This window comes from Comamonas humi (assembly GCF_054782535.1).
In genome coordinates, this window is the sequence record NZ_BAAGSH010000009.1 from 215,817 (window position 1) to 262,260 (window position 46,444).

The following is a 46,444-nucleotide window of genomic DNA, read 5'->3' on the forward strand; positions in this document are numbered from 1 at the left end:
TATGGCAGAGCTCAAAGGGAGTGTGCATGCTATTGCTGCGGCCACTGCTGAGAATGCTCGGCACGCGAAGGCTGCTGCAGAAAAGCTGGACAAGGTGAACGCCAAGGCGGATGCCGCTCCATCGCTGGAGCAAATCTATATCGACTGGCGACGAGACATTCGGTTAGCCAGCGAGAAGCTCGCGAAAGAGCGAGCAGACACAGCTTGGCGAACCGAGGTGCTTGATCGCCTGCGCTCCATCGACAACACGCTGACCGCTGTCACCGAGGGTGGTAACGCCATGCGAGTAATCGCCCTCTGAATCAAAGAATCTGACCCCGGAGCCAGCCCGGGCCACGCGAGAGAGGTTTGATCGCGTGGGTATCTCCACCACAAGCTGTTAGGCGCTGGTACAGCGAACGGCATCCCTCAGCCCGTGTGGGTAGGCCGATGAGGGAAATTGCGGCGTATCGATGACCCTCAGCAAGGCGCGTTGATGCGGTTAGGGAGCGTATTGGACGTTGGGAGTTAGCGGCGCCAAGTTGCTGATGGATCAATCGGCCCGCCGCCATACATGATGGCAAACGATCCAACGCAGACAGCAGCCCAAATCCAGAATGCCACTGATTGAGCCTTCTCACTCTTTGGCCAGAAGAGCTTTGCCACACCAAACAGAATGCCGCCCAGCACGGCCGCACTCACAATAAGGGCGAAGCTAATCATAAGATTCTGTAACATATGGTGATTCTATGGCAAAGCCAAAGAAGGCCGAGCCGAGGGCTGATGAACTGATCGGCAGTCGCCCATATCCCCCGATGGGTCTGGAGCGCTACACCCCCGCTGATGGGGTAGCCGAGTGGGTTCAACGCGAAATCCTGGCCGAGGATGGTGGGATACACAACCCTGACCATGCGCACCTGATAGACGCTGACCTGGTGTTCCTCTGGGCGCCCGGCGGATTCGTCAAGGCCATGAAGACCGTGATCGGTCAGGCTGAGGAAGTGATGATTCGATCAGGTGGTTGGCAGAAGGGCCGGCAGGAGCAGCAGTTCCATGACTGGTTCGGCCGAGTGCCTGCATTCATGATCACCTTGGATGCGGCCTACTGTTCGCAGTGCTCGGATGCCGAATGGTGTGCCCTGGTGGAGCATGAGCTTTACCACGTCGCCCAGGCTCTGGATGAGTTCGGCAGTCCCAAGTTCACCAAGGACGGAGTGCCCAAGTTGAAGATCCGCGGGCACGACGTCGAAGAGTTCGTGGGTGTGGTCAAGCGCTACGGACCATCTGGCGAGGTGCAACGCCTTGTGGAGGCTGCGAACGCTGGCCCAGAGCTGCGGATGGGGAACATCGCTCACGCATGCGGCACCTGTATACGGATTGCGGCATAACCTTTACCTCCTTTATACGAAAGCCCGCATATGGCAAAGCTCAGTGAGGCGGAAAAGCGCTTCATTGTGCAAGCGCTGGCCTGCTACGACACGCCGACACAGGTGGTTGAGGCGGTCAAAGAGGAATTTGGCACGGTGCTTGAGCGCGGCCATGTTGGCTGCTACGACCCGACCAAGGTGGCCGGGAAGGACTTGGCCAAGAAGTGGCGCGACCTATTCCATGCAACTCGAGAGGGGTTCAAGCGTGAGGCTGCGGAGATACCAATTGCACAGCGCTCCTATCGCTTGAGGGTTTTGCAACGCATGGTCACCAAAGCCGAGTCCATGAAAAACATGCCTCTGGCTCTGCAAATGCTGGAGCAGGCGGCGAAGGAGTGCGGCGACATGTACGTGAACCGCAAGCCTTTGGATGGTGATGGCAAGGGGGGCGATGCTCCCCAGCCTGTGAGGGTCGTCGTGCAGGTGCAGGACGCAAGCGCCGATGCAGACGGTTAGCCCGCGCCTCAACATTCCCCAGTCTCGCTTCCTCGCTCTGCCGCACAAGTTCCGCGCCTTCGTGGCGGGGTTCGGCTCAGGCAAGACCTGGGTGGGGTGCTCTGGTCTGTCGGCGCATGCGTGGGAGTTTCCGCGCATCAACGCCGGCTACTTCGCTCCGAGCTACCCACAGATTCGAGACATCTTCTTTCCGACCATTGAGGAGGTGGCGCACGACTGGGGACTGAGGACTGAGATCCGGGAGTCGAACAAGGAGGTTCACCTCTACTCCGGTCGGCAATACCGCACGACCGTGATCTGCCGATCCATGGACCGGCCTGAGTCCATCGTTGGCTTCAAGATCGGCCAAGCGCTGGTGGACGAGTTGGACGTGATGACCAGGCAAAAGGCTGAGCAGGCCTGGCGCAAGATCATCGCGCGGATGCGCTACAAGGTGGACGGGCTGAAGAACGGCGTGGACGTGACAACAACTCCGGAAGGGTTCAAGTTCACGCACCAGCAGTTTGTCAAGGCGCTGCAAGACAAGCCGGAACTGGCGAAGCTGTACGGCCTGATTCAGGCCAGCACCTTCGAGAACGCGAAGAACCTGCCGGCCGACTACATCCAGTCGCTGTTCGACAGCTACCCCAAGCAGCTGATCGACGCGTACCTGCGTGGCATGTTCGTCAACCTGACCTCCGGCAGCGTTTACCCCGACTTCGACCGCAGGCTGAATCACAGCTTCGATTCGCTGCAGGGAGGCGAGCCGGTCATGTTGGGCATGGACTTCAACCGCCTGCACATGGCTGCAGTGGCCTATGTCCTGCGGGATGGCTGGCCGGTGGCAGTGGATGAGATCACGGATGGGCGAGACACGCCCTATATGGCGCGCCTGTTCAAGGAGCGCTACCAGGACAAGGGCCACGCTGTCACGGTGTACCCCGATGCCTCAGGACAGAACAGCAGCAGCAAGAACGCCAGCGAGTCAGACCTATCGATCCTTCGAGAGCACGGGCTGACGGTTCGGGTGAATGGCTCTAACCCAGCGGTGGCCGACCGCATTAATGCCGTGAATGCCCTGATCCTGAATGGCGAGGGCATCCGCCGCCTGAGGGTCAACACCTTGCGCTGCCCGAAGCTGACTGAAGCTCTGGAGCAGCAGGCATATGACAAGAACGGGCTGCCTGATAAGTCTAGCGGCGTGGATCACGTGATCGACGCAGCGGGGTATCCCATCGCGCACATGTGGCCCATCGTCAAGAAGGTGGCCACTGTCCAGCAGTTCCGCTGGTAAGCAACAACAAAACCGAACCCGCCCGGGCAACTGGAGCGGGTTTTCTTATGGCAACTCAGGTCAACGAAGTAGATGCACTGATTGCACGCATGCAGGCCGACTGGGCTGTAATCGATGCGCTGCTCGGTGGCACGCCAGCGATGCGGGCCGCCGGGAAGAAGTATCTCCCCCGGCAGCCGCGGGAGTCGAGCGACGATTACGAGTACCGCAAGGCGACATCCACACTGTTTCCGGCATTCGAGCGCACGCTCGCAGTGATGGCTGGCAAGCCGTTCAGCAAGGAGGTCACGCTTTCCGAGAAGGTGCCGACCCAGGTGCAAGACCTGCTGCCGAGCATCGATGACAAGGGCTCGTCCCTGCACACGTTCGCCTTCCGCGCCTTCCGCGAGATGGTGAGCCATGGCTTCGGCGGCATTTTGGTCGATCACACCAAGACGGACGGCAAGGCCAAGACGCTGGCAGACGCTAAGCGTATGGGAGCGCGGCCCTACTGGGTGCACTACAAGCACGGCCAGATCCTGGGGGCGCGATTCGCCCAAGGAGCGAATGGCCTGCAGCTGGTAATGCTCCGGCTGCTGGAGACTGTTGAGGAAGAAGACGGGGAGTACGGCAGCAAGAACGTCGAGCAAGTCCGCGTGCTGCGCCCAGGGTCGTGGGAGATTTGGCGCAGAAGTGGCGAAGGTGAGGGCGCCTGGGCATTGGCAGACAGTGGCACAACTACGCTGGACCGAATCCCGTTCGTCTTCCTGCTGGCCAACCCCATCGGTCCGATGGAAAGCCGACCTCCGCTCAAGGATCTGGCTTACCTGAACGTCAAGCATTGGCAGCAGCAGAGCGACCAGGACGAATCAGCCCGGTTCTGCCGCAAGCGCCTGTTGGTTTTCACGGGCCTGACCAGCGATGACAAGATCACTGTGGCCTCGGACATGGCTGTGCGCCTGCCCAAGGATGCGGATGCCAAGATTGTGGAGGGCTCGGCGGAGTCCATCGAGGTAGGGCGGTCGGAGCTGGAAGCTCTTGAGCAACAGATGATCCAGACCGGCGCTGAACTGCTGGTAGCGAAGCCCGGCCAGCGCACGGCGACCGAGGCAAGCAACGACGCCGAGGCCAACAAGTCCAGCCTGCAGAGTCTGGCGGAGGACTTCGAGGACGCGCTAGACCAGTGCTTGCAGTTCACGGCCGATTGGCTGAAGGCTGGTGAGGGCGGCTCAGTTTCGCTGTTCAAGGACTTCGGCGCGGCCACGCTGTCGGATGCCTCGGCGCAGCTGGTGTTCCAGATGGTCAATTCTGGATGGCTGCCCAAGACTACCGGCATCAAAGAAATGCAGCGTCGCGGCACGCTGGATCCTGCCATTGATCCTGAGGCGGAAGTCGCTGCTGCAGACGCTGATGGGCCAGCCTTGGGAACCATCGGAGGTGAGTAATGGCCTCGGTCAATGACCTGATCCAGTCCGAAGCCATCCGCCACATGGAGGCGCTGCAACGGTATGACAATGGCGTAGTGGCGCGGATCATCGCCCTGTTGAACCGCTCAGACAAGCGGCTCATGGCTGAACTGGCTGCCCGGCTGGAGAGCATGGACGCTGGCAGCTTCACCATGCAGCGGCTGGAATCGCTGCTCACGTCCATCTGGTCGCTGAACGGCGAGGCCTATGCGCAGATCGGCCGGGCCTTGTCCGAGGAACTAAAGCAATTCGTCCCCTACGAGGTCAGCTACCAGGAGCAGATGTTGCAGACGCATTTGCCCGTGGCGGTGCATGTGGCTGCGGTATCCGCAGAGCAAGCCTATGCTGCAGCGCTGTCCAGGCCATTCCAAGGCGTGCTGCTGCGGGACGTGTGGAAGGACTTGGATGCCGGCAAGCTGAAGCGTGTGCGCCAGGCTATCGCTCAAGGCTTTGTTGAGGGTCGAACGACCGATCAAATCGTCAGCGAGATTCGAGGCACAAAGGCCAAGGGCTACGCAGATGGGCTGATCCAGAAAGACAGGCGCGACATCGAGGCTGTCGTCAGGACTGCGCTGGCCCACACTGCCGGAGTGGCGCAGGACAACGTGATGCAGGCGAATACGGACCTGCTGAAGGCAGTTCAGTGGAGCTCAACCCTCGATCTCCGCACGTCTCCGATGTGTCGCATCAGGGACCGGTTGCTGTACACGCCTGACTCGCACAAGCCGATAGGGCACAAGGTGCCATGGCTCAGCGGGCCAGGCCGGCTGCACTGGCGCTGCCGCTCCGGCCAGATGCCGGTGCTCAAGAGCTACAAAGAGCTTGGGATCGACATTCCGGATGTGGAAGTTAGTGCTCGCACACGTGCGAGCATGGATGGACAAGTTCCGAAAGAGACCAGCTACACCGACTGGTTGAAGGAGCAATCCTATGCCCGGCAGGTGGATGTGCTCGGTGAAACTCGAGCCCGACTCATGCGCGACGGCAAGCTGAGCATGGAATCCCTGTACGACAACAAGGGCCGCTACCTGACACTCTCGGACTTACGAGAAAGGGATGCCGAGGCTTTCAGGCGCGCAGGGCTGTAATATTGCGCCGTGACCGACAAACCGCAGCACCTATCGCTAGTCCCGCCAACGCCGCCTGATTCAAAGACGGCGCTGGTGGAGCGCGTCAAGGCCCGGTATCGACCACCTGGGACGCTTCAGTGCGCCAAGTGCGGCGGTCGGGCGACGATGACCGTGGTGAATGGCGCCTGGATTGACGAGAACGGCCGCTATCACCGCGGTACAGTCACCGAGGATCGGGTCTGCTACTTCTGCGACAAGAAGGGCATCTGGTCGCCGATGATGCCGCCTGAGGTGAAGGCGGTGAAAGAGCCGAAGCCGAGGCGAACGAAGCCGACGCCAGTTAAATAAACCCAAGCCAGCCTGAGCGCTGGCTTTTCTTATTGGACAGAGAAATGCTGAGGAAACCTTTAATCCGTCGCAGCGGTCGTGGCTGGTCGTGCGCCGGCCTTGGCAAAGAGGGCAATGGCACCACGCCAAAGGGCGCTTACATGGACTGGCTCAACGAAGCCGCTCTGTACCCATATTACTGAACAAAGCCGAAAGGCTCGCAAACCAGCCCGCCCGGTGCAAGCCTGGCGGGCTTTTTCATGCCCAAAGCAGGATGGCAGAGGGCGCTCCTGGGTTGGATGACCCGCAACCAATGAGGCCGGATGGCCTAGTCACCCTATGAAACTGAAGCTTGATGACCAAGGCCATGTTGTTGTTCAAGACGGCAAGCCCGTCTATGTGAAGGACGACAACTCCGAGCTGGCCTTCGACGTGGTTGGCACCACGCAAACCATTGCCCGGCTGAATGCTGAGGCCAAGTCGCACCGCGAGCGTGCGGAGACGGCAGAGAAGTCCCTCAAGGGCTTTGAAGGCATCTCCGACCCCGCAGAGGCGATCAAGGCCCTGCAGCTCGTCGCCAACCTCGATGCCAAGAAGCTGGTGGATGCCGGCGAGATCGAAAAGGTGAAGGCGGAAATCGGCAAAGCCTACCAGGGCCAACTGGACGAAGCCAAAGGCCAGGCATCGAAGCTGGAGCAACAGCTCTACGCCGAGATGATCGGCGGCAGCTTTGCCCGCTCCAAATTCGCTCTGGACAAGCTGGCGATTCCGCCTGACCTGGTGCAAGCCTACTTCGGCAAGGCATTCGCCATCGAGGAAGGCAAGGTCGTCGCCAAGGACGCCAACGGCAACAAACTCTACAGCGCTTCCAATCCCGGCGAACTGGCCGGGTTTGATGAGGCGCTGGAAATGCTGGTCAACCAGTACCCCGGCAAGGATCACATCCTTAAGGGTACGGGGGCCTCTGGATCCGGCGCGCAGGGTTCGCAGGGTGGCGGTGGACAACCAAAGGGCAACTTCGGCGGCGCCAAAGCCGACCGTCTTGCCGCAATCAAACAAATGACATCTGACGCCTAAGAAGGCGAGAAAGGCAAATCATGGCACTGTCTGACATGAAGGTATTCAACGAGTACCTGAAGCGTGCGACCATCGAAACCCTGGCTCAGGACGTGGCCAAGTTCAACGCCGCATCCGCCGGCTCCATCCAACTGACCACCCAGGGCATCGACGGCGACTTCCTGCAGGAATCGTTCTGGGCCGGCATCCACAGCGCACAGCGCCGCGTGGATCGCTACGCTGCCAACGGCGCGCAAACCGCTACGCCGCTGTCCCAGAAGCAGTACGACACGGTGAAGATCGCCGGCGGCTTCGGGCCTATCCTGTGGGAGCCGGGCCAGCTGTCCTGGGTGCAGAAGTCGCCAGAGGAAGCCCTGGAGGTGATCTCGCGCAACCTGTCCGAGGCCATCATGGCCGACCAGCTGAACACGGCCATCGCTGCACTGGTGGCGGCCATCGCCAACCAGGCCGGCGCAACCAACGACGTGTCGGCGACTGCAGGCGTGACCTACAGTGCGATCAACACGGCACATGCCAAGTTCGGCGACGCATCGGCGCGCATCATCGCCCAGGTCATGACCGGCGCGATGTACCACAAGCTGATCGGTCAGAACCTGGCCAACGCTGAAAAGCTGTTCACCTTCAGCGGTGTGACCATCGTGGACATCCTGGGCAAAGCAGTCATCGTGACCGATGCGCCCTCGCTGTTCACCGCCGGCACGCCCGACAAGGTGAAGGTGCTGTCCCTGGTGAATGGTGCCGCAGTCGTCTCGGACGGCTCCGATCTGATCACCAACATCCAGACCAACAACGGCAAGAATCGCATCGAGACCACGATGCAGGCCGACTACACGTTCGGCCTGGGCCTGAAGGGCTACACCTGGGACACCACCAACGGCGGCAAGAGCCCGACCGATGCTGAACTGGCAACGGGTTCCAACTGGGATCTGGTCGCCAACAGCATCAAGGCTTCTGCCGGTGTGATCACCGTCGGCGACGCTTCCAAGTAATCGAAGGGGCTTCGGCCCCTTCTTCTTTGGAGAACCCAATGAAAGAAAAGCAAGTCTGGTACGAGCCGCATCCGGTGTCGCCTGAGCGCAAGGCAGAGCTGCGCGCCAAGGGCTTCCAGATCATCGATGTGGCCTTCATGCCCGAGGGCTACGAGAACCCGGCAGATGAAGGCGAACCCGAAGGCGCAAAGAAGGCCACCGTGGCAGAACTGCGCGCTGCTGCAGGGAAGATCCCTGAGGACGAGGAGCGGGCCATGCTCATCGCTGCTCTATTGGAGCAAGGCGTGGACTTCGATGAGAGCCTGCCCACGGATGAGCTTCGCGCCTTGACTATCACGCCCGCACAGCCGCAGGACACTCCTGCCAAGCGTGGCCGCAAGCCCGCACAGCCACAGGAGTAACACATGCTGATCGTTGCCCCGGCTGAGGGCTATGACAGCCTAGTGACCTTGACCGAGGCGGCGGCTTACATGACCAAGTTCGGTCACTCTTGGCCTGCAGATGAGCCGGCCCAGGAGGTTGCGCTCCGGCGAGCTACCCAGTTCATCCTGGGCGAGTACACCATCGACCCGCAGTATCTCGATCCGGTGGCCCAAAAGGTCAAGGATGCGTGCTGTGAAGCCGCTTGGCGTGCGGCTAAGGGTGAGCTGTTCCGCGATTCTGACGGGCGAATCAAGACCGAACAGAAGGTGGATGAGATCACCACCAAGTGGGCCGAAGGCTCACAGGGCGGGCAGATGCGCTATCAGGTGATTGATGCGCTGCTGCGAGGGATGACCACAGGCGGCGCATTGAACATCAAACTTGTGAGGGGGTAGGGCATGGCAAAGCGCGATACCCGTCCGCCCAAGGTCGCATTCCGCGAAGCTGAGCCGCTCCAGGACTACTACTGCGATGGCAATGGTGGCTGGTACTCGGTCGCAAAGCTTGTTGATGACAGCAAGCACCTGCCGGTATTTGAGGTGCCATTGGCAGCGCTGGACCTGGGCCACAAAATATGGCACGACAGCGACATGCTGGGCCTTGCCTGTCATGTGAAGCGCTGCATGGATGCCGATCTTGATTGCCCGATCTTGTTGGACTGGAGTGGTTCCATTGCTGACGGGCGGCATCGGGTGCTCAAGGCCATAGCACTAGGCAAGCGCACCATCAAAGCTAGGCGCATGACCTGGAAGCCTGAGCCCTGTAGGCGAGAGGTGTGAACCATGGCAATCGACTACGACGAAATCGCCGCGGGCGCCCTGGAGTCCATCCAGGAGGCAGGGCAGGCGGTGACGCTGCATCGGCCCGGGCCTCCTGGCCCATTCGTGCCCGGCCAGCCTGTCACACCGACTGTGATCGACTATCCGGGTGTCGGCGCGCTGTTTGGCTACAAGCAGAACGCCATTGACGGGACAAACATCCTGCATGGCGATCAGCGCTTGCTCCTGGCGCCGCAGATTACGACTGAGCCCAAGACGGGCGACACTGTGACTGTGAGCGCCAAGACGTTCAATGTGGTTCGCGTCGAGGTCGTGTCGCCTGCTGGCGTTCCCGTGCTCTACAAGCTCCAACTGCGAGGTGTGTGATGGGCTTTGCTGAAGACCTCAATGCTCTGTGCAAGAAGGCCGGCGACAAGGCTGAAATGGTCGTGCGTCGTGCCGCATTGGAACTTGGCGGCGAGATGGTCGATAGGTCGCCAGTCGACACTGGGCGCTTCAAAAACAACTGGGTGACCTCAACGGGCGCTCCTGATTCTTCGAGGTCCGCTGACGCCGACAAGGCAGGAGCGCGCGCCCGGGCAATGCTCAATGAAAAGGTGGCCGGTTGGAAGCCGGGGCAGACCATCTGGATTCTGAACAACCTCCCGTATGCGGAGAGGTTGGAGTACGGCTGGTCGAAGCAAGCCCCTGGGGGCATGGTTCGGTTGACCGTCCAGAACTACGCTGAGGCCGTCAAGAAGGCTGCAGACCAAGTGAGGGGCGCATGAGCATCGTTGCAATCGAAACCGCCCTGGAGCAGCATCTGCTGACCCTGGCGACACCGCCGCCCATTGCCTGGGAGGATGTGGCCTACACGCCCACCACCAACCAAGGCTACCTGCGAGTCCACCACCTGCACAACCACCCGCGTGACCTGTTCATCGAGGGCGGGCCTGCTGAACTGCCAGGAATCTTTCAAGTGGATGTAGTGTGGCCCGCAGGCCGCGGCAAGGTAGAAGCCAAGCAACTGGCCGAGCGTGTGGCCACGCTGTTCGCTCCCGTGCAGAACCTGGCGGCCGGAAACCATCGCATCGAACTGGCGCAGACGCCATCCATCGCTGGTGGCATGCCGGATGAGGGCTGGTACTCGGTGCCAGTCTCCATCTTCTGGCGGGCATTTCCCGTCTGAACCCATCCCATTGAAACGCTAGCCGCCTTCGGGTGGCTTTGGTGTTTGGAGAAGTGCCCATGGACACAATGGCAGATAGAAATAGGAAGCTCGCCGCAAGGCTGAGGAAGCTGGCTGACGCTATTGAGAACGGCCTAGAGTCGCGATATGTCTACATGCGCACCGAGTTCCCGGAGCCAGTCAGGGTGAGCTTTGACGGCAAATATACCGTGGACTACGAAAAGCCAAACGTCACGATTTTCATTGGCTCGACCGACTTTATCGCTGGGCAGCAAGTCTAAGGAAGCGCACATGGATGACCCAAAGCTAGAGGCTGTACGAGCAGCCGCTGACGCATTCGCCAAAGCGTTGACCGCCTATGGCAGACCTGTGGATGTTGAAGTGCGCAAGATCGAGTTCTCGGCCATTAGCCAGGAAGAACCTCGTGTTGTCTACGAATTGCGCCTCTCGCGCACATCCACCGAGCGTCTTTACCCATGAACCCAGTTTCCCAAGAACTCCACCGAACCCTGATCCGCCTTGCCAAAGGCGCGATCTCGGCATGGGAGAAATGGCTAGAAGCCATCTCCCGCTAATCTTTTTCTCTAACCCTGCCTCGCGGCATTGCCACTCCTCACGGACTCGCAAGCCATGTGCCTCGCAGAAATCGGCCCCGCAAGGGGTTTTTTCATTTCTGAAAGGCATTTATGGCCCGCACGCCCACAGGAACAATCCATTCCGTTGCAACCGCTCTCGCAGCCGCAAGAACCATCACCGGCATCTCCAACGCCGCCGAGGCAGTGGTCAGCTCGACCGCCCACGGCTACAGCGTCGGCGATATCGTCGTCATCTTCTCTGCATGGGGTCGCCTGAACTTCCGCGCGTTCAAGGTGAAGTCCGTGACCACGGATACCTTCGTACTCGCTGAGTGCGACACCACTAACACTGAGTTGTACCCCACCGGCAACGGCGCCGGCACGGTGCAGAAGGTCACGACCTGGGTGGACCTGGATCGCACCATGAACCACTCGAGCTCGGGCGGCGAAGCCAAGACCGTGAACGTCAAGTTCATCGAGTCCGACGTGGAAATCGTGCTGAACGACGGCTTCACGGCCGTGCAGCGCACGTTCGAAATGGACGCCGACATGATCGGCACGCCCGCTTACAACGCGCTGAAAACCCTGTCCGCCACCAATGCGGACACCGTGGTGCGTCGCCGCGCGAAGACCGGTGCCATCTCGCTGATCCCGGCCAAGATCGCCTTCAACGAGGAGGAAACTCTCACCGAAGGCCAGGCCGTGGTTGTGAAGGGCACCGTGAACGCCCAGAACATCAGCACGCGCTACGCATCCTGATCCCCAACCCGTCCTTGAGGCGGGTTTCTTTTGCCCGAAAGGGCTCTCCAGCACCGACGCGGCCGCTTCGCTCCTTCAGCGGGGCGGGCGGTCGCGCACGGGCATTCAATCCTCCGCTGAAAGACCAAACCATGGCAAAGCAAAAGACCGTTCCCGTTACCAGCCTGAAGATGATGGCTGGCAAGTCGCCTACCTTCTCTCTCCCCGTGACCGTGAAGAACCTCGACGGCGACGAATTCGGCATCGAGTTCAAGGCCAAGGCCCAGCGCAAAAGCGAATGGGCAGCCTTGCGTGACGGCTTCCGCAAGCAGACCGAGGGCGATGCCGAGAACGCCGCAGAGAAGGCCGAGTTCTCCTTCCAAGACCTGGTGAACGACGGCATGCGTCAAGCCGCAGAGATCGTGACCGGCTGCGTGGAAGGCTGGAACCTGGAAGACGAGTTCAACGTGGACAACCTGGTGGCTCTGGAAGACCAGTGCGGCGGCTCGCTCGCCAAGATCCTGAGCAAGTACGACGCGGCGCTGTTCAGCGGCCAAGTGGGAAACTAACGCAGATTGCCCGCGCGCTGTACGAGCCTCCTGTCACTGAGGCGGAGGCTCGGTCTGAGGGTTTCGAGTTGGAAGACTACGAAACTGAAGTGCTTGAAGTCTGGCCAGACAACGAGCGCGCGCTGGCAATTTTCGACAATGTGGGGACGCGGTGGCTATTCCCGTCCATGGGTGGTTCTCCCATCGGCCTGCGCTGGGAGGCAATCTATCCCTTGATGGACAGGCTGAATCTCAGCAACGACGACTGGAACTCCCTACACGACGATCTCATGGTCATGGAGGTCGAGGCCCTCAAGACCATGCGCGAGTTCGCTCCGAAGCCTGACAAGACTAAGTGAACGGCTGGCTCAATGCGAGTGCTCGGCGACGTACTCAACCAATACGCCGTCGAGACGTGCTTGCCAGCCATCCCCGGTCTTGCGGAAGAACTCCACAACTTCTGGCGAAAGCCGAATTGTCGTGGAAATCTTGGTCGGTGCTTTCTGCGGACCGCGGCGCCGCATGCCAAGTGCTGCTTGGACTGCTGGGGGAAGTACCTCATGGGCCGGGCGGAATCGTGCGAAATCCTCCGTAGTGAGTTCGCGGACTTCGCCGTCCGCATCAATCAGTGGTGCGCGCTTGCTCATATGCCTTGATCTCCCTGCTGTTCGCCTTGCGAAAGCTGATAACACGAATGCCGTCGTTGATGGGGGTGAAGCAGAGCATATGCAGGCGCTGGTCCAACATGCCAGCAGCCACATAGCGCACCTCCGGGTAAGCCTTGCGGCCGTCCACTTCAACGATAGCGCTGTTGAAATCGAAATCGGCTGCGCGCTCGAAAGAAAGGCCGCGCTCAGCGATGTTTCTTTCGTTCTTGGCAGGGTCGAATTCGATGTTCATGGGCAAATTGTAATAACAAAATAGCTGGGACGCAAGAGCTTTATTGTGCTCAGCAAGGACAAACCCACCAAGCGTGGGTTTCTGCATTTCTAGGCTCGCTTCGGCGGGCCTTTTTCGTTTGAGGCCCCTATGAGTGATGTAGCAACTATCGGCATCAAGATAGAAACCCAGGGGTCGGACCGCGCCAGGATGAGCCTGAACGACCTGGCCAGCACTGGCAAGCGGGCTGAGGACGCTGTTTCTGGTCTGCAGGGGGCCAGCGAGCGGGCGCAGCGTAGCCTAGCGACGCTTGGCACGGCTGCCGCTGGTGTTGTGGCTGGCATGGGTGTGCGCGAACTCATCACCCTATCTGACCAGTTCACGAAGTACACCGCTCAGCTCAAGTTGGCAACCAACTCCACATTCGAGTACGCCAATGCCATGGCGCAGGTCCGCAGCATTGCGAACAGCGCACAGCAGGATCTCGCCTCTGTGGGTACGCTGTTCGCCCGGATTGCCAACGGCACCCGAGAGCTGGGCCTCTCACAGCAGCGTATGGCGGCCATCACCGAAACGGTTTCCCTCTCGCTGAAGGTGAGCGGAGCTGCTGCGTCTGAGTCTGCCTCTGCCATGCTGCAGTTGTCGCAGGCGTTTGCCTCGGGCCAGCTGCGCGGCGAGGAATTCAACGCAGTCAACGAAGCTGCTCCTCGGCTGATGAAGGCACTCGCGGACGGTATCGGCGTGCCTGTGGGCGCCCTACGTGAGCTAGCCTCGCAAGGCAAGATCACCAGCGAGATCATGGCGAACGCGCTGCCGCGTGCCCTGCAGGAGCTGCGCGAGGAAGCCAAGTCGGTGCAGACCATCGCCGGCGCTTTCACCGTCCTGAAGAACAACGTCCTGGAGTTCGTCGGCGCTCAGGCCCAGTCCAGCAGCGCAGTGAGCGTGCTGACTGCGGGCATCGAGGGTTTGGCGAACAATCTGAACCTGATCACTGCGGCTGCAGGCGGCATTGCCGCGTCCAAGATGGCGGAAACCATCCTGGGAATCGCCTCGGCTACCACCAAGGGGGTCAGCAGCACCATCGCATATGCGGATGCTCTGACAGCCCAGCGAACGGCTGCTATCGCTGCGGCTCAGGCCGAGGTGAGTGCCGCCACTGCTACTGCAGCGCGCCTAGAGGCAACCCAAGCTGCAATCGTTGTGGCGCGGGAGGAATACGCGACCAAGCTGGCATCGGCCAATGCAACCATTGCTACGTCTCGCGCATCGCTGCAGCAGGCGGCGGCAACCATTGCATCCTCCAGCGCCTCTCTGCAGGCTGCGCAGGCAGCCGGCGCACTGAGTTTCGCGCTATCTGTGGCCCGTGAATCCAGCGTGGCCCTGGCTGGTGCGCAGGCCGCCCAAGTCGCATCCACGGAGGCATTGTCGATAGCAGAGCGACAGCGCGTCGCATCACTTGCTGAGTTGGCGGTCCTTGGTCAGCAGCAGGTCCGCGTGTCGGCGCAGGTGACTGCGGTCACCACGGCGCAGGCCGCCGCACAGGCCGCGCTGGCGACGGCTACCGGTGCAGGCGGCGCAGCCGCTGGCCTTGCCACTCGCGCTCTTGGTCTGCTTGGCGGCCCCATTGGAGCCATCACGACCTTACTGGGTCTCGGAGCCACTGCCTGGATGCTCTGGGGCAATTCGTCCAAGGATTCTCAGACGAAAGCCTCGGATGCCGTTGAGCAGAGCACGGCAGAGATCATCGCCAACCTGAACAAGCAGAACGAGAAGCTGCGGGAGCGCATTGCCCTAGGCAAGCAATTGGGCTTGGCACTTGGGCAGGAGCCTTCGGATGCTCAGCGGCGCCAGGGTCAGCTACGCGGGCAGATTGACAACCTGATGGCCGGGCGTGGGGCCGATGGCGGTGCGCCGCCGCCCGAGGCCGCACGCGTCGCCTTGCTGCAAACCCTGCTGGGTCTGTACGGTCAGTTGGAGACTGAGATAAGCGCCAATACTTCGCTCAAGGGCGAGGACGAAGCGGCCAAGTCAGCCAATGCACTGTTCGAGGCGCGCATGCGCTTACTGGGGGTCAACAAGCAGTACTACGACGATCTGAAGCTCTATCACGATGAGTTGAAGGCCGGGCGAATGACCAATGAGGCATACGTCGCGGCCGTGTCAAAGCTGGCGACTAAGACCTATGAATCTTCGGAGGCTGGTAAGGCTGATGCAGAGGCGAAGCGCGAAGCCGAGGCCGCAAGCCGTAAAGCCGAGTCGGCCCTGAAGAAAGAGGAGGGCGCCTATGCCACCCTCATAACTCAGATAAACCAAGTCATTGCCAAGAACAGGGAAGAGATTGAAGGGCGCAAGAATCTGACTGACAGCCAGAAGCTGGATATTGCCCTAACCGAGTCCCTGAAATCTGGCAAGAAAAGTATTACAGCGGCCCATGAGGCCGAGCTGCGTGCGCGCATTGCAATCGTCAGAGCTCAGGAAACATCGATTGCGCGGACCAAGGCTGAGATCGACGCTATTAATGGCCGCATCCAAGTTGAAGACGAACGCAAGAAGGCAGAGTCCGACCGGCTGAGGTCAATCGAGGCGTTGGATGCCGCACTGATGCGGATGCGCATGAACACGGCGGATGACACCAAGCGCCTTGAGTTGGAAGCCAAGCTCATTGGCGCAACGAATGTCCAGCGGCAAATAGCTTTGAAACTGTTCGATCTTCAAATTGAGAAGGAGAAAGAGCTAGAGAAGATCAAGAACACGGATATGACCGAGGCCGAAAGAGACATTCGGCGGGAACTGGTCAACACCGATTTTGCAAAGCGCGCCGCCAACATAGCCGGCAAAGCCTATCTAGACGAGTGGCAAAAGACAGTGGATCAGGTCGAAACCTGGTTCGTGGACTCGTTCACCCGCATGCTGACCGATGGCAAGGACGGCTGGGAGTCGTTCTGCAAATCTTTGAAGAACTCGTTCCTGACGCTGGTGGTCAAGGAGGTCTACAAGGCCTTCGCTCAACCCTTCGTTGTCAAGATCGTGGCATCGTTGCTGGGGATTACGGGTTTGAATTCTGCACAGGCCGCCTCACAGGCGGCGTCAGGTGGCGGGAACATTCTCAGCAGTCTCGGTTCCGGATACAGCATGCTCTCGTCATTGGGTGCCTTCGGCGGTGGTATGAGCGCTGGCTTCGGTGGTCTGCTCGGCAGCCTGGGGCTGTCTGCCACGGGAACTACGCTGGGCGGCTCTCTGTCTGCTGGCGCCATTGCACTGCAAAGCGGCAACATCCTGGGAGGCCTGGGCACGTTCGTTGGGGCGCTGGGCCCCATTGTGGCTGGCCTGGGTGTCGCGGCTGCGCTGTTGGGCGATGCCTTTTCTACCCGAGGCGCCAACCACGGCGGCTTGGCATACAGCACCAGCGGTATGAGCACGGCTGACACCGCGCAGATGCTCGCCGGCAATCTGGGCTGGAAAGATCCGGTGGAGGATTTCACCGTTCGCGGCAACACCGACAAGGATGCGGCCAAGCAGTTCAAGACCACGATTGACGGCCTGCTCGACATGTACAAAGCCCTGGCCGACGTTGCCCGAGGCCCGACGAAGGAACTCGATGTTGTAGCTGGCTTTGCCACCAACCCGCAGTACAAAGACGAGTCCTCCTACGGCTACTTCCAGATTCTGGACAAGGTAACGGGCGAGCTGCTGCAGTCGTACACCAACCGCGACATGTCGGAAGACGGGCAGAAAGCCTGGACGCAGTATGTGGCGGATCTCGGAAAAGGGATGATCGACCAGCTCCGGGGCGCGGACATCCCATCGTGGATGAACACGATCCTCGATGATCTGGGTGAAACTCCATCGTTCGAGAACCTGCAAGCCGCGGTGGCGCAGATCCTGGCAATCGACCAAGCCTTCAAGACCTGGAGCGAGAACGTCGTCGGCTTTGCTGGCTTGACGGACAAGCTGCAGGAGTCGCTGTTGAACGCTGCAGGCGGGCTGGAACAGCTCAGCGCTGCGGTCAACACCTACTACAGCAACTTCTATTCGCCTGAGGAGCAGCTCGCCAACACCAAGAAGACCTTGGAGAAGCAACTTGCAGACCTGGGGTTGAGCTTCGACCTGAGCAATGGCGAGGCAGCGAAGGCGGCATTCCGCAAGGCCGTTGAGGATGCTCTTGCAGCCGGCAACACAGAGTTGGCCTATCAGCTCATGAAGCTGGCAGGCACCTTTGCCTATGTTGCAGACGCTGCAGAAGAAGCCACGAAGAAAGCCGAGGAGGAGGCCAAAGCCAAGGAGGAAGAGGCCAAGCGTTCCGCTGACGAAATGGCGCGAATCCGCGAGGAAGAGAAGAAGAAGGCTTGGGACGCTGCCATGGGCAACCTCAACGCCGCCATCTCGCGTGAGAAGGAATACTGGTCGCAGTTCAGCAACGATGCCAAAGACGCTTTGTCCAAGGCATCGAGCTACTTCGACCTGTTCTCCAACTCCGCCAAGAGCTTGCGGGACTCCGTTGAAGACGTTGCCTCGATGCAGGCGGCTGCTGGGATGGTGTTCATCGAGAACGCCCTTGAGAACGCCCGCCGCGGCCTGGGCCTGCCCGACCTGGACAAGTCCAAGAACGCGATCACGGCTGCCACCGGCGGGCTGGTCATGGACAACTACGCCAGTCAGGCTGAGTTGGACTACGACAAGAAGGTGCTCGCGGGCCAGTTGTCGGAGCTGGGTGACTATGCCGACCTTGCCAAGACCGACGCACAGAAGCAGCTTGATCTGGCCACAAGCCAGTTGAAGCGCCTGGACGACATTCAGAAGTTCTGGGCGGACTACGGCAAGGACCAGATTGACGCGACGCTGTCCACCACGGATGCGGTCAACGCGCTGTACAAGCTGCTTGACCCAGCCGAACAGGCGAAGGTGCGCGAGGAGAAGGCCAAGCAAGAGGCCTCAGGCGCTGTCTCAACCAAGCCAACGTACAGCGGCGGCGCTGCGCTTGGTGGCACTGTCGCAGGCAAGCCCAACGGCCCACAAGTCATTGGCTACACGGATGACGGCCGGACCATGTACAGCAATGGCGAGGTGAGCCAATACGCGGCTGGTGAGATCGCCTATTCCTCTGACAGCGGCGTGAACCTCAACTTCAACCGCATGACGCCGGAGGAGTTGCAGCGCATCAAGACCACTGGTCGTGATCGCTATGGCGACCAGTACACCTATGACGAGCAGCGCAAGGCTTGGATGAAAGTTGGCGGGTCATTTGCCGTGGGCACCAATTGGGTGCCCAACGACATGTTTGCCCAGATCCACGAGGGCGAGCGGATCGTTCCGAAGGCCGATAACCAAGCGTTGATCTATGCCCTGCAGAACCAGGGCAGCGGCAATGTTGAGGTTGTTCAAGCCATCGACCGATTGCAACGCCAAGTCGAAGAGCTGACCGAGCAGAACGCCCGTTTGACCGAGTACGCCCGCCGCATGGATGACAACCTCAACCAAGCGACGGAAGGCGGTAATGCAATGCGAACCATTGCTATGCAATAAGGAGCATCGATGTATGTTCTAGACCCAAAGACCATAGGTGATGCGTCCTTCCTGGCTGGCTCCATCCCTGCCGTCGATGCGGCTGCGGGGGAGGTGGCTTGGGTGAGCGGAGCTGCGGTCGCCAAGGAGGATGAGAGGGTATATGGCCGTAGTATCTACAAATGCGCTGCTGTCCCGCCCAATCTCGCAACTCCGCCGGATCAAGATCCCACGAGTTGGCAGCTGGTTCGTCCATCCAACCGCTGGGCACCGTTTGACACCTATGTGCAAACAGCGCAGGTCAACCGGAATGGATCGCTGACCTATGTGCTGAAGATCCCATTCGCCGATGGCCTGGACCTGCAGGGGCTCAAGGGAAGCCGGTTGCAGATCAGTGTGACGGATGGCGTGGGCGGGCCTGATCTCATTCCACCCATCGACACCCGGCTGAACCTGCCTCGCATCGGTTGGTGGAACTACTTCTTCGGCCAGCGCACGCCCATCAAGGCCTACCGGCTCGATGGCATTCCGCGTCGCTCCGGAGCGGTGTTCACCATCACCGTGAGCGCTGATCCTGCCGTGCCTGTCGGCATCGGCTGGATGTCCATCGGCACCTGGACTGCCTACGGAATGACCAGTGTCAACGTGAGGTCCGGCACCCAGTACGGCGCCCAGGCTGAGATCGTGAACTACTCGTTCCGCAAGGAATTCGAGGACGGCACTTTCCGCCTGGTGCCGCGCGGCTCTGCCGTGAATCTGACGATGACCGTCGCCATTGATGCCGCAGATTCGAATCGCTTTTTTAGCTTGATTGAGCGCCTGAAAGACACGCCAGTGTCTGTCTACGCGAGCTCTCTGGGGCGTGATCGCTTCATGAGCACCGTTGGATTCATCAGCGTGGGCTGGCAGCGAAACATCGGCCCAGTGACAAACATGAACGTGAATGTGAAAGGGGTTGTCTAAATGCCCATTGTTCCAATCCCTCCAATCCGAGACCTCGGCACCGTCCCCAACAACAATATGGACGAAGCCACTTTCAACATCACCGCGGAGCAGTTCACCGGCAACATGCCTGGCTGGGGTGATGATGTTGAAGGGGTTGGCGATGCTACCCGCACGAATGCGCTGTACTCCGAGAATCGGGCCACGGCTGCACAGAGCTCGGCCGATGCCGCGGTGGTAACCCTCGGCCAAGTCAATGCAGCAGCGGCTGGGGCGTTCGCCGCCGCCAACTATAAAGGTGACTGGTCCACCCTGACTGGGTCGCTGAACCCTCCCGCTACGGTCACGCACCAGGGCCGCCTGTGGTATCTGAAGCAGGCCCTTGCGAACGTGACCACGCAGCCGCCGGCCCTCGGATCTGCGTACTGGGGGGAGGTCAGCCGAAACGATTTCATCGTCATGCCCGCGCCGGCCGGCAGCACTTCGGCTGCAGATCGATGCCTGTACCGCATGTCCTCGGGCACTTCGGTGCTGGTGCTGCCCGCGGCACCCTGGCACGGCATGGTCGTTGCAGCGGTCAACGTCTCTGGCACGCTGACACCAACGATCCAGCGCAACGGCAAGACTATCTGTGGGGATGCAGAGGACTACGTGATGAATGTCCTGGGCTGGCAGATCGTGTTGCAGTACGACTCTGGCTCGGGCGATTGGCTGACGGTGTCAGGGGTGACTGCATTCACGCCCTACGCAACGAGTCAGCCATTCAATCAGGCCAACAACTGGAACGCCAAGCAGGCATTCCTGGCTGGCGTGTCTCCCTCGGGCGCGGTCAGCATGAACGTGGCTTCCCTGGCCGCGAACACCTATGTGGATCTCCCAGTCCTGACTGCTGTTCCCCACGAGGGCGGGGCAGTGATGCTGTTTGTCTCGATCCGTGATGGCAATGCCGCCTATCACCGGCTCAACGGGGTCATCGTCACGCAGCTGAACTTCTGGAAAGCCAGCGGAACCTCGGTTGCCAACGCTGTGCCGCTGGTCAACCACGACGGCTCCGACAGCGTGGTGCTCTCAGTGCGCCAGAAGACAACCAGCAACAACGGCGGCCAGGCGACGCTCCAGATCGCAGTGAGCGCTGCAATCAGTCCGCGTAGCGGCGCAACCGACCTTACTGTCAGCGCCAAGTTTTTCCTGATGACGTAAGGAGCACCATGACATCAGCAGCACAACAAGCCCAGGCGCCAGTATCGCTTGCTATCACCGGTGGGGTGTGTGATCTCTCGAAGCGCACTTACTTCCACGCGACGATCAGCGGCAATACAACGCTCTCGTTCATCAACGCGCCGGCTGACGTGATGATCTTCAACCTAGAGATCAATCTCACCAGCGGCACCTTGTCTTGGCCGGGCAACGTCCGCTGGGCAGCTGGGCAGACGCCATCAAGTCTGCAGACGGGGAAGATCCATGTGTTCCAGTTCCAGCGGCCACAGTCCACTGGTGCAGACCAATGGCTCGGCTCTTACTTGCAGAATTTCTGATATGCGCCGCAAAAGTCCATATTTCAAAGGGCCGGTGAGTATCACCATTGCCGCCACGGTGCGCGGTCCCGATATTGCCGCACTGGCCACCGCTGCGGGCTGGATGGGCTTCGAGCCCATTATTTGCACGATCAACAGCGGGGTAGATGTCGCTACGCTGTCGATCTCAGGCATTCCGCACGACTGCCTGACGATCATCAATAGAGGTCGCATTGGCGGTGTCATCAACAGTGGCACTGCGCTCTACACCCGAACCAGAATCGCAATTGACAACAGCTCCGGCACCATTTTCGGCGGAGGCGGCAAGGGTGGTCACGGAGAAACGATTACGGTCGGCCACACGGCCAACCCGACCATCTACAGGGCGACGGGATACGGCGGTATTGGCGGTGATGGCGCTGGATTCAACACCAGCGGCACGCTTGCGCTCTTGAGCGCGCAGCCGGGCCAGGGCGGGAGTACGGACTCGGTCAACCCTGGAACCGGCGCTGCCTACGCCTACGGAGGTAGCGGCGGTCAGGGCGGAGGCATAGGCGCAGCCGGCTTTCCTGGCGCGTACGGTGCGGGAGGCGGGCTGTACACGGTGGTATCTACCTCTGAACGCACCGATGGCTCGCCCGCCGGAGCCTACGTTGACGGGGCCAGCTACGTCACTTGGATTGCAGCAGGAACACGCCAGGGCAATGCCATTAACTGAGGACTCACATGCTTTTCAAGACTGAAACTGAATTTGGGCTGAGCCCTGAAGACATCATTGTGCGGCATCCCGGCGTGTCGTTCCCGCTGCCATTTGAGGCCCTGGACGGGTACATCGAATACCGCAGTAGCGCGCCGCCCGAGTTCGATCCGGCGCTGTTCAAGGCCGTCGAGATCGCCCCTGTCGAGGTCGAACTGACGCCAGCCACGGAGGAAACGCCGGCTGTCACCGAGTGGGTGCAGCAGTGGGAGATCGTCCCGCTTACGCCCGAAGAGATCGCGCAGCGCGAAGCCGAGCGCATCGCGGCGCTGCCCAAGGCGACCAAGCTGGCCTTCCGCAACCGCTTCACGCAGACCGAGAAAGTCGCCATCGAGATCGCGGCCCTCGATGACCCGTCCGCGGCGATGGCCCAGCGCCAGGCTGCTGCAGCTCTGCGGGCCTATCTCGCCGATCTCTCGGCCGCCACCTTCATCGACCTGATGCGGCCGGATACCCGGGCTGGCGTGCAGGCGCTGGAGTCCATGGGTCTGCTGGCGCCAGGTCGTGCGCTGGAGATCCTGGACACGCCGCTGGGTGGCAACGAAATCTACCGGGGATGACATGCTGCTTGCTTCTTTCAAGGGCACCAAGCCCGGCATGCAAGGGGTGGCAAACCGCCTGATCCGCATGCGGCTGCGCGGCCCGTACAGCCACTCCGAACTGGTCTTCGAGCCCGGCGACGGGGTGGGCCATCTCCTGCCCGATGGATCCGAGGCCCAGGGCGATGACGGCTCGCTCTGGTGCGCCTCCAGCGTTGCGGCCGAGCCGCTGCCGGCGTTCTCGCCACGGCGTGCTGGGCACCAGGGCGGTGTGCGCTTCAAGCGGCTGGCGCTGGACCCCGAACACTGGGACCTGGTGCGCCTGCCCGGCGATCCTGCCGCAGCAGCGCTGTGGTTCCAGCAGCATGCTGGCGCTCTCTACGACTGGCAGCTGATAGCTGGGTTTGTGGCCTGGCTCATCCCGGGCCGCTCAGCTCGCTGGACATGCTCCGAGGCGGTGGCCGCTGCGCTCGGCATACCGCCGCGCGAGGCATGGCGCTTCGATCCGTGCTCACTGCACGCAGCACTAAACCGGCCCGCACAAGCGGGCCTTTCTTTTGGAGGGGCCGAATGAGCAACACGACCGAGAACGTTGGGATCGTCACCGGCAAGACGGCGGCCTATGGCGGGGCTGCCACTGCGGCAGTCAGTGGCATGACGCTTTCTGAAATTGGTGTGATTGTGGGTATCGCCGTAGGCGTCCTGGGGCTGCTGCTCGGGCAGTTCTGGAGCTGGCGCCGTGATCGGCGTGAGCAGCGCGAGATGGAGGCGCGAATGCTGCACAAATACGGTACGGGATGGGACGAGCTATGAGCGGCGTCAACATCCCCAGGACTCCAAGCATCCCGGCTTCTGTGGCGCGAAAGGGCGCTATCCCTGCCGTGCTGCTGGCCGCGCTGAGCAGTCCTCTGGCCTTCAACACGCTGGAGAAGCTGGAGGGCAACGTCAAGCAGGTCTATGCCGACCACCTTGCCGGAGGCCTGCCCACGTTCTGTGCTGGCCGAACCGACCGCAGCGCGGCTGTGGGCACAAAGCTGACCGATGACCAGTGCCGCGAGGTGAACAAGGTCACGCTGCTGGAGTACGGCTATGCCGTGCTGGGCTGCGTGGACTGGGACCACCTCAACGCCTCGCGCCTGATCGGCTTGACCATGTTCGCCGTAAATGTGGGCAAGGCTGGCGCGTGCGGCTCGCAGGCTGTGCAGGCGATCAACGCCGGCCGCATCGAGGAGGGCTGCAACCTGATCGCGCGCACGTCCAGCGGCGTCCCGAACTGGAGCAGCGCCGGCGGCGTCTACGTTCAGGGCCTGCAGAACCGCCGCCAGGCCGAGCGCGCGCTGTGCCTGGCCGAGCCGGATGCCGGCACCGTCGCGCCTGCAGTGGTGCCTGAGGCTGTGGAGCCGCCTGCGCCGAAGCCGGATGAAATCGTGGTCACTGGGACGGCTGTCATGGCATCGCCATGGTGGCGCCGCGCGCTGGACTGGCTTGCATTCTGGAGGTGACTATGAAACCCATCGTTGCAGCGCTGCTGATGAGCCTGGCGGCAAACGGCCTTCTGGGCTGGGCCTACCTCGAGCAGCGCGACAAGACCGCCGCCGCGGCGACCAGCCTGCGCGACATGCAGGCCCAGCGCGACGGCGCGCGGGCGGATGCCAGCGCCTGCAGTGACGCTGTGGACGATCTGCGCGACCTTGCGCAGAAGCGCGCGAAGGAGGGCGAGAAGGCCCGCCATGCTGCTGCAGCCACGGCCAGGCCCTTGGAGCGCAGGGCCGACTACACGCTGGGCCTGCAGCCGAAAGACCCATTCAACCAGTGCGCGAGCATGCAGGCCCTCGGCGACGAGTGGTTGCAGGGGAGGGCGAAGCCATGAAGCGCCATGCTTTCACTGTGCTGTTGGCGCTGGCGCTGGTCGGCTGCGCCACGGCTCCGGCCCGCGTCGAGACTCAGCGCGTGAACGTGCCGGTGCCTGTGGCTTGTGATGAGCCGGTGCCCGAGCGGCCCGCCATGCCCACCGAGGCGCTGGAGCCGCGGGTAATGCCGTTCGTGCTGCTACGCGCTGCCCTGGCAGAGATCGACCGCCGTGAGGCCTACGAGATCCGCCTGCGCACCGCGCTGGAGAACTGCATCCGACCACTGCCGAAATAGAAAGAGCCTCCCTGGCGCCAATATGCGGCGCTGGGGAGGCTCTTTTTTCGTTTGCGCGCACTCAGTGTTTGCTTGTTCTGCCTGAACACACATAAATGTGTGCAGAACAGCCGGAATGCATACGTTTATTTCAGATCGGCGAAGTCGGGGAGGGCGCCGGACATCACGACATTGCCCCTTGGAAGTCGGCCGAAAACCATCTAACGAACCTTCGCAAATCCGCATGAAATGGACATCAAGCAGAGGTGCGGCGTTAGACAATAATGCGGTAAGCTATTGATATATATAAACTGCGTTTCCGCTTCGGGTGCAGAGGGTCGCGAGTTCGAATCCCGCCGCTCCGACCATTTATATCAAGGGCTTAGCATCGAAAGGTGCTAAGCCCTTTTGTTATGGTTACGCCGAGGGGTAAACAAAGGGGTAAACAGGTTTTCGTTGTGAATGGATGGCTCGCCCCATCTGTTCCATAGCCCGGAGAGCTCTGGCAGGAGCGGTTCGTTGTGTGTAGCCGCTTTCATTGACCATGTGCTTGCCTGAGCGAGTTGCCGACAGCAGGCATAGTCGCGGAAGCAGGGGTGGGTACCCCGTACAGATCCTCTAGGAGGACCGGGTTTCGACACATATTTCCACATTGGGTGTGTACTTCAGCAACGTGGGCTACCCGCGGTCAACACGAAGTCTTAGTTGGGCCGTCTTGACGCATGCCCGCTCTGCAGCGTTATGCACAGCACGCAGTTATGAACAGTTGGTCAGCCTGAACACGCCAGGGGCTGTGATCGCTCTGGTGTTCGCGCCGACCGGAATTTGAGCCAGTTTTGCGTGTAGTGCCGAAGTAAAACTGAGCCAGGTGTTCAACCTACCCTGCTGCTTTTTTAAGCGGCGGGGTTTGAGGAGTGATCACCATGGACATGATTGGCAAGATCCGACGGCTGCACGCGAGGGACAAGCTGTCGGAGCGCGAGATCGCGCGCAAGACGGGACTATCTCGCAACACGGTTTCCAAGTGGCTACGCGCGCCGCTGGCCGAAGCGCCGAAGTACCGGCGAGATCCACGCCCCAACAAGCTCAGCCCCTTCGAGGAAGCACTCAAGCAGGCGCTGACGGCCGACGCCCGGCGCCCAAGCACGAGCGGCGCACGGCACGTGCGCTGCATGCCGAGATCAAGGCGGCGGGCTATGTCGGCGGCTACTCAGCCGTCACCGACTTCGTGCGAGCCTGGCGCCAGGGCGAGGGGCAGGCGGCCAATGTCACGGCGTACGTCCCACTGAACTTCGAGTTGGGCGAGGCCTTCCAATTCGATTGGAGCGAGGAAGGCTTGGTTGTTGGCGGCATCTACTACCGGGTGCAGGTGGCGCACCTGAAGCTGTGCGCAAGCCGCGCGTTCTGGCTGGTGGCCTACCCGAGCCAGGGCCATGAGATGCTGTTCGATGCCCACACCCGATCGTTTGCCGCGCTGGGCGGTGTGGCGCGCCGCGGGATCTACGACAACATGCGCACTGCCGTGGACAAGGTGCATAAGGGCAAGGGCCGCACCGTCAACGCGCGCTTCGCGGTGATGTGCGCGCACTACCTGTACGACCCTGACTTCTGCAATGTGGCCTCGGGCTGGGAGAAGGGGCGTGTGGAGAAGAACGTGCAGGACAGCCGCCGGCGTATCTGGATCGAAGCCGCTCGGCGGCGCTTCGGCTCGTTTGCCGAGCTCAACGCGTGGCTCGGTGAGCGTTGCCGGGCGCTGTGGAGCGAGGTGCGCCATCCCGAGCACAGCCAGTTCAGCGTGGCGGAGATGCTCGAGCACGAGCGGCCTCACCTGATGCCCATGCCCGAGCCCTTCGACGGCTACGTGGAGAAGCCCGCGCGCGTGTCCAGCACCTGCCTGGTGTCGGTGGCGCGCAACCGCTACTCGGTGCCGTGTGAGCTGGCCGGCCAGATGGTCAGCACACGGCTGTATCCGAGCAGTGTGGTTGTTGTCGCCGATGATGTGGTGGATGCTCGCCACGAGCGCCTGAGCAATGCGGGTGACACCCGCTACGACTGGCAGCACTATATCCCTCTGGTGCAGCGCAAGCCCGGCGCCTTGAGGAACGGCGCGCCCTTCGCAGACATGCCCGAGGCGCTGCAGCAGTTGCGCCGGGGCCTGCTGCGCCAGGCCGGCGGCGACCGCGTGATGGCTCAGGTGTTGGCCATCGTGCCCACCACTGGTCTGGAGGCGGTGATCGTGGCTGTCGAGCTGGCGATGGAGAGTAGTCCCGCTTGCGGGCGCGTAAGCGTGGAGCACGTTCTCAACGTGCTCAGCCGCCTGAGCGCACCAGCAGCCCCGCACAGCGCCGAGACGGGGCTACAGGTCGTCACGCCACCGCTGGCCAACACGGCGCGCTACGACAGCCTGCGCGGCCAGGAGGTGGACCATGCGTGACGTGACTGTTGAGCTCAAGGCGTTGCGCCTGCACGGCATGGCCGGGGCGTGGTTCGATCTCCAGGAGCAGGGACCCGCATCGGGCCTGGATGCTGCGCGCTGGTTGGTCGAACACCTGCTGCAGGCCGAGACAACGGACCGGGCGATGCGCTCGGTGCAGTACCAGATGACCTCAGCGCGCTTCCCTGTGCATCGGGATCTCGCCGGCTTCGACTTCGAGGCCTCGGTGGTGGACAAGAAACTGATCCACCAACTCGCGACGCTGGAGTTCACCGAGGCCGCGCACAACACCGTACTGGTCGGTGGGCCGGGCACGGGCAAGACTCATCTGGCCACGGCCCTGGGAGTCTCGGGCATCACGCGCCATGGCAAGCGTGTTCGGTTCTTCTCGACGGTCGATCTGGTCAACGCGCTGGAGCAGGAGAAGGCCCAGGGCAAGGCCGGGCGCATCGCTAGTGCGCTATTGCGCATGGACCTGGTGATCCTGGACGAGCTGGGCTACCTGCCGTTCAGTCAGGCCGGCGGCGCGCTGCTATTCCATCTGCTGTCCAAGCTGTACGAGCACACCAGCGTGGTGATCACCACCAATCTGGACTTCGCCGAGTGGTCCACCGTATTCGGCGACGCAAAGATGACCACTGCCTTGCTCGACCGGCTCACGCATCACTGCCACATTGTTGAGACGGGCAACGAGAGCCATCGCTTCCTACACAGCAGTGCGACAGCGAAGAAGCGCATCAAGGCCAGGGAGCAGGCTCGCAAGAGCGGCAGCAAGAGCGATGCACCAGACACCGCTGACTGACATGTCGCATCTGGGACAAGGCGCTGTGGGCTTCGCCCTGCGCGCCCTATGAGTCCAATTCCAAGAACTCAAAAGGAGGTCAATAAGCAACGCAGGGCATACACTTATCCACAGCCGACCATCGCTGCGTCGGCTTCCACCCCTGGCTCACGATTCAAGCGGCACGGTGGCTCACTTTTACTTCGGCGCGGACACAGTGGTCGATCCCAAGGCCGCGAAGCGCAGGGCTGGTAAAGCTAAATAAGCCCATCAGAAATATATCTAAACCGCCCGTTGTCTTTGATAACGGGCGGTTTTGTTTGAAGCCTGTTACCCTGTACTCCATCCATAGCTCCGATGGAGAACCATGACAGTGTTGATTTCCACGCAGAACTGACCCACTAACCCCCATGAGGAGGGGGCGCGTGAAAATCAACACCCACAGATCGATAAAAACTGTCGTCGGAATATCTGCATGTTCTTTTCATGCGTATTTTAAGAAAAGAGTCCGCTCATATGAATGAAATTTCAATTGTCACATCTTACCAGAGCATGCGCTGGTATGCCTAATTATCTGCCGATGCCTCATTGTGCTTGCGTGGCGTCCTGAAATACAGTTGCTGCAGCATGGGTTCTGTAATAATCTTCCCCTTTATATACTTGGGAATATAACAACTCCCGGGGAGAAAAGCTCTCTCTACTTCTCTCAGAGCTGCCAAACCAAATCCATGAATTCTTAAGAGATTGTGTGGATATGCCTTGATTACCTGCTGCACTGTGATGAAGCCATTGCGAGCCAATGAGTTATATGTTCTTTTTGATAGTTTTCCTGGCAGTGGTATTAGTGGGGTTGATAAGGTGTTGATCATATAATCTTGATTGAGGCGGCTATGGAGATTTACTGTCTGGTATAGTTCAGCTGCCTATTTTTGCGTGGCCGAAATATAGAGAAATTTATCTCTGCGAGAAAAATCATTTCGCAAACTGATTCGGCATAGCTACAAAAATTAGCAGGGCAATCCGGTCGAGCCTCGTAGATACGATATATCTGCTTAGATATCTCTTTAGCCCACGATGAAACCAGACTGTTGATTTCCACGCAGAACTGACTCACTAATCCCCAGGACTCCCATCCAAACCTGACTCGCGTACAGGCCCTGATCTGCGCTTCTTGAGTAGCAAGAAGCCTGGACTGATAGACGTGGCAAGACTGAGTGTCATCAGGCGCCGGGCCGGGAGAGAGCAGTTGTCCATCAGAGAGATCGCCCGCCGCACGGGCCTCTCGCGCAACACCATCCGCAGATACAGTACCTCGTCACTGAGGCCTCGCCGGCTCATGGGCCGCGTGAGCCTCGCGTAGAAACCACCCCGCGAGCTTGAACTCGACTGAATGTCCATCATGAATCATCTCCAGTTTCGTCTTCCTCCTTACAAGGCGTCTTTGAAACCGACAGTAGCCCAAATTTATTTTCAAGGCAGTGTGCAACTTGGGCTGCGCCCAGCAGATTAAAAGATCAATTAAAAATCACCCGAAGGTACTTTGCTAATGCTCAGATTAATTTTATTCCACTCGGTATTTTTCTATATCAATACCAGCTCTTTCAAGCTCTTTCATCCACTCCGGCTTCCTGCCGCGCCCATACCAAGTCTTTCCGTTCTTGCGGTATTTCACGGGCGTACCCTTGCTGGCTGAGGCATTTGGGCCAGGCTTGGAAGGAGGGGTAAATCCCAATTGCGCAGGAGTTAATCCATATTTAATTATCTTGGGTTTCACATCAGCCAAAAAGGCTTCAATCTCAGATTGCTTGAGAATTTCAGCATGCTCTTGAAGTTCCTCAATTCTTTCTAAGGCTTCATCATAGGTGGATGGGATAATTTCCATTGACTCGTTACTCTTGCTGTAAGTAGGTTTGATTATTTTGGTTAATCCGGCATTGAATCGAGCTGACCGACCTAGAGATCTCAGGGTTTCAAGGAAAAAAGTCGTGCCGAGCATGCTTTGCTAAACGGTCCAGGTGAAGCAGGCGTTTTTTAATGTTACAGTTACTAGATCGTATTACTGTCCTTGTGATAGCCTGTGTACTACTGAGCAGATATTTTTCAGTCAAGGAACCGTCAGCGCACCACGCATCGCAACCGTCAACTTTTTTGGAGCGGATCAGCTTTTCACTCTGCAGAGGATTGCCGTCAGGCTTTAGCTGAGCAAGGGCTTGAACTGCCAACGTCGGAAGCAGCGTGGCCAGCTCTGAAATGGGCGCGTGGCGCTTCGTCGCTGGCACCTTCTCGGTCACTGCGCGCCAAAATCCATCAAGCAGATTGCAATTCACCAATCATTCAAGAGTCCCGGAAGCATCGGGACCGCGTGCGCATTCACGCTCTCTGCCATCATGCAGTCGTCGGATCACACAACTCCCTTAGAGCGCAAGTCCTGTAGCTCAGCGTCGGTGTAACTCATCTCCTGCTGCAGGACTTGCGCCGTGTGCTCGCCGAGCATTGGGGCTGCTCGGTGAACGACAGGCGTTGCCGAGAAATCCAGAGGGCTGCGCAGGCCTGGCACATTCACCCCTCTGCTGTGCGGCATACGTATCGCAATCCCTCGGTGTTGGACTTGAGGGTTGTCGAACACATCGGCCATGTCATTGATGGGGCCACAGGGCACGCCGGCAGCCTCAAGGCGTACCAGCCAGTGGGCGCAGCTGTTATGCAGCATCAGAGGAGCCAGTTCCCTGCGTAGGGCTCGTCGCGCCTGTACGCGCGCTGCGTTGGAACGAAACCGGGGATACTGGGTAAGCTGCGGACAGCCCAGCACCTTGCACAGCGCTTCGAACTGGCTGTTGTTGCCTGCGGCGATGATCAGGTATCCATCGCTGCAGCGGAACACTTCGGAAGGCGAGGCAATGGGATTGGTGTTGCCCATGCGTTGAGGGAGGTCGCCAGTCATCAGGTATCCCAGCGCGAGATGGCCGTTGAGGGCCACTGACGAGTCCAGCATGGACGCGTCGATATACTGGCCCTGCCCGGTACGTAGGCGATGGAACAGCGCGCTGGCCACCGCAATGCAGGCATTGAGGCCGGTGGTGATGTCGGCAATGGGAATGGCTGTGCGCATGGGCCCTCCGCCCGGTACTTCGTCCGGATGACCACAGGTGCTCATCAGCCCCGCCTGCCCCTGCAGAATGAAATCGTAGGCGGCGCGCGCCGCCTGGGGCCCCGATTGGCCGAAGCCGGTGACCGAACAGTAGACCAAGTCGGGCCGGCGTGCCTGCAACGTGGGATAGTCCAGTCCATACCGTGCGAGTGTGCCGACCTTGTAGTTCTCCACTACGACGTCGCACTGGGCGGCCAGGTCCTGCACCAAGCGGGAACCTTCGGGTGATGCGATGTCGATGGTGATGGAGTGCTTGCCACGGTTGTAGGCAAGGTACAGGGCCGAGTCATTGCTGGGGTTGCCGGAGTCATCGGGCAAGAATGGGCCCATGCGCCGGGTGTCATCGCCTTCACCAGGCTTTTCCACCTTGTAGACGGTGGCTCCCATGTCGGCCAGGTATTGGGTGCACAGCGGGCCGGCGATGACGCGCGTCAAGTCCAGTACCTTGATGCCTTCGAAAATACCAGGCATGGTGTTACTCCAGATGGATATTGGCTTTTTTGATGACTTCGGCCCAGCGCTTGGCTTCGCTCTGGATGAAGCTGTCGAACTGCTCGGGCGTGCCGCCCACCGGGTCAATGCCGTATTCGATCAGCTTGGCATGTATGTCCGGGGCATTCACCACGGCCTGTATCTCGGTGGAAAGCCGGTTCACGATGTCCCTGGGAGTCTTGGCCGGTGCCAGCAGCCCAATCCAGCTGCCACCGGTCATGCTGGGGTAGCCGGACTCGGCCATGGTCGGCACATCGGGGGCCGCTGGCCAGCGCCGGGCGCTTGTCATCGCGAGTGCCCGCAGCTTGCCCGCCTTGACGTGGGGCAGCATGGTCTGTACTGAATCGAAGATGGTTGCGACCTGGCCGGAAAACAAATCCGGTAATGCCGGGGCAACGCCTTTGTAGGGGATGTGCGTCATCGGCGTCCCCGTGGTTTGCGTAAACAGCTCCGCCACCAGGTGGGCGCCGGACCCGGCACCACTGGAAGCATAGGTTGCCTTCTGTGGATTGCCCTTGGCCCAGGTGACAAACTCCTTGAGGGTGGTGGGCGGCAACTGAGCGCTGGATACCATCAGCAACGGAATGCCGCCGAATTGGCTCACGCCCCGCAGGTCCTGCAAGGGCGAGTAAGTCATCTTCGGATAGAGGCTGGGGTTGATGGCATGCGCGGCCACCACCACCAGCAGCGTATACCCGTCGGGTGCCGAGCGTGCCACGGCGGCGGAGCCGATCTGGCCGTTGGCGCCTCCCATGTTTTCCACCACGATGGGGGACTTCAGGCGTTCGCTGAGCCTGGCCATTACAAGACGGGTAACGGTGTCTGATACGCCGCCGGGAGTGTAGGGCACGACTATGTGGATGGGCTTGCTCGGATAGGTTTCGTCGGCCATGGCAGGGCCGCAGAGCAGCGCGGCAGCAGTTAGCCAGGCCGTGAGCAGCGCACGGCGCAGATGGGAGGGCATCAGTGTCTCCTTGGTGTGATGGGTGTTTCTCAGGCGGACTTGATCCAGCCTTCCTCAATCCAGCGGCCAGGAATGCGCACGGGGTAGTCCAGCAGCATCTGAGCGAACGACTTGCCCAATGGGTCTGAGCGCAAGCTGGCAATGCCCCCGCCGTCCAGGGCCTGGTGCAGCACGAAGTTCAGCGCATGCAGGCCGGGTACCTCGTAGCGCTCGACCTGACCCTGCACGAGATGCGCAAAGTACGCCTGTACCTGGGGGCCATCCAGCTGCGCGCACAGCAGCGGCAGGAATTCGGGGCGCCGCGCAATCACGCCGATGTTTTCGTCGTCGCCCTTGTCCCCGCTGCGGGCCCAGGCAAGGGTGAGCAGTGGAACTGCGACCGTGTCGCCTTCGATGGCTAGCGAAGGGAGCGTAGGAAGCGCATCGGCAGGCGTGGCAGGGCCCGCAGCAGTGGGTTTCACAGTTTCCCGGGTATTTTCCAGTTCGACCTGCAGCGCCAGCATCTGCTTGGGCATCAGGAAGGAGAACACCTTGATCACCGGCTGCACGTCGGCCCGGCCAGCGAAGGACGACCGGGTGCCGGGCCCCATCGACGTACCGGCGGAGGCGCATTCGCGTTGCAGCAAGCCGAGCGCCTTGGGATCTGCATGCCGCGCAGCAATGCGCAACACCACTTCGCGTGTGGGCAGCGCGCGCGCTTGAGCGCCATATAGCGATTCGCAGCCTAGCAGCTCCACGCAGGTCTGCGTATAGTCGGCCAAGCCGCGTTCGCGCAGCTGGCTGCGGGTGCGTTCGAGCAATGCCTCGGCAGTCTTGCGGGCTTTGGCAGGGGCATCGATGCCACGGATGGCCATCATCAGCTGCAGCTGGTAGCCGTCGCGCCAGGTGCCATTGGCCTTGTAGGTGTCGGTCGGCGGGCGTCCGCGAGCCCCGCTGACACGCACGCAATCCGACCCCACCGGCTCCACTTGCACCTGGCGGAAGTCGCAGGTGACATCCGGCATCAGATAGTTGGCAGGGTCGCCCACTTCGTAAAGAATCTGCTCGGACACCGCGCCGGGATGGACCAGCCCGCCGGTGCCCTGCGGCTTGGTGAGCGTGAAGCCGCCATCCGCTGCGCAGTCGATTACCGGGTAGCCCATATGGGCCCAGTCCGGAACTTGCTGCCAGTCGGTGAACAGGCCGCCGGTGGCCTGGGCGCCGCATTCGATCACATGGCCGGCCAGGGTGCCGGCGGCCAGGCGGTCCCAGTCGTCCCAGCACCAGTCGAATTCATGTGCCAGGGCACCGACCACCACGGCGCTGTCCACGCAGCGGCCGGTGATGACAATGTCGGCTCCCAGCGCGAGCGCCTGGGCGATACCCCGGGCGCCCACATAAGCGTTGGCCGAATACAGTGTGGTAGGCGGCGTCTCGCCGGTGTGCAGGTCGCGCAGCCCCGCTGCGCGCATCTGCTCGAACTGTGGCAGCACATCGTCACCGGTCACCACCGCGATACGAGGGGCGAGTCCCTGCTGCGCCGCGACCGCTGCCAGCGCGTCGCGGCAGCCGTGCGGATTCAATCCCCCGGCATTGGCAATCACACGTATGCCCTTGGCGCATATCGCGGCCAGGTGCGGCGCCATGGCGGCATGCACGAAGTCAGTGGCATAGCCCAGTGCAGCATCCTTGGTGCGGGCGCGCGCCAGGATCGACATCGTGGTTTCCGCCAGGTAGTCGTATACCAGGTACTGCATTCCTGGCACGGCGAGCAGTTGGGGCGTGGCGATGGCGGAGTCTCCCCAGAATCCGCTGGCGCCCCCTATACGGATGGTCCTGGTCATGCCTGTTCTCCGATGCGCAGCAGCAGCGCGCCCTTGCTGGCTTGGCTACCGGCACTCGCGTTCAGCTCCATCACCTGGCCTGCGATGGGGGCGGTGAGGGTATGTTCCATCTTCATCGCCTCGAGCACGAGCAGGCGCTGACCAGCTTCAACGGTGTCGCCATTGCGCACGGCGACTTCCACGACACGGCCGGTCAATGGGGCCGTTATGCGGCCTCCCCCTCCATGCTCCGCTCGGCTCTTGCGGTCATTGACCCGGGCAAGGTGCCAGGCCCGGCCTGCGTGGAAGAGGTGAAAAGCGTCTTCCTCCTCGGCAAGCACCACCGATTCAGCCATCCCATCGCATTCAGCATGCAGCGAGATCCGCTGCGCATCGTTCCAGTATGCATCGCGCAGCGTGAAGTCCTGCGCCGCGGTATCGCAGGCCGCTTGGTCGGTACGGCGCACGCGAGCCACCCATGGTATTTGCTGGGTGTTGACGAGAACCACCCACTGCGCGCTATCGAGCGCCAAGGCTACCCGGGTCGGCTGTGTCCCCAGCATTGGCTTGGTGATATCCGTCTGCCAGTCCGCTATGGCCTGGCCGCCCCCCAGCAGAGCGAGTGCCGCCATGGCAATGGTTCGGTGGGGGGGAATGGGTCTCTCGGACAACCGCGCGCCAAAGCGCTCCTGCACAAAGCCCGTATGCACGGCCTGGCCCTCGGCAAACACTGGATCGCGCAGGCAGTCGGCCAGGAAGGCCTGGTTGCTGGGCAGACCCAGCAGCACGCAGTGTTCCAGCGCCAGCAGCAACTGGCGGCGGGCCGCGTCACGCGTGGCTCCATGCGCGACCAACTTGGCAATCATGGAGTCGTAGTACGCGGTTACCGCGCCGCCTTCCTCCAACGCGTGGTCGACCCGGATGGTCGATGGCACGGCTGGCGGTTGCCAACGCAGCACCGGGCCAGTTTGGGGCAGGAAGCCACCAGGTACGTCCTCGGCAGTCAGCCGCACTTCGATGGAATGGCCCTGGAGCTGGATATCGGACTGCCGTAGGGTCAGCGGCTCGCCGGCAGCCACCCGCAGCTGCCATTCGACCAGATCCAGCCCGGTGACGGCTTCGGTGACGGCATGCTCGACCTGCAGGCGGGTGTTCATCTCCATGAAGTAGAAGTGGCCATCACGGTCCAGCAGAAATTCCATGGTGCCCGCTCCCACGTAGCCAATGGCCTGAGCACTGCGAATGGCGGCCTCGCCCATACGTGCGCGCAGATTGGCATCCACTGCCGGTGAGGGCGATTCCTCGATCACCTTCTGGTGGCGCCTTTGCACCGAGCAGTCGCGTTCACCCAGGTGAACCACGTGGCCATGGCTATCGGCCATCACCTGGATTTCCACATGGCGCGGCGCGATCACAGCGCGCTCGAGAATCAGTTCACCCGAGCCGAAGGCCACCTGGGCTTCAGAGCGAGCCGAGGCCAAGGCCTGAGGCAATGCGGCCGCATTGTCGACCAGCCGCATCCCTCGGCCACCTCCGCCCGATGCTGCCTTCACCATGATGGGAAATCCAATCTTCCCAGCGGCCTGCAGCAGGGCATCGTCGCTTTGGTCGTCGCCTTGGTATCCCGGTACGCAAGGCATGCCGGCTTCCATGACCAGCCGCTTCGCCTGTGCCTTGTTGCCCATGGAACGGATAGCACCGCCCGATGGGCCAATGAAGACGAGGCCGGCAGCATCAACGGCATCGGCGAAATCGCTGTTCTCTGCCAGAAAACCATAGCCTGGGTGGATCGCGTCCGCACCTGCGCGGCGTGCCGCGTCGATGATCGCAGGGATGTTCAGGTACGACTCGCGTGGCGCGGCGCCGCCAATCAGCACCGCGTGGTCCGCAGCGCGCACATGGGGGCCGGAGCGGTCTGCTTCGGAATAGACGGCAACGGACCGGTAGCCCATGCGCCGGACGGTACGCAGGATGCGCACGGCGATTTCGCCACGATTGGCGACGAGCACCGTGTGGAAGGGGCGGATTTGCTTGGGTGTGGTCATATCAGTTGCTTCCCGTCGAAGTGGAGCCATGGGCTGGTACGAGCTGTGCGGCGCGGATGTCATCTGCGCTGAATGTGCGTTGCCAACTGGTCAGGCGCTTGGCTCGGAACGCGGCGATGCCTTCTGCTCCTTCTGCTCGCATACAGGCGGAAAACTGCCGCGCTGCATCGTCCAGCAAGTCCTCGTTGTTGTCATGGCCGCAGCGGCGCAGCAGTGGTTTGAGCGCCCGGTTGGCACCTGGTGCGCAAGTGGCAATGCGGCTCAGCCATTGCGCGAGCAGCTCGTCGAGGGCTGGGCCGTCTGGGGCCAGCGCATCCACCATGCCCAGGAGTTGTGCGGTTTCACCGCTGATTTTTTCGCCGCTCAAGCCCAGGCGGCAGGCCACGCGCTGGCCGAGCCTAGCCACGACAAAGGGGGCGATCTGGGCCGGAATGATGCCCAGCGAAGTCTCGCTGAGCGCAAAACGGGCGCTGTGGGTCGCGAGCACGATATCCGCAGCACAAGCCAAACCCATGCCCCCACCCATGGCCGCGCCTTCGACGGCTGCGATCACAGGTATAGGCAGCGTGTTTAGGCGCTGCATGAAACGGCCGAACTCCCTATTGCGCGCGGCGACGGGGTCTTCGTCGGTCTCGTGGGTATCAAGCCGAGCCTGGAAATTGCCTACATTGCCGCCGGCACTGAAAAAGCCGTTGCTGCCTCGCAGCACAAGGGCTCGCACCGAAGTGTCGGTCGTCGCCCAGTCAATCGCTCGCGCCAGCTCGGCCACCACGCCAGGGGCCAGGGCATTGCGCGTGGCGGGAATGTGCAACGTGGCAAAGAGGACGTCCTGCCAGAGGCGCACGATGACATGGGGCTGAGATTCGATATTCGAGTTCATTGCGAGGCTCTCAGGCGTTCATGTCCATCAGGCCCATCTTGCGCGCGATGACCATCATCATCACCTCGTCGGCGCCGCCGCCGATCGAGCCAAGGCGGTAATCGCGATAGGCACGCGAGACGCGGTTGTCCCAGGTATAGCCCATGCCGCCTTGGAACTGCATGCACCAGTCGGCGATCTCACGGCCCAGGCGCCCGGCCTTGAGCTTGGCCATGGATGCGAGCTCGATCACGTCCTCGCCACGGATGTAGGCTTCTGTGGCCCGGTAGGTCAGCGAGCGCAGGGCTTCGAGTTCAGTCTTGAGCTCGGCCAGCTTGTACTGGATGAACTGGTTGTCGAGCAGCGGCTTGCCGAAGGCGATGCGCTGGCGCAGGTAGGCTGCGGTTTCCTCGATCAGCTCGTTGCTGGACAGGCGCCGTGCCGCGCCGTCGAGCCGCTCTTCCTGGAACTGCTTCATCTGGTAGATGAAGCCCATCCCTTCCTCGCCGATCCGGTTGCGCACCGGCACGCGCACCTCATCGAAAAAGATCTGGGCAGTATCGGACGACCACATGCCGAATTTCTTGATCTTCTGCACCTCGACGCCTTTGGCGCGCTTGCCGTTCTCCTTGAGCGGCACGATGATCAACGATTTGTTCTTGTGCGCTGAACCCTCGGAGGTGTTGCACAGCAGGCATATCCAGTCGGCCTGCGTGCCATTGGTGATCCACATCTTCGAGCCTGAAATCACGTAGTCGTCGCCGTCGCGGCGTGCACGGGTTTTGAGCGAGGAGACGTCCGAGCCAGCGCCCTGTTCGGAGACGCCAATCGAGACCACGACATCGCCGGCAATGGCCGGGGCCAGGAACTCGCGCTTAAGCTCATCCGAACCGAAGGCAGCGAGTGCAGGCGTAGCCATGTTGGACTGCACGCCAATACCCATGCCCACGCCCTGGGCCTTGGCCGAACCGATAGCCTCGGCCGCCGCCAGCGCATACGAAAAATCCAGGCCCAGGCCACCGTAGGCTTCTGGCTTGGTAATGCCGAGGAAGCCGAGTGTGCCCATCTTCTTGAACAGCTCGTGGGCTGGAAAGATCTCATTGGCCTCCCATTCGTCGATGAAGGGATCGATTTCGGCAGCGATGAAGCGGCGGATGCTCGCCATCAATTCATGGTGTTCTTGGGTGTAGAGCATGAGAGGGTCTCCTTCGATAAATTTCTTGGGGAGGGCGCGGCAGGCGCCCGGGTTGGGTCGGGAGTTCAGATCTCCAGGCGTTTGGCGATCAGGTCCTTCATCACCTCTTCGGCTCCACCGCCAATCGTCATCACCTTGACCTCGCGGTAGAGGCGCTCCACGCGTGTGCCGCGCATGAAGCCCATGCCGCCGAGGATCTGCACGGCTGCATCGGCGCAGAACTGGAAAGTCTGCGTCGAGAAATTCTTGGCCATGGCGATCTGGGCGAACGGCGACTGGCCATCATCCAGCCGCGCGGCCAGGTCATCGAGCATGGCGCGCGTGGCTTCGATGCGGGTGGCCATGTCCACTAGTTTGTGGCGTATCACCTGGCGCTGCGACAGCGGTAGTCCAAAGGTGCGGCGCTCCTGCGCCCAGGCCACGGCATCGTGCAGGCAGACCTGCGCATAGCCGCAGGCTGCAGCAGCCAAGGCCAGACGTTCATGGTTGAAGTTGCGCATGACGACGACAAAGCCCTTGCCCTCCTCGCCGATCAGATTGCCGGCGGGGACGCGGCAGTCGGAAAAGCCGATCTCGGCGGTATCCGACGCCCACCAGCCCATCTTGCGCAGCGGGCTGCGCGTCAGGCCGGGCGTATCGCCCTCGACCAGCAGCAGCGACACGCCGCCCGCGCCTGCGCCGCCGGTACGCACAGCGACGGTGAAGTAGTCGGCACGCATGCCGGAGGTGATGAAGATCTTGCTGCCGTTGACGACATAGTGCTCACCCTCGCGACGCGCCGTCGTTGCCAGCTGCGCGACGTCGGAGCCACCTCCGGGCTCGGTGATGGCGAGTGCGGCGATCTTCTCTCCAGCCAGAATGCCGGGCAGCACGCGCCGCTTCAGCTCGTCGCTGCCGGCACTGGCGAGATGCGGCGCACCGATGGTGTGCGAGAACAGGCCCGAGGCCACGCCGCCGGAGCCGCCCCAGGCGCGCTCCTCGCAGAGGATCAGGCGATAGAACGCATCGCACTCGATGCCGCCATAGGCTTCCGGAAAGCCGACCTGCAGCAGGCCGGCGTTGGCGGCCTTGCGGTAGAGCTCGCGCGGGAATTCGCCGGCTTCGTCCCAGGCGTCTGCGTGCGGCGCGACTTCTTGCTCGAAGAAGCGCCGCACGCTGGCGCGGAAGGTTTCGTGGTCAGGACTGTAGTAGCGCGGATTGGGGGCTTGCAGCATGGGCACCTCAGGCAGGATTCAGAAAGCCGGGCGTGCGCGACAGCGGGAAGCCCTCATAAGGGGTGGAGTTGCCATGTTCCGGCAAGACCCACGTGTGCTTGGCATTGGGCACGCCGCCATCCACGCGCAGCGTGCTGCCGGTGATGAAGGCGGCAGCCTCGCTGAGCAGGAAGACGACGGCTGCGCTGACTTCGGACTCGGTGCCCAGGCGTTGCAGGGGGACCTTGCGCGCCAGCAGCTTGATGCGCTCCTTGAATTCGTCCGGGTAGGTGTCGAGTCCGCTGGAAGCAATCCAACCCGGCGCCACGGCATTGACGCGCACGCCGCTGGCTGCCCACTCGCAGGCCGCGGTTTCGGTGAAATTCAGCATGCCCGCCCGCGCCGCGCCTGAGTGCCCCATGCCCGGCATGCCATTCCACATGTCGGCCACGATGTTGACGATGGCGCCGCCGTGGCCCTCCAGCCACTGCGTGTAGCACTCGCGCGCCATCAGGAAGCCGCCAGTAAGGTTGTTGCGCACCACCGCCTCCCAGCCCTTCTGGCTGATGTCGCGCAGCGGCGAGGGGAACTGCCCCCCTGCGTTGTTGAACAGGCCATCGATGCGGCCATGGCGCGCGAGCACTGCAGCCACGGTATCGCGCACGGCGGCCTCATCGCGGATGTCGCATGTATGCAAGCTCACTCGCCCGGGCGCGGCAATCTCGTCCGCCACGGACTGGAGTTTTTCAAGCTTGCGGCCTATCAAGGCCAGTGAGGCGCCCAGGCTGGCGAGCTCGTGCGCGGTGCAGCGGCCGATGCCCGAGCCGCCGCCGGTGATGAGAATGACCTGACCGGCAAAAAGATCAGGGCGGAAGTTGGTCCGGTAGCTCATGGGTGTCGTGCCCGCTCAGAAATTGGTTTTGAGGTTCAGGCGCAGGACTTGCTGCCGCGCTGCCTCGTAGCGCTCACGTGCGAAGGCTGCGTAGGCTTCGCTGTCGAGATAGGCGCTTTCCTGGTTCAGGCGTTCGAGCAACGCGCGGGTGGAGGGCGCTTCAAGCGCGTCGTGGAACGCATCGTGCAAGGGCTTCACCACTGCCGGCGGGAGTCCCTTGGGGCCGGCGATACCGAAGGGCGAGTTGGCCACCATGTCCAGTCCAATCTCGCGCAATGTCGGTACATTCGGCCAGCCTGGCACGCGCCTAGCGGTCCACACCACCAGCACGCGGGCCTTGCCGTCGGCGACCATCGGTGCGATTGAGCCTGCCGTCACGCCCAGTTCGACATGGCCGCCCAACAGCGCGCTGATGATCTCGGCCTCACCTTTATAGGGAACGTGGTTCAGCGTAATGCCCGCACGTTGAGCCATCTCCTCCACTGTCACGTGCATGGTGCTGTTCACGCCGGTGGTGCCATAGCTGATCTGGCCAGGGCGCTTGCGGGCCTCGGTCACCACTGAAGCCCAGTCGGTAAAGGGGGAATTGGCAGCTACCGCGATGCCGAGCGCATAGCCCGACAGATGGATCACATAGGTGAAGTCCTTCCGCGGATCGAAGGCCGTCTTCTGCAGGTGGGGCAGGCGGAAAACCGGCTCGGGCAAGATGGACAGCGTGTAGCCATCCGGTGCCGCACGCAACAGCTGGTTGGCTCCGAGGATGCCGGCCGCACCTGGCTTGTTTTCGATGATCACGGGTTGTCCGAGCGCGCGCGATGCGTGCGCTGCCAGATGGCGTACCAGGTTGTCGGTGGCGCCTCCCGCTGCGAAAGGGACGATCAAGGTTACAGGGCGCTCGGGAAAGCGAGCGCTCCAACTGGCGCCACTGGCCAGCAAGGCGCTGGCCCCCAGACTGCAACGGAGCAGCCTGCGACGTGTGGTTGATGTGGTCATTCGTATGTCTCCTTGTGTTTAGACCGAAGGGCTCGATACCTTGTGTGCCGGAAATCAGAAGCGTGCGACGCCGAATTGCATCGGGCGAGTGGTGCGCTGTCCGGCCTCGCGTATGGTTGCGAGCGCAATCGCCAGCACGGCGCGTGTGTCGCGGGGATCGATGACGCCGTCGTCCAGCAGATGGCCGCTGGTGTAGAAAGCGCTGGCCTGGCGTTCGAAATTGGCTACGATTTCTTCTTTTTGCATGGCCAGCCGGTTCTCGTCCACCGGCAAGCCCTTGCGCTCGGCCTGTTGGCGGGCCACGATCTCGAGCGTGGAGGCTGCCTGCTCACCCCCCATGACGGCAGTGCGAGCGTTGGGCCACGAGAAGCAGAAGCGGGGGCGGAAGGCACGTCCACACATGCCATAGTTACCCGCGCCGAATGAAGCACCGCAATAGATGGTGATCTGCGGCACGCGGGAATTTGCCAATGCTTGGATCATCTTGCTGCCATGCTTGATCATCCCCGCCTCTTCGGATGCCCGGCCGACGATGAAGCCCGTGGTGTTTTGCAGGAAGACAATCGGCGTATCCGACTGGTTGCACAGCTGGATGAACTGGGCAGCCTTGGTTGCGCCCGCTGGGTCGATGGGACCGTTGTTGCTGATGAAACCGACGGGAAAGCCTTCGATGCGGCCATGACCGCAGACCGTGGCTGCGCCATAGTCGGGCTTGAAATCCATCCAGCGCGAATCGTCCGTTAGTCGGGCAATGATCTCGCGCATGTCGACTGGCTGCCTGTGCTGCAGCACCATGACGCCCGCGAGTTCGTCGGTATCGAGACGAGGCGGCTGGAAGGCTGCAGCGCCGCCACCACGCGTCCAGCCCAGATTCGCCACGATGTCACGGGCGATGGCAATCGCGTGGGCATCGTCCTCGGCCACGTACTCGGCGAGGCCGCTGACGCTGGCGTGCATGTCGGCACCACCCAGTTCCTCGTCCGTGGCAATCTCCCCGGTGGCGGCCTTGAGCAGGGGCGGACCGGCCAGGAATGCCCTGCCGCGGCCACGCACCATGACCACATAGTCGGACAGGCCAGGCATATAGGCGCCACCCGCAGTCGACGAGCCGTGCACCACAGTGACCACGGGAAGGCCTGCCGCCGACAGCCGGGCGAGGTTGTAGAACATGCCGCCGCCACGGATGAACTTGTCCACGCGGTATTTGCGCAGGTTGGAGCCAGCAGATTCGACCAGGTGCACGAAAGGCAACTTGTTCTCGAGTGCTAGCTCCTGACAGCGGATGATCTTCTGGTTACCGGCTTCCGTCAGCGCGCCGGCGTCGATGCCCGAGTCCGACGCTAACACCATGCACCGGACACCGGCAATGAAGCCGATACCGGCGATCTGCGAGCCGCCGGGCACGCATTTCAGGGGATCCGGATCGTCGAGGCCATAGCCTGCAAGATTGCACAAGGGCAGGAAGGGTTCGCCTGGGTCCAGCAAGCGCGCCACCCGCTCGCGTGGCAGCAGAGCGCCGCGCTTGGCGAAGCTGGGCGCGGCCTTGGCAGAGGCAAGGGCTGCACGGTTCTCCAGAATTCGCAATTGGTCCACCAGGGCCAGCATTTCGGCGCGCTGCGCCTGAAAGGCTTCAGCGGCGGTGTGGATTCGTGAGTCAAACGGTGTCATAGGAAAGAGTGGGTTGCGGCGTGCACGTATTGAAATTCAGGGGCTGGTTAGCGGCAATCGCAAACTGCTGAAATGTGCATAATGTGCACATCAAGCATCGGACGTGCCATGGCAGGAACACAGAGCATTGATCGCGCACTAACGCTGTTGAGCATTGCCGCCCGACACCACGCGCAGGGAATCTCGCTGGGGGAGTTGGTGGAGGCGGCCCAGTTGGACCGCACTACCACCTATCGCATCGTCTCGTCGCTGGTGCGCGCGGGCCTGCTCAGCAGGGAGGGGCTGGAAGGCCGCTACCGCTTGGGCCTTGAAACGGTTGCGCTAGGGCAACTGGCAATGACCCGCTCGCCGCTGGTGGAGCGCTGCCGTCCAGTGATGATGGCCTTGGCGCGGCGTACGGGTGACCACGTGTTTCTGGTGGTCCGTTCGGGCGATTACAGCCATTGCTTGCATCTGGAAGAGGGCAGCCGGCCGGTAAAGGGCTTTGCGGAAACGGTGGGGAGTACGCGTCTGCTGGGCCAGGGGGTTCCGAGCTTCACCTTGCTGGCATGCATGGCGGATGACGCCATTCATGCGCACTATGTGCGCCACCAGATGGACTATAAGGCGTACAACCTAACGGAGAGCCGGCTGATGCGCTGGGTGCGCCAGACGCGCGAACATGGTTATGCCCAGATCATCGCAAAGGGGCTGGGGGGGATTGGCGTGCGTTTTGACGTAGGGTCGTGCGCGGACGCTGCGCTTGGTGTGCTCACTGCAGCATCGCGCATGCCGCGTGCCCGCGGACCGGATGTGGCGCAGATGGCTCGGGAAGAGTTGTGCCGGTTCGGCTGGAACGTGTCGTGAAGATTGAATTCAACTAGCTTTCTGGCACAGCAGATTCGGCAGGCAATGCTCTGCTATGCCAAGAAGCTTACGCGCATGGCGGCCTCTAATTGGAGGGATTAAAGTTGTGGTCAATTCGGGTACGACCTTGCCTAATGCCCGATCTAGGTCATAACTCGGACATAGACAGAAGAGCCGCCATAGAGCACATTCTTGTGCTGGGGGCTGGCGATTGTGATCTATGCCTAACTTTGCATGCGGCAGGAGGCGATGGCTTGCCGCATGCGATATAAAACGGGGTCTGCCGCTTTATCCATGGATCCATCATGAACCGCACCGAACTCGTCGAAATCCTCGCGTCCAAGAACAACCTGTCCAAGGCGGCAGCTAATGCCGTGCTCGAAACCCTGATCGAGACCGTCCAGACCGCCGTCAAGAAGGGCGATCCGGTGCAACTGATCGGCTTTGGCACCTTCAAGTCGGCCAAGCGTGCGGCACGCACCGGCAAGAACCCTTCCACGGGCGCAGCACTCAAGATCCCCGCATCGACAGTGCCGAAGTTCGTGCCAGGCGCCAAGTTCAAGGCGGTGGTCGATCCGAAGGCCGCGAAGCGCAAGGCTGGTAAAGCTAAATAAGAGCGGCTAACAAAACCATGTCATCGTCAAACACCTGATCGACGTTTGACGCTGCATGGGTCAAAACAAGAACAAAGAGATCAGCGCCGCGCTGTTCAAGAAGGTTGCGCCGCTGTTGCCGGTAGTCGCAGCCTCGATCAAGGGCGGTCGCCCGCGGGTGAGCGATGAGATGGCCCTGAACGGCATCCTGTTCGTTCTGCGCACTGGCATTCCCTGGGAAGAGTTGCCCCAGGAAATGGGCTTCGGCAGCGGCATGACCTGCTGGCGGCGTCTACGTGACTGGCAAGGCGCAGGCGTGTGGCATCGCCTGCATCTGTTGTTGCTCGATGAGTTGCGCGGCGCCGGCAAGCTGGACTTCAGCAGAGCCAGCTTGGATGCGGCTAGCGTAGCCAGCCCCCGGGGGGTCAATACACCGGGCCCAACCCGACGGACAGGGGCAAGCTCGGTAGCAAGCGCCATATCATCACGGACCGCCAAGGTATCCCGCTGATCTTCTGCGTCACGGGCGCCAACCGGCACGACTCGGTGGTGTTCGAGCAACTGGTCGATGCCTTGCCGACGGTGCGTGGCTGTCGCGGTCGACCCAGACGCTGGCCGCACAAGTTGCATGCCGACAAGGGCTATGACTTTGCTCGTTGCCGCGCCCACCTGCGCAAGCTGGGCATCACGGCGCGTATTGCCCGGCGCGGTATCGAATGCAATGACCGGCTCGGGCGTCATCGCTGGGTGGTTGAGCGCACGCACGCTTGGTTGGCGGCCTTCGGCAAGCTGCGTACTCGCTTCGAGCGCCGCATTGACATTCATGTCGCGCTGCTTTCTCTGGCTTGCTGCATCATCTGCGTTCGCCATCTCACACCGTTTTGTTAGCCGCTCTAAGCCCATCAGAAATCTATCTAAACCGCCCGTTGTCTTTGATAGCGGGCGGTTTTTTTTGAAGCCTGTTACGCTGTACACCATCCATAGCTCCGATGGGAAACCATGACCGCTTTCTCTGATGCATTCCGGTCCGAGGTCTTACGCATGGCGCGCAAGGAAATCAAAGGAGAGTTGGGAAGCCTGCGCAAGATCGTGGCTGCCCAGCGCTCCGAGATCGCAGCGCTCAAGAAGGACGTGAAGGCGATGCAGTCTCAGATGAAGACTTTGCACAAGTCCGTGGCTCGCCAAGCCCAAGCTGTTCCATCGACCGATCGGGATGCCGAAGCGCCGGTGCGGCGCAAGCGCAGCTTCCAGTTCAAAGCCGATGCCCTGGTGGCCAAGCGGGAGCAATTGGGCATCACGCAACAGGCCATGGCAAGCCTGCTGGAAGCGTCGTCGCTATCCGTGAGCAGATGGGAGTCCGGCAAGGTGGCACCCCGTGCCGCACAGCTGGAGCGTATCCAGGCTGTTCTCAAACTGGGCAAGCGCGAAGCGATAGCCAAGCTGCAGGGCTAGCGGAGCCAACGCTCACCAGAGCCTCCATCGACGAAGAGGCTCCTGCGGCAGCACACTCAACTGCCGGATCTCTGGCAAATGCGATGGCCCATCTGTCGCCGCCCCACCAAACCGGCGGCGCATTTCGCACTCCAGTTCATGAGCCGTGCCGCGGGCATGCCTGTCACCCCGCAATGCCCGATGTCTCCAGGTACGGGCCTGCGCGGTCAACTCATCGTCTGGTAGGTCTCGTGGGTTCATCGCATGCACGATTGTGCCGACCCATTGATGACCCCATGGTGGCGTTTGCGCGCTTGATTTTTCTTGGCGATGAGGGGGCCTCTCTTGTCTCTGCGCGCTTTCGGTAGCTCGCACTCGATCCTAAATTTCTTCAGTCATATATCGTCGATGGGATGCAGGAAACGTCCGCCACGGATTGAGCCTGCATCTCCCTCTGTCGAACCACCCAGCGCCCTTGGCCTTGTGCCAGGGGCGCTTTTTTATGCCCGGAGTGTTGATTTCCACGCAAACCTGACCCACTATTTCCATCGAATCTTGACCCACCCTTGTTCGTGAA

The 46,444-nt window shown here is 61.4% G+C and carries 52 protein-coding genes and 2 pseudogenes (1 of these 54 running past the window's edge); 39 read left to right on the forward strand and 15 right to left on the reverse strand.

Going from position 1 to position 46,444, the window contains the following annotated elements:
- Nucleotides 1-301: the 3' portion of a hypothetical protein gene (locus ACYVKR_RS12405; protein ID WP_460481217.1), read on the forward strand. 71 nt of this gene lie to the left of the window's left edge; 301 of the gene's 372 nt are visible here — the last part of the coding sequence; its start codon lies beyond the left edge, outside the window; the stop codon is at nucleotides 299-301.
- 206 nt (nucleotides 302-507) lie between these two features.
- Here the strand turns inward: ACYVKR_RS12405 and ACYVKR_RS12410 are convergent, their stop codons facing one another.
- The gene (locus ACYVKR_RS12410; protein ID WP_460481218.1) at nucleotides 508-702 is read right to left on the reverse strand and encodes a hypothetical protein; all 195 of its coding nucleotides are present in this window, start codon (nucleotides 700-702) and stop codon (nucleotides 508-510) included.
- Between the two features lie 26 nt (nucleotides 703-728).
- On the opposite strand from ACYVKR_RS12410, the gene ACYVKR_RS12415 reads away from it, so the two are divergent.
- From ACYVKR_RS12415 to ACYVKR_RS12505, 19 genes are all read left to right on the forward strand, one after another.
- Nucleotides 729-1,367, forward strand: a complete 639-nt coding sequence (locus ACYVKR_RS12415) for a putative metallopeptidase (RefSeq protein ID WP_460481219.1) — start codon at nucleotides 729-731, stop codon at nucleotides 1,365-1,367.
- Nucleotides 1,368-1,397: 30 nt separating this feature from the next.
- Nucleotides 1,398-1,862: a DUF2280 domain-containing protein gene (locus ACYVKR_RS12420; RefSeq protein ID WP_460481220.1), complete on the forward strand. Its 465-nt coding sequence runs from the start codon at nucleotides 1,398-1,400 to the stop codon at nucleotides 1,860-1,862.
- The gene (locus tag ACYVKR_RS12425) at nucleotides 1,849-3,135 is read left to right on the forward strand and encodes a terminase large subunit domain-containing protein (RefSeq protein WP_460481221.1); all 1,287 of its coding nucleotides are present in this window, start codon (nucleotides 1,849-1,851) and stop codon (nucleotides 3,133-3,135) included. Before ACYVKR_RS12420 ends, ACYVKR_RS12425 begins: the two co-directional genes overlap by 14 nt.
- A 47-nt stretch (nucleotides 3,136-3,182) precedes the next feature.
- Nucleotides 3,183-4,559, forward strand: a complete 1,377-nt coding sequence (locus ACYVKR_RS12430; protein ID WP_460481222.1) for a DUF4055 domain-containing protein — start codon at nucleotides 3,183-3,185, stop codon at nucleotides 4,557-4,559.
- Complete coding sequence (locus tag ACYVKR_RS12435; protein ID WP_460481223.1) at nucleotides 4,559-5,668, forward strand: hypothetical protein; 1,110 nt, start codon at nucleotides 4,559-4,561, stop codon at nucleotides 5,666-5,668. The genes ACYVKR_RS12430 and ACYVKR_RS12435 overlap by 1 nt, the downstream gene beginning before the upstream one ends.
- 9 nt (nucleotides 5,669-5,677) lie before the next feature.
- The gene (locus ACYVKR_RS12440; protein WP_460481224.1) at nucleotides 5,678-5,998 is read left to right on the forward strand and encodes a hypothetical protein; all 321 of its coding nucleotides are present in this window, start codon (nucleotides 5,678-5,680) and stop codon (nucleotides 5,996-5,998) included.
- A gap of 318 nt (nucleotides 5,999-6,316) precedes the next feature.
- Nucleotides 6,317-7,054, forward strand: a complete 738-nt coding sequence (locus ACYVKR_RS12445) for a DUF6651 domain-containing protein (RefSeq protein WP_460481225.1) — start codon at nucleotides 6,317-6,319, stop codon at nucleotides 7,052-7,054.
- A 20-nt stretch (nucleotides 7,055-7,074) separates the two neighbouring features.
- Complete coding sequence (locus ACYVKR_RS12450) at nucleotides 7,075-8,043, forward strand: major capsid protein (protein ID WP_460481226.1); 969 nt, start codon at nucleotides 7,075-7,077, stop codon at nucleotides 8,041-8,043.
- Between the two features lie 38 nt (nucleotides 8,044-8,081).
- Nucleotides 8,082-8,444 (forward strand): hypothetical protein, encoded by a 363-nt coding sequence (locus ACYVKR_RS12455; RefSeq protein WP_460481227.1) that lies wholly within the window; start codon nucleotides 8,082-8,084, stop codon nucleotides 8,442-8,444.
- A 3-nt stretch (nucleotides 8,445-8,447) separates the two neighbouring features.
- Nucleotides 8,448-8,861: a DnaT-like ssDNA-binding protein gene (locus tag ACYVKR_RS12460; protein WP_460481228.1), complete on the forward strand. Its 414-nt coding sequence runs from the start codon at nucleotides 8,448-8,450 to the stop codon at nucleotides 8,859-8,861.
- 3 nt (nucleotides 8,862-8,864) lie between these two features.
- A complete protein-coding gene (locus tag ACYVKR_RS12465; RefSeq protein WP_460481229.1) occupies nucleotides 8,865-9,245 on the forward strand; it encodes a ParB N-terminal domain-containing protein in 381 nt (126 codons plus the stop codon).
- A 3-nt stretch (nucleotides 9,246-9,248) separates the two neighbouring features.
- Entirely contained in the window at nucleotides 9,249-9,611 is a 363-nt protein-coding gene (locus ACYVKR_RS12470; protein WP_460481230.1) for a hypothetical protein, read from the forward strand.
- Entirely contained in the window at nucleotides 9,611-10,012 is a 402-nt protein-coding gene (locus ACYVKR_RS12475) for an HK97 gp10 family phage protein (protein WP_460481231.1), read from the forward strand. The genes ACYVKR_RS12470 and ACYVKR_RS12475 overlap by 1 nt, the downstream gene beginning before the upstream one ends.
- Nucleotides 10,009-10,413 (forward strand): DUF4128 domain-containing protein, encoded by a 405-nt coding sequence (locus ACYVKR_RS12480; protein WP_460481232.1) that lies wholly within the window; start codon nucleotides 10,009-10,011, stop codon nucleotides 10,411-10,413. The genes ACYVKR_RS12475 and ACYVKR_RS12480 overlap by 4 nt, the downstream gene beginning before the upstream one ends.
- A gap of 59 nt (nucleotides 10,414-10,472) precedes the next feature.
- Nucleotides 10,473-10,694 (forward strand): hypothetical protein, encoded by a 222-nt coding sequence (locus tag ACYVKR_RS12485; RefSeq protein WP_460481233.1) that lies wholly within the window; start codon nucleotides 10,473-10,475, stop codon nucleotides 10,692-10,694.
- Nucleotides 10,695-10,704: 10 nt separating this feature from the next.
- Nucleotides 10,705-10,893 (forward strand): hypothetical protein, encoded by a 189-nt coding sequence (locus ACYVKR_RS12490; protein WP_460481234.1) that lies wholly within the window; start codon nucleotides 10,705-10,707, stop codon nucleotides 10,891-10,893.
- A gap of 299 nt (nucleotides 10,894-11,192) precedes the next feature.
- A complete protein-coding gene (locus ACYVKR_RS12495) occupies nucleotides 11,193-11,747 on the forward strand; it encodes a phage tail tube protein (RefSeq protein WP_460481235.1) in 555 nt (184 codons plus the stop codon).
- A gap of 131 nt (nucleotides 11,748-11,878) precedes the next feature.
- Nucleotides 11,879-12,295, forward strand: coding sequence for a phage tail assembly chaperone (locus ACYVKR_RS12500; protein ID WP_460481236.1), 417 nt, complete (start codon nucleotides 11,879-11,881; stop codon nucleotides 12,293-12,295).
- 68 nt (nucleotides 12,296-12,363) lie between these two features.
- On the forward strand, nucleotides 12,364-12,633 hold the full coding sequence (locus ACYVKR_RS12505; protein ID WP_460481237.1) for a DUF1799 domain-containing protein: 270 nt from the start codon (nucleotides 12,364-12,366) through the stop codon (nucleotides 12,631-12,633).
- A 9-nt stretch (nucleotides 12,634-12,642) separates the two neighbouring features.
- Here the strand turns inward: ACYVKR_RS12505 and ACYVKR_RS12510 are convergent, their stop codons facing one another.
- The gene (locus tag ACYVKR_RS12510) at nucleotides 12,643-12,921 is read right to left on the reverse strand and encodes a BrnA antitoxin family protein (RefSeq protein ID WP_460481238.1); all 279 of its coding nucleotides are present in this window, start codon (nucleotides 12,919-12,921) and stop codon (nucleotides 12,643-12,645) included.
- Entirely contained in the window at nucleotides 12,896-13,174 is a 279-nt protein-coding gene (locus ACYVKR_RS12515; protein WP_460481239.1) for a BrnT family toxin, read from the reverse strand. The genes ACYVKR_RS12510 and ACYVKR_RS12515 overlap by 26 nt, the downstream gene beginning before the upstream one ends.
- Nucleotides 13,175-13,303: 129 nt before the next feature.
- Here ACYVKR_RS12515 and ACYVKR_RS12520 point away from each other — a divergent pair, with 129 nt between their 5' ends.
- The 14 genes and pseudogenes from ACYVKR_RS12520 to istB all read left to right on the forward strand — a co-directional run bounded on the left by ACYVKR_RS12520 (nucleotide 13,304) and on the right by istB (nucleotide 27,767).
- Entirely contained in the window at nucleotides 13,304-18,676 is a 5,373-nt protein-coding gene (locus tag ACYVKR_RS12520) for a tape measure protein (protein WP_460481240.1), read from the forward strand.
- Nucleotides 18,677-18,685: 9 nt separating this feature from the next.
- Complete coding sequence (locus ACYVKR_RS12525; protein ID WP_460481241.1) at nucleotides 18,686-19,618, forward strand: hypothetical protein; 933 nt, start codon at nucleotides 18,686-18,688, stop codon at nucleotides 19,616-19,618.
- A 57-nt stretch (nucleotides 19,619-19,675) separates the two neighbouring features.
- Nucleotides 19,676-20,797: a hypothetical protein gene (locus ACYVKR_RS12530; RefSeq protein WP_460481242.1), complete on the forward strand. Its 1,122-nt coding sequence runs from the start codon at nucleotides 19,676-19,678 to the stop codon at nucleotides 20,795-20,797.
- 8 nt (nucleotides 20,798-20,805) lie between these two features.
- Complete coding sequence (locus tag ACYVKR_RS12535; protein WP_460481243.1) at nucleotides 20,806-21,132, forward strand: hypothetical protein; 327 nt, start codon at nucleotides 20,806-20,808, stop codon at nucleotides 21,130-21,132.
- Nucleotide 21,133: 1 nt separating this feature from the next.
- The gene (locus tag ACYVKR_RS12540) at nucleotides 21,134-21,829 is read left to right on the forward strand and encodes a hypothetical protein (protein WP_460481244.1); all 696 of its coding nucleotides are present in this window, start codon (nucleotides 21,134-21,136) and stop codon (nucleotides 21,827-21,829) included.
- Between the two features lie 59 nt (nucleotides 21,830-21,888).
- Entirely contained in the window at nucleotides 21,889-22,428 is a 540-nt protein-coding gene (locus tag ACYVKR_RS12545; protein ID WP_460481245.1) for a hypothetical protein, read from the forward strand.
- A gap of 1 nt (nucleotide 22,429) precedes the next feature.
- Entirely contained in the window at nucleotides 22,430-22,981 is a 552-nt protein-coding gene (locus ACYVKR_RS12550; RefSeq protein WP_460481246.1) for a hypothetical protein, read from the forward strand.
- Complete coding sequence (locus ACYVKR_RS12555) at nucleotides 22,978-23,220, forward strand: hypothetical protein (protein ID WP_460481247.1); 243 nt, start codon at nucleotides 22,978-22,980, stop codon at nucleotides 23,218-23,220. The genes ACYVKR_RS12550 and ACYVKR_RS12555 overlap by 4 nt, the downstream gene beginning before the upstream one ends.
- Nucleotides 23,217-23,909, forward strand: coding sequence for a lysozyme (locus tag ACYVKR_RS12560; RefSeq protein ID WP_460481248.1), 693 nt, complete (start codon nucleotides 23,217-23,219; stop codon nucleotides 23,907-23,909). The genes ACYVKR_RS12555 and ACYVKR_RS12560 overlap by 4 nt, the downstream gene beginning before the upstream one ends.
- A 2-nt stretch (nucleotides 23,910-23,911) precedes the next feature.
- Complete coding sequence (locus tag ACYVKR_RS12565; RefSeq protein WP_460481249.1) at nucleotides 23,912-24,277, forward strand: hypothetical protein; 366 nt, start codon at nucleotides 23,912-23,914, stop codon at nucleotides 24,275-24,277.
- Nucleotides 24,274-24,552 (forward strand): hypothetical protein, encoded by a 279-nt coding sequence (locus ACYVKR_RS12570; protein ID WP_460481250.1) that lies wholly within the window; start codon nucleotides 24,274-24,276, stop codon nucleotides 24,550-24,552. Before ACYVKR_RS12565 ends, ACYVKR_RS12570 begins: the two co-directional genes overlap by 4 nt.
- Nucleotides 24,553-25,460: 908 nt before the next feature.
- A pseudogene (locus ACYVKR_RS12575) lies at nucleotides 25,461-25,529 on the forward strand (hypothetical protein); the annotation flags it as partial.
- Nucleotides 25,530-25,555: 26 nt separating this feature from the next.
- A complete protein-coding gene (gene istA, locus ACYVKR_RS12580) occupies nucleotides 25,556-26,965 on the forward strand; it encodes an IS21 family transposase (protein WP_460481251.1) in 1,410 nt (469 codons plus the stop codon).
- Nucleotides 26,958-27,767 (forward strand): ATP-binding protein, encoded by an 810-nt coding sequence (gene istB / locus ACYVKR_RS12585; protein ID WP_460481252.1) that lies wholly within the window; start codon nucleotides 26,958-26,960, stop codon nucleotides 27,765-27,767. The genes istA and istB overlap by 8 nt, the downstream gene beginning before the upstream one ends.
- A gap of 545 nt (nucleotides 27,768-28,312) precedes the next feature.
- On the opposite strand, the gene ACYVKR_RS12590 is transcribed toward istB, so the two are convergent.
- On the reverse strand, nucleotides 28,313-28,615 hold the full coding sequence (locus ACYVKR_RS12590; RefSeq protein WP_460481253.1) for a DNA-directed RNA polymerase subunit alpha C-terminal domain-containing protein: 303 nt from the start codon (nucleotides 28,613-28,615) through the stop codon (nucleotides 28,313-28,315).
- Between the two features lie 323 nt (nucleotides 28,616-28,938).
- Between ACYVKR_RS12590 and ACYVKR_RS12595 the strand changes: the two are divergent.
- Nucleotides 28,939-29,052 (forward strand): annotated as a pseudogene (locus tag ACYVKR_RS12595) (helix-turn-helix domain-containing protein); the annotation flags it as partial.
- Nucleotides 29,053-29,307: 255 nt separating this feature from the next.
- Here the strand turns inward: ACYVKR_RS12595 and ACYVKR_RS12600 are convergent.
- The 11 genes from ACYVKR_RS12600 to ACYVKR_RS12650 form a co-directional block, all read right to left on the reverse strand.
- The gene (locus ACYVKR_RS12600) at nucleotides 29,308-29,742 is read right to left on the reverse strand and encodes an H-NS histone family protein (protein WP_460481254.1); all 435 of its coding nucleotides are present in this window, start codon (nucleotides 29,740-29,742) and stop codon (nucleotides 29,308-29,310) included.
- A gap of 405 nt (nucleotides 29,743-30,147) precedes the next feature.
- Entirely contained in the window at nucleotides 30,148-31,365 is a 1,218-nt protein-coding gene (locus tag ACYVKR_RS12605; protein WP_460481255.1) for a CaiB/BaiF CoA transferase family protein, read from the reverse strand.
- Between the two features lie 4 nt (nucleotides 31,366-31,369).
- Complete coding sequence (locus ACYVKR_RS12610) at nucleotides 31,370-32,350, reverse strand: Bug family tripartite tricarboxylate transporter substrate binding protein (RefSeq protein ID WP_460481256.1); 981 nt, start codon at nucleotides 32,348-32,350, stop codon at nucleotides 31,370-31,372.
- 29 nt (nucleotides 32,351-32,379) lie between these two features.
- Nucleotides 32,380-34,173 (reverse strand): acyclic terpene utilization AtuA family protein, encoded by a 1,794-nt coding sequence (locus ACYVKR_RS12615; protein WP_460481257.1) that lies wholly within the window; start codon nucleotides 34,171-34,173, stop codon nucleotides 32,380-32,382.
- Nucleotides 34,170-36,197, reverse strand: coding sequence for an acetyl/propionyl/methylcrotonyl-CoA carboxylase subunit alpha (locus tag ACYVKR_RS12620; RefSeq protein ID WP_460481258.1), 2,028 nt, complete (start codon nucleotides 36,195-36,197; stop codon nucleotides 34,170-34,172). Before ACYVKR_RS12620 ends, ACYVKR_RS12615 begins: the two co-directional genes overlap by 4 nt.
- A gap of 1 nt (nucleotide 36,198) precedes the next feature.
- The gene (locus tag ACYVKR_RS12625; RefSeq protein ID WP_460481259.1) at nucleotides 36,199-37,077 is read right to left on the reverse strand and encodes an enoyl-CoA hydratase/isomerase family protein; all 879 of its coding nucleotides are present in this window, start codon (nucleotides 37,075-37,077) and stop codon (nucleotides 36,199-36,201) included.
- Between the two features lie 10 nt (nucleotides 37,078-37,087).
- Nucleotides 37,088-38,251: an acyl-CoA dehydrogenase family protein gene (locus tag ACYVKR_RS12630; protein WP_460481260.1), complete on the reverse strand. Its 1,164-nt coding sequence runs from the start codon at nucleotides 38,249-38,251 to the stop codon at nucleotides 37,088-37,090.
- A gap of 65 nt (nucleotides 38,252-38,316) precedes the next feature.
- Nucleotides 38,317-39,465, reverse strand: a complete 1,149-nt coding sequence (locus ACYVKR_RS12635; protein ID WP_460481261.1) for an acyl-CoA dehydrogenase family protein — start codon at nucleotides 39,463-39,465, stop codon at nucleotides 38,317-38,319.
- A gap of 7 nt (nucleotides 39,466-39,472) precedes the next feature.
- Nucleotides 39,473-40,336 carry an SDR family oxidoreductase gene (locus ACYVKR_RS12640; protein ID WP_460481262.1) on the reverse strand — a complete coding sequence of 288 codons (864 nt, stop codon included), beginning with the start codon at nucleotides 40,334-40,336 and terminating at the stop codon, nucleotides 39,473-39,475.
- 15 nt (nucleotides 40,337-40,351) lie between these two features.
- Nucleotides 40,352-41,329 (reverse strand): tripartite tricarboxylate transporter substrate binding protein, encoded by a 978-nt coding sequence (locus ACYVKR_RS12645; RefSeq protein ID WP_460481263.1) that lies wholly within the window; start codon nucleotides 41,327-41,329, stop codon nucleotides 40,352-40,354.
- Between the two features lie 54 nt (nucleotides 41,330-41,383).
- Nucleotides 41,384-42,997: an acyl-CoA carboxylase subunit beta gene (locus ACYVKR_RS12650; protein ID WP_460481264.1), complete on the reverse strand. Its 1,614-nt coding sequence runs from the start codon at nucleotides 42,995-42,997 to the stop codon at nucleotides 41,384-41,386.
- Between the two features lie 108 nt (nucleotides 42,998-43,105).
- On the opposite strand from ACYVKR_RS12650, the gene ACYVKR_RS12655 reads away from it, so the two are divergent.
- The 4 genes from ACYVKR_RS12655 (at nucleotide 43,106) to ACYVKR_RS12670 (ending at nucleotide 45,888) form a co-directional block, all read left to right on the forward strand.
- Nucleotides 43,106-43,843 (forward strand): IclR family transcriptional regulator, encoded by a 738-nt coding sequence (locus tag ACYVKR_RS12655; RefSeq protein WP_460481265.1) that lies wholly within the window; start codon nucleotides 43,106-43,108, stop codon nucleotides 43,841-43,843.
- A 290-nt stretch (nucleotides 43,844-44,133) separates the two neighbouring features.
- Nucleotides 44,134-44,457 carry an HU family DNA-binding protein gene (locus ACYVKR_RS12660; protein WP_460481273.1) on the forward strand — a complete coding sequence of 108 codons (324 nt, stop codon included), beginning with the start codon at nucleotides 44,134-44,136 and terminating at the stop codon, nucleotides 44,455-44,457.
- A 55-nt stretch (nucleotides 44,458-44,512) separates the two neighbouring features.
- Nucleotides 44,513-45,324 (forward strand): IS5 family transposase gene (locus ACYVKR_RS12665; RefSeq protein WP_460481266.1). Its coding sequence is split into 2 segments (ribosomal slippage): nucleotides 44,513-44,849 and nucleotides 44,849-45,324, totalling 813 coding nucleotides; the frame shifts between segments, so codons are not numbered across the junction.
- A 111-nt stretch (nucleotides 45,325-45,435) separates the two neighbouring features.
- Entirely contained in the window at nucleotides 45,436-45,888 is a 453-nt protein-coding gene (locus ACYVKR_RS12670; RefSeq protein WP_460481267.1) for a helix-turn-helix domain-containing protein, read from the forward strand.
- Nucleotides 45,889-46,444: the final 556 nt, after the last annotated feature.

Excerpts from the sequence above, each read along its gene's own strand:
- ACYVKR_RS12515 (WP_460481239.1), bottom strand. The coding sequence starts at position 13,174 with ATGAACATCGAATTCGACCCTGCCAAGAACGAAAGAAACATCGCTGAG.
- istB (WP_460481252.1), top strand. The coding sequence starts at position 26,958 with ATGCGTGACGTGACTGTTGAGCTCAAGGCGTTGCGCCTGCACGGCATG.
- ACYVKR_RS12470 (WP_460481230.1), top strand. The coding sequence starts at position 9,249 with ATGGCAATCGACTACGACGAAATCGCCGCGGGCGCCCTGGAGTCCATC.
- ACYVKR_RS12480 (WP_460481232.1), top strand. The coding sequence starts at position 10,009 with ATGAGCATCGTTGCAATCGAAACCGCCCTGGAGCAGCATCTGCTGACC.
- ACYVKR_RS12590 (WP_460481253.1), bottom strand. The coding sequence starts at position 28,615 with ATGATCAACACCTTATCAACCCCACTAATACCACTGCCAGGAAAACTA.
- ACYVKR_RS12525 (WP_460481241.1), top strand. The coding sequence starts at position 18,686 with ATGTATGTTCTAGACCCAAAGACCATAGGTGATGCGTCCTTCCTGGCT.
- ACYVKR_RS12655 (WP_460481265.1), top strand. The coding sequence starts at position 43,106 with ATGGCAGGAACACAGAGCATTGATCGCGCACTAACGCTGTTGAGCATT.
- ACYVKR_RS12540 (WP_460481244.1), top strand. The coding sequence starts at position 21,134 with ATGCGCCGCAAAAGTCCATATTTCAAAGGGCCGGTGAGTATCACCATT.
- ACYVKR_RS12615 (WP_460481257.1), bottom strand. The coding sequence starts at position 34,173 with ATGACCAGGACCATCCGTATAGGGGGCGCCAGCGGATTCTGGGGAGAC.
- ACYVKR_RS12520 (WP_460481240.1), top strand. The coding sequence starts at position 13,304 with ATGAGTGATGTAGCAACTATCGGCATCAAGATAGAAACCCAGGGGTCG.
- ACYVKR_RS12485 (WP_460481233.1), top strand. The coding sequence starts at position 10,473 with ATGGACACAATGGCAGATAGAAATAGGAAGCTCGCCGCAAGGCTGAGG.
- ACYVKR_RS12500 (WP_460481236.1), top strand. The coding sequence starts at position 11,879 with ATGGCAAAGCAAAAGACCGTTCCCGTTACCAGCCTGAAGATGATGGCT.
- ACYVKR_RS12625 (WP_460481259.1), bottom strand. The coding sequence starts at position 37,077 with ATGAACTCGAATATCGAATCTCAGCCCCATGTCATCGTGCGCCTCTGG.
- ACYVKR_RS12490 (WP_460481234.1), top strand. The coding sequence starts at position 10,705 with ATGGATGACCCAAAGCTAGAGGCTGTACGAGCAGCCGCTGACGCATTC.
- ACYVKR_RS12450 (WP_460481226.1), top strand. The coding sequence starts at position 7,075 with ATGGCACTGTCTGACATGAAGGTATTCAACGAGTACCTGAAGCGTGCG.
- ACYVKR_RS12460 (WP_460481228.1), top strand. The coding sequence starts at position 8,448 with ATGCTGATCGTTGCCCCGGCTGAGGGCTATGACAGCCTAGTGACCTTG.
- ACYVKR_RS12510 (WP_460481238.1), bottom strand. The coding sequence starts at position 12,921 with ATGAGCAAGCGCGCACCACTGATTGATGCGGACGGCGAAGTCCGCGAA.
- ACYVKR_RS12630 (WP_460481260.1), bottom strand. The coding sequence starts at position 38,251 with ATGCTCTACACCCAAGAACACCATGAATTGATGGCGAGCATCCGCCGC.
- ACYVKR_RS12445 (WP_460481225.1), top strand. The coding sequence starts at position 6,317 with ATGAAACTGAAGCTTGATGACCAAGGCCATGTTGTTGTTCAAGACGGC.
- ACYVKR_RS12435 (WP_460481223.1), top strand. The coding sequence starts at position 4,559 with ATGGCCTCGGTCAATGACCTGATCCAGTCCGAAGCCATCCGCCACATG.
- ACYVKR_RS12425 (WP_460481221.1), top strand. The coding sequence starts at position 1,849 with ATGCAGACGGTTAGCCCGCGCCTCAACATTCCCCAGTCTCGCTTCCTC.
- ACYVKR_RS12645 (WP_460481263.1), bottom strand. The coding sequence starts at position 41,329 with ATGACCACATCAACCACACGTCGCAGGCTGCTCCGTTGCAGTCTGGGG.
- ACYVKR_RS12415 (WP_460481219.1), top strand. The coding sequence starts at position 729 with ATGGCAAAGCCAAAGAAGGCCGAGCCGAGGGCTGATGAACTGATCGGC.
- ACYVKR_RS12605 (WP_460481255.1), bottom strand. The coding sequence starts at position 31,365 with ATGCCTGGTATTTTCGAAGGCATCAAGGTACTGGACTTGACGCGCGTC.
- ACYVKR_RS12455 (WP_460481227.1), top strand. The coding sequence starts at position 8,082 with ATGAAAGAAAAGCAAGTCTGGTACGAGCCGCATCCGGTGTCGCCTGAG.
- ACYVKR_RS12555 (WP_460481247.1), top strand. The coding sequence starts at position 22,978 with ATGAGCAACACGACCGAGAACGTTGGGATCGTCACCGGCAAGACGGCG.
- ACYVKR_RS12535 (WP_460481243.1), top strand. The coding sequence starts at position 20,806 with ATGACATCAGCAGCACAACAAGCCCAGGCGCCAGTATCGCTTGCTATC.
- ACYVKR_RS12640 (WP_460481262.1), bottom strand. The coding sequence starts at position 40,336 with ATGAGCTACCGGACCAACTTCCGCCCTGATCTTTTTGCCGGTCAGGTC.
- ACYVKR_RS12475 (WP_460481231.1), top strand. The coding sequence starts at position 9,611 with ATGGGCTTTGCTGAAGACCTCAATGCTCTGTGCAAGAAGGCCGGCGAC.
- ACYVKR_RS12600 (WP_460481254.1), bottom strand. The coding sequence starts at position 29,742 with ATGCTCGGCACGACTTTTTTCCTTGAAACCCTGAGATCTCTAGGTCGG.
- ACYVKR_RS12565 (WP_460481249.1), top strand. The coding sequence starts at position 23,912 with ATGAAACCCATCGTTGCAGCGCTGCTGATGAGCCTGGCGGCAAACGGC.
- ACYVKR_RS12465 (WP_460481229.1), top strand. The coding sequence starts at position 8,865 with ATGGCAAAGCGCGATACCCGTCCGCCCAAGGTCGCATTCCGCGAAGCT.
- ACYVKR_RS12650 (WP_460481264.1), bottom strand. The coding sequence starts at position 42,997 with ATGACACCGTTTGACTCACGAATCCACACCGCCGCTGAAGCCTTTCAG.
- ACYVKR_RS12610 (WP_460481256.1), bottom strand. The coding sequence starts at position 32,350 with ATGCCCTCCCATCTGCGCCGTGCGCTGCTCACGGCCTGGCTAACTGCT.
- ACYVKR_RS12550 (WP_460481246.1), top strand. The coding sequence starts at position 22,430 with ATGCTGCTTGCTTCTTTCAAGGGCACCAAGCCCGGCATGCAAGGGGTG.
- ACYVKR_RS12620 (WP_460481258.1), bottom strand. The coding sequence starts at position 36,197 with ATGACCACACCCAAGCAAATCCGCCCCTTCCACACGGTGCTCGTCGCC.
- ACYVKR_RS12635 (WP_460481261.1), bottom strand. The coding sequence starts at position 39,465 with ATGCTGCAAGCCCCCAATCCGCGCTACTACAGTCCTGACCACGAAACC.
- ACYVKR_RS12670 (WP_460481267.1), top strand. The coding sequence starts at position 45,436 with ATGACCGCTTTCTCTGATGCATTCCGGTCCGAGGTCTTACGCATGGCG.
- ACYVKR_RS12430 (WP_460481222.1), top strand. The coding sequence starts at position 3,183 with ATGGCAACTCAGGTCAACGAAGTAGATGCACTGATTGCACGCATGCAG.
- ACYVKR_RS12420 (WP_460481220.1), top strand. The coding sequence starts at position 1,398 with ATGGCAAAGCTCAGTGAGGCGGAAAAGCGCTTCATTGTGCAAGCGCTG.
- ACYVKR_RS12570 (WP_460481250.1), top strand. The coding sequence starts at position 24,274 with ATGAAGCGCCATGCTTTCACTGTGCTGTTGGCGCTGGCGCTGGTCGGC.
- ACYVKR_RS12560 (WP_460481248.1), top strand. The coding sequence starts at position 23,217 with ATGAGCGGCGTCAACATCCCCAGGACTCCAAGCATCCCGGCTTCTGTG.
- ACYVKR_RS12530 (WP_460481242.1), top strand. The coding sequence starts at position 19,676 with ATGGACGAAGCCACTTTCAACATCACCGCGGAGCAGTTCACCGGCAAC.
- ACYVKR_RS12410 (WP_460481218.1), bottom strand. The coding sequence starts at position 702 with ATGATTAGCTTCGCCCTTATTGTGAGTGCGGCCGTGCTGGGCGGCATT.